This is a genomic window from Arthrobacter terrae (assembly GCF_015708085.1).
In the GTDB taxonomy this organism is placed as follows: domain Bacteria; phylum Actinomycetota; class Actinomycetes; order Actinomycetales; family Micrococcaceae; genus Arthrobacter_M; species Arthrobacter_M terrae.
Window position 1 is genome coordinate 1 of the sequence record NZ_JADNYM010000029.1, and the last position, 55,901, is coordinate 55,901.

Annotated in this window: 58 protein-coding genes and 3 pseudogenes (1 of these 61 running past the window's edge); 28 read left to right on the plus strand and 33 right to left on the minus strand. The window is 61.0% G+C overall.

From position 1 onward, the window contains the following. The 4 genes from IV500_RS18430 to IV500_RS18445 form a co-directional block, all read right to left on the minus strand. A partial coding sequence (locus IV500_RS18430) for a transposase (protein WP_512699640.1) occupies positions 1 to 557 on the minus strand: 557 nt, incomplete at its 3' end. A gap of 145 nt (positions 558 to 702) precedes the next feature. Next, entirely contained in the window at positions 703 to 981 is a 279-nt protein-coding gene (locus IV500_RS18435; protein WP_196398285.1) for a hypothetical protein, read from the minus strand. A 1,565-nt stretch (positions 982 to 2,546) separates the two neighbouring features. After that, entirely contained in the window at positions 2,547 to 3,029 is a 483-nt protein-coding gene (locus IV500_RS18440; protein WP_196398286.1) for a hypothetical protein, read from the minus strand. Positions 3,030 to 4,329: 1,300 nt separating this feature from the next. Continuing rightward, a complete protein-coding gene (locus IV500_RS18445; RefSeq protein WP_230855168.1) occupies positions 4,330 to 4,731 on the minus strand; it encodes a recombinase family protein in 402 nt (133 codons plus the stop codon). A 246-nt stretch (positions 4,732 to 4,977) separates the two neighbouring features. On the opposite strand from IV500_RS18445, the gene IV500_RS18450 reads away from it, so the two are divergent. Both IV500_RS18450 and IV500_RS18455 read left to right on the plus strand, forming a co-directional pair. Then, positions 4,978 to 5,541 (plus strand): chloramphenicol phosphotransferase CPT family protein, encoded by a 564-nt coding sequence (locus IV500_RS18450; protein WP_312875986.1) that lies wholly within the window; start codon positions 4,978 to 4,980, stop codon positions 5,539 to 5,541. 137 nt (positions 5,542 to 5,678) lie between these two features. Next, entirely contained in the window at positions 5,679 to 6,074 is a 396-nt protein-coding gene (locus IV500_RS18455) for a GNAT family N-acetyltransferase (RefSeq protein WP_230855174.1), read from the plus strand. 305 nt (positions 6,075 to 6,379) lie between these two features. Here the strand turns inward: IV500_RS18455 and IV500_RS18460 are convergent, their stop codons facing one another. The 3 genes from IV500_RS18460 to IV500_RS18470 form a co-directional block, all read right to left on the minus strand. Then, complete coding sequence (locus IV500_RS18460) at positions 6,380 to 6,841, minus strand: hypothetical protein (RefSeq protein ID WP_230855169.1); 462 nt, start codon at positions 6,839 to 6,841, stop codon at positions 6,380 to 6,382. A gap of 1,247 nt (positions 6,842 to 8,088) precedes the next feature. Then, positions 8,089 to 8,622 (minus strand): hypothetical protein, encoded by a 534-nt coding sequence (locus IV500_RS18465; protein WP_196398288.1) that lies wholly within the window; start codon positions 8,620 to 8,622, stop codon positions 8,089 to 8,091. 193 nt (positions 8,623 to 8,815) lie between these two features. Then, positions 8,816 to 9,004 carry a hypothetical protein gene (locus IV500_RS18470; protein WP_196398289.1) on the minus strand — a complete coding sequence of 63 codons (189 nt, stop codon included), beginning with the start codon at positions 9,002 to 9,004 and terminating at the stop codon, positions 8,816 to 8,818. 66 nt (positions 9,005 to 9,070) lie between these two features. On the opposite strand from IV500_RS18470, the gene IV500_RS18475 reads away from it, so the two are divergent. Both IV500_RS18475 and IV500_RS22335 read left to right on the plus strand, forming a co-directional pair. Beyond that, positions 9,071 to 9,907, plus strand: coding sequence for a hypothetical protein (locus IV500_RS18475; RefSeq protein WP_196398290.1), 837 nt, complete (start codon positions 9,071 to 9,073; stop codon positions 9,905 to 9,907). A gap of 257 nt (positions 9,908 to 10,164) precedes the next feature. Then, positions 10,165 to 10,458, plus strand: a complete 294-nt coding sequence (locus IV500_RS22335; protein ID WP_196398342.1) for a YaaC family protein — start codon at positions 10,165 to 10,167, stop codon at positions 10,456 to 10,458. An 852-nt stretch (positions 10,459 to 11,310) separates the two neighbouring features. On the opposite strand, the gene IV500_RS18485 is transcribed toward IV500_RS22335, so the two are convergent. Then, positions 11,311 to 11,871 carry a recombinase family protein gene (locus IV500_RS18485; RefSeq protein ID WP_196398291.1) on the minus strand — a complete coding sequence of 187 codons (561 nt, stop codon included), beginning with the start codon at positions 11,869 to 11,871 and terminating at the stop codon, positions 11,311 to 11,313. A gap of 893 nt (positions 11,872 to 12,764) precedes the next feature. On the opposite strand from IV500_RS18485, the pseudogene IV500_RS18490 reads away from it, so the two are divergent. The 3 genes and pseudogenes from IV500_RS18490 to IV500_RS18500 all read left to right on the plus strand — a co-directional run. Next, a pseudogene (locus IV500_RS18490) lies at positions 12,765 to 12,887 on the plus strand (glucosamine-6-phosphate deaminase); the annotation flags it as partial. A 60-nt stretch (positions 12,888 to 12,947) separates the two neighbouring features. Beyond that, positions 12,948 to 13,130, plus strand: coding sequence for a VOC family protein (locus IV500_RS18495; protein ID WP_196398292.1), 183 nt, complete (start codon positions 12,948 to 12,950; stop codon positions 13,128 to 13,130). Between the two features lie 11 nt (positions 13,131 to 13,141). After that, complete coding sequence (locus IV500_RS18500; RefSeq protein WP_196398293.1) at positions 13,142 to 13,303, plus strand: hypothetical protein; 162 nt, start codon at positions 13,142 to 13,144, stop codon at positions 13,301 to 13,303. Here the strand turns inward: IV500_RS18500 and IV500_RS21690 are convergent. After that, positions 13,229 to 13,396: pseudogene (locus tag IV500_RS21690) on the minus strand (transposase); the annotation flags it as partial. The gene IV500_RS18500 and the pseudogene IV500_RS21690 overlap by 75 nt on opposite strands. A 139-nt stretch (positions 13,397 to 13,535) precedes the next feature. Between IV500_RS21690 and IV500_RS18505 the strand changes: the two are divergent. Both IV500_RS18505 and IV500_RS18510 read left to right on the plus strand, forming a co-directional pair. Continuing rightward, positions 13,536 to 13,736 carry a ribbon-helix-helix protein, CopG family gene (locus IV500_RS18505; RefSeq protein ID WP_196398294.1) on the plus strand — a complete coding sequence of 67 codons (201 nt, stop codon included), beginning with the start codon at positions 13,536 to 13,538 and terminating at the stop codon, positions 13,734 to 13,736. Next, a complete protein-coding gene (locus tag IV500_RS18510) occupies positions 13,733 to 14,101 on the plus strand; it encodes a type II toxin-antitoxin system death-on-curing family toxin (protein WP_196398295.1) in 369 nt (122 codons plus the stop codon). The genes IV500_RS18505 and IV500_RS18510 overlap by 4 nt, the downstream gene beginning before the upstream one ends. 266 nt (positions 14,102 to 14,367) lie before the next feature. Here IV500_RS18510 and IV500_RS18515 read toward each other — a convergent pair whose 3' ends face one another. Genes IV500_RS18515 through IV500_RS18530 form a run of 4 tightly spaced genes read right to left on the minus strand, consistent with a single transcriptional unit; the run spans position 14,368 to position 17,301 of the window. Continuing rightward, entirely contained in the window at positions 14,368 to 15,162 is a 795-nt protein-coding gene (locus tag IV500_RS18515) for an ExeA family protein (RefSeq protein ID WP_196398296.1), read from the minus strand. Further along, positions 15,159 to 15,524 carry a hypothetical protein gene (locus IV500_RS18520; RefSeq protein ID WP_196398297.1) on the minus strand — a complete coding sequence of 122 codons (366 nt, stop codon included), beginning with the start codon at positions 15,522 to 15,524 and terminating at the stop codon, positions 15,159 to 15,161. Before IV500_RS18520 ends, IV500_RS18515 begins: the two co-directional genes overlap by 4 nt. After that, positions 15,521 to 16,708 carry a DDE-type integrase/transposase/recombinase gene (locus IV500_RS18525; protein WP_196398298.1) on the minus strand — a complete coding sequence of 396 codons (1,188 nt, stop codon included), beginning with the start codon at positions 16,706 to 16,708 and terminating at the stop codon, positions 15,521 to 15,523. The genes IV500_RS18520 and IV500_RS18525 overlap by 4 nt, the downstream gene beginning before the upstream one ends. Beyond that, positions 16,705 to 17,301: a hypothetical protein gene (locus tag IV500_RS18530; RefSeq protein WP_196398299.1), complete on the minus strand. Its 597-nt coding sequence runs from the start codon at positions 17,299 to 17,301 to the stop codon at positions 16,705 to 16,707. The genes IV500_RS18525 and IV500_RS18530 overlap by 4 nt, the downstream gene beginning before the upstream one ends. Before the next feature lie 452 nt (positions 17,302 to 17,753). On the opposite strand from IV500_RS18530, the gene IV500_RS18535 reads away from it, so the two are divergent. The 3 genes from IV500_RS18535 (at position 17,754) to IV500_RS18545 (ending at position 19,503) form a co-directional block, all read left to right on the plus strand. Continuing rightward, complete coding sequence (locus IV500_RS18535) at positions 17,754 to 18,143, plus strand: aldehyde dehydrogenase family protein (protein WP_196398300.1); 390 nt, start codon at positions 17,754 to 17,756, stop codon at positions 18,141 to 18,143. 9 nt (positions 18,144 to 18,152) lie between these two features. Further along, complete coding sequence (locus IV500_RS18540) at positions 18,153 to 19,109, plus strand: NAD(P)-dependent oxidoreductase (protein ID WP_196398301.1); 957 nt, start codon at positions 18,153 to 18,155, stop codon at positions 19,107 to 19,109. Between the two features lie 247 nt (positions 19,110 to 19,356). Beyond that, a complete protein-coding gene (locus IV500_RS18545) occupies positions 19,357 to 19,503 on the plus strand; it encodes a hypothetical protein (RefSeq protein WP_196398302.1) in 147 nt (48 codons plus the stop codon). A gap of 247 nt (positions 19,504 to 19,750) precedes the next feature. Here the strand turns inward: IV500_RS18545 and IV500_RS18550 are convergent, their stop codons facing one another. Together IV500_RS18550 and IV500_RS18555 are read right to left on the minus strand one after the other, a co-directional pair. Then, complete coding sequence (locus tag IV500_RS18550) at positions 19,751 to 20,500, minus strand: dienelactone hydrolase family protein (RefSeq protein WP_196398303.1); 750 nt, start codon at positions 20,498 to 20,500, stop codon at positions 19,751 to 19,753. A gap of 265 nt (positions 20,501 to 20,765) precedes the next feature. Beyond that, complete coding sequence (locus tag IV500_RS18555; protein ID WP_196398304.1) at positions 20,766 to 21,233, minus strand: DUF2867 domain-containing protein; 468 nt, start codon at positions 21,231 to 21,233, stop codon at positions 20,766 to 20,768. A 77-nt stretch (positions 21,234 to 21,310) separates the two neighbouring features. On the opposite strand from IV500_RS18555, the gene IV500_RS18560 reads away from it, so the two are divergent. Then, entirely contained in the window at positions 21,311 to 21,823 is a 513-nt protein-coding gene (locus IV500_RS18560; RefSeq protein ID WP_196398305.1) for a TetR/AcrR family transcriptional regulator C-terminal domain-containing protein, read from the plus strand. Positions 21,824 to 22,164: 341 nt separating this feature from the next. On the opposite strand, the pseudogene IV500_RS18565 reads toward IV500_RS18560, so the two are convergent. The 6 genes and pseudogenes from IV500_RS18565 to IV500_RS18590 all read right to left on the minus strand — a co-directional run. Next, positions 22,165 to 22,887 (minus strand): annotated as a pseudogene (locus tag IV500_RS18565) (PEP/pyruvate-binding domain-containing protein); the annotation flags it as partial. A 250-nt stretch (positions 22,888 to 23,137) separates the two neighbouring features. After that, positions 23,138 to 24,544 (minus strand): NAD(P)/FAD-dependent oxidoreductase, encoded by a 1,407-nt coding sequence (locus IV500_RS18570; RefSeq protein ID WP_281064079.1) that lies wholly within the window; start codon positions 24,542 to 24,544, stop codon positions 23,138 to 23,140. A 375-nt stretch (positions 24,545 to 24,919) separates the two neighbouring features. Continuing rightward, the gene (locus IV500_RS18575) at positions 24,920 to 26,422 is read right to left on the minus strand and encodes an APC family permease (protein WP_196398307.1); all 1,503 of its coding nucleotides are present in this window, start codon (positions 26,420 to 26,422) and stop codon (positions 24,920 to 24,922) included. Between the two features lie 199 nt (positions 26,423 to 26,621). After that, a complete protein-coding gene (locus IV500_RS18580) occupies positions 26,622 to 28,031 on the minus strand; it encodes an aldehyde dehydrogenase family protein (RefSeq protein ID WP_196398308.1) in 1,410 nt (469 codons plus the stop codon). A 165-nt stretch (positions 28,032 to 28,196) separates the two neighbouring features. Further along, positions 28,197 to 29,180 (minus strand): AraC-like ligand-binding domain-containing protein, encoded by a 984-nt coding sequence (locus tag IV500_RS18585; protein WP_196398309.1) that lies wholly within the window; start codon positions 29,178 to 29,180, stop codon positions 28,197 to 28,199. A 145-nt stretch (positions 29,181 to 29,325) separates the two neighbouring features. Further along, positions 29,326 to 29,970, minus strand: coding sequence for a TetR/AcrR family transcriptional regulator (locus tag IV500_RS18590; protein WP_196398310.1), 645 nt, complete (start codon positions 29,968 to 29,970; stop codon positions 29,326 to 29,328). A gap of 89 nt (positions 29,971 to 30,059) precedes the next feature. Between IV500_RS18590 and IV500_RS18595 the strand changes: the two genes are divergently transcribed. Then, positions 30,060 to 30,206: a hypothetical protein gene (locus tag IV500_RS18595; protein WP_196398311.1), complete on the plus strand. Its 147-nt coding sequence runs from the start codon at positions 30,060 to 30,062 to the stop codon at positions 30,204 to 30,206. A gap of 416 nt (positions 30,207 to 30,622) precedes the next feature. On the opposite strand, the gene IV500_RS18600 is transcribed toward IV500_RS18595, so the two are convergent. Then, positions 30,623 to 30,916, minus strand: coding sequence for an aminotransferase class III-fold pyridoxal phosphate-dependent enzyme (locus IV500_RS18600; RefSeq protein WP_196398312.1), 294 nt, complete (start codon positions 30,914 to 30,916; stop codon positions 30,623 to 30,625). A gap of 79 nt (positions 30,917 to 30,995) precedes the next feature. Here IV500_RS18600 and IV500_RS18605 point away from each other — a divergent pair, with 79 nt between their 5' ends. The 8 genes from IV500_RS18605 to IV500_RS18640 all read left to right on the plus strand — a co-directional run bounded on the left by IV500_RS18605 (position 30,996) and on the right by IV500_RS18640 (position 36,693). Then, entirely contained in the window at positions 30,996 to 31,232 is a 237-nt protein-coding gene (locus IV500_RS18605; RefSeq protein ID WP_196398313.1) for a response regulator, read from the plus strand. Between the two features lie 269 nt (positions 31,233 to 31,501). Continuing rightward, a complete protein-coding gene (locus IV500_RS18610) occupies positions 31,502 to 31,804 on the plus strand; it encodes an urease subunit gamma (protein ID WP_196398314.1) in 303 nt (100 codons plus the stop codon). Between the two features lie 9 nt (positions 31,805 to 31,813). Next, positions 31,814 to 32,173, plus strand: a complete 360-nt coding sequence (locus IV500_RS18615) for an urease subunit beta (RefSeq protein ID WP_196398315.1) — start codon at positions 31,814 to 31,816, stop codon at positions 32,171 to 32,173. Next, a complete protein-coding gene (gene ureC, locus IV500_RS18620) occupies positions 32,170 to 33,882 on the plus strand; it encodes an urease subunit alpha (protein ID WP_196398316.1) in 1,713 nt (570 codons plus the stop codon). Before IV500_RS18615 ends, ureC begins: the two co-directional genes overlap by 4 nt. A gap of 24 nt (positions 33,883 to 33,906) precedes the next feature. Continuing rightward, positions 33,907 to 34,392 carry an urease accessory protein UreE gene (gene ureE, locus IV500_RS18625; protein ID WP_196398317.1) on the plus strand — a complete coding sequence of 162 codons (486 nt, stop codon included), beginning with the start codon at positions 33,907 to 33,909 and terminating at the stop codon, positions 34,390 to 34,392. Continuing rightward, entirely contained in the window at positions 34,392 to 35,174 is a 783-nt protein-coding gene (locus tag IV500_RS18630; protein WP_230855171.1) for an urease accessory protein UreF, read from the plus strand. The genes ureE and IV500_RS18630 overlap by 1 nt, the downstream gene beginning before the upstream one ends. A 23-nt stretch (positions 35,175 to 35,197) precedes the next feature. Next, complete coding sequence (ureG, locus tag IV500_RS18635; protein WP_196398318.1) at positions 35,198 to 35,812, plus strand: urease accessory protein UreG; 615 nt, start codon at positions 35,198 to 35,200, stop codon at positions 35,810 to 35,812. A 35-nt stretch (positions 35,813 to 35,847) separates the two neighbouring features. Further along, positions 35,848 to 36,693 (plus strand): urease accessory protein UreD, encoded by an 846-nt coding sequence (locus IV500_RS18640; RefSeq protein WP_196398319.1) that lies wholly within the window; start codon positions 35,848 to 35,850, stop codon positions 36,691 to 36,693. 598 nt (positions 36,694 to 37,291) lie between these two features. Here the strand turns inward: IV500_RS18640 and IV500_RS18645 are convergent. The 6 genes from IV500_RS18645 to IV500_RS18670 all read right to left on the minus strand — a co-directional run bounded on the left by IV500_RS18645 (position 37,292) and on the right by IV500_RS18670 (position 42,176). Beyond that, positions 37,292 to 37,894, minus strand: coding sequence for a hypothetical protein (locus IV500_RS18645; RefSeq protein WP_196398320.1), 603 nt, complete (start codon positions 37,892 to 37,894; stop codon positions 37,292 to 37,294). A 503-nt stretch (positions 37,895 to 38,397) separates the two neighbouring features. Continuing rightward, positions 38,398 to 38,658 (minus strand): YrhK family protein, encoded by a 261-nt coding sequence (locus IV500_RS18650; RefSeq protein WP_196398321.1) that lies wholly within the window; start codon positions 38,656 to 38,658, stop codon positions 38,398 to 38,400. Between the two features lie 454 nt (positions 38,659 to 39,112). After that, the gene (locus IV500_RS18655; protein WP_196398322.1) at positions 39,113 to 39,613 is read right to left on the minus strand and encodes an SRPBCC family protein; all 501 of its coding nucleotides are present in this window, start codon (positions 39,611 to 39,613) and stop codon (positions 39,113 to 39,115) included. A 21-nt stretch (positions 39,614 to 39,634) separates the two neighbouring features. Next, positions 39,635 to 40,372, minus strand: a complete 738-nt coding sequence (locus IV500_RS18660) for a mycothiol-dependent nitroreductase Rv2466c family protein (protein WP_196398323.1) — start codon at positions 40,370 to 40,372, stop codon at positions 39,635 to 39,637. Between the two features lie 635 nt (positions 40,373 to 41,007). After that, positions 41,008 to 41,469, minus strand: a complete 462-nt coding sequence (locus IV500_RS18665) for a hypothetical protein (RefSeq protein ID WP_196398324.1) — start codon at positions 41,467 to 41,469, stop codon at positions 41,008 to 41,010. A gap of 527 nt (positions 41,470 to 41,996) precedes the next feature. Next, a complete protein-coding gene (locus IV500_RS18670; RefSeq protein ID WP_196398325.1) occupies positions 41,997 to 42,176 on the minus strand; it encodes a hypothetical protein in 180 nt (59 codons plus the stop codon). Between the two features lie 570 nt (positions 42,177 to 42,746). On the opposite strand from IV500_RS18670, the gene IV500_RS18675 reads away from it, so the two are divergent. Next, positions 42,747 to 43,451 (plus strand): hypothetical protein, encoded by a 705-nt coding sequence (locus tag IV500_RS18675; protein ID WP_230855172.1) that lies wholly within the window; start codon positions 42,747 to 42,749, stop codon positions 43,449 to 43,451. Positions 43,452 to 44,925: 1,474 nt separating this feature from the next. On the opposite strand, the gene IV500_RS18680 is transcribed toward IV500_RS18675, so the two are convergent. Then, positions 44,926 to 46,059 (minus strand): flavin-containing monooxygenase, encoded by a 1,134-nt coding sequence (locus tag IV500_RS18680; protein WP_196398327.1) that lies wholly within the window; start codon positions 46,057 to 46,059, stop codon positions 44,926 to 44,928. A 98-nt stretch (positions 46,060 to 46,157) separates the two neighbouring features. Here IV500_RS18680 and IV500_RS18685 point away from each other — a divergent pair, with 98 nt between their 5' ends. Then, positions 46,158 to 46,811: a TetR/AcrR family transcriptional regulator gene (locus IV500_RS18685; protein WP_196398328.1), complete on the plus strand. Its 654-nt coding sequence runs from the start codon at positions 46,158 to 46,160 to the stop codon at positions 46,809 to 46,811. On the opposite strand, the gene IV500_RS18690 is transcribed toward IV500_RS18685, so the two are convergent. After that, positions 46,766 to 47,293 (minus strand): hypothetical protein, encoded by a 528-nt coding sequence (locus IV500_RS18690; RefSeq protein WP_196398329.1) that lies wholly within the window; start codon positions 47,291 to 47,293, stop codon positions 46,766 to 46,768. The two genes, IV500_RS18685 and IV500_RS18690, sit on opposite strands and share 46 nt — an antisense overlap. Before the next feature lie 552 nt (positions 47,294 to 47,845). On the opposite strand from IV500_RS18690, the gene IV500_RS18695 reads away from it, so the two are divergent. The 4 genes from IV500_RS18695 (at position 47,846) to IV500_RS18710 (ending at position 52,645) form a co-directional block, all read left to right on the plus strand. Continuing rightward, a complete protein-coding gene (locus tag IV500_RS18695) occupies positions 47,846 to 48,487 on the plus strand; it encodes a TetR/AcrR family transcriptional regulator (protein ID WP_196398330.1) in 642 nt (213 codons plus the stop codon). Then, on the plus strand, positions 48,484 to 49,440 hold the full coding sequence (locus tag IV500_RS18700; RefSeq protein WP_196398331.1) for an ABC transporter ATP-binding protein: 957 nt from the start codon (positions 48,484 to 48,486) through the stop codon (positions 49,438 to 49,440). The genes IV500_RS18695 and IV500_RS18700 overlap by 4 nt, the downstream gene beginning before the upstream one ends. Next, the gene (locus tag IV500_RS18705) at positions 49,437 to 51,047 is read left to right on the plus strand and encodes an ABC transporter permease (protein WP_196398332.1); all 1,611 of its coding nucleotides are present in this window, start codon (positions 49,437 to 49,439) and stop codon (positions 51,045 to 51,047) included. The genes IV500_RS18700 and IV500_RS18705 overlap by 4 nt, the downstream gene beginning before the upstream one ends. A 1,025-nt stretch (positions 51,048 to 52,072) precedes the next feature. Then, positions 52,073 to 52,645, plus strand: coding sequence for an ATP-binding protein (locus IV500_RS18710; RefSeq protein WP_196398333.1), 573 nt, complete (start codon positions 52,073 to 52,075; stop codon positions 52,643 to 52,645). Here the strand turns inward: IV500_RS18710 and IV500_RS18715 are convergent. The 3 genes from IV500_RS18715 to IV500_RS18725 form a co-directional block, all read right to left on the minus strand. Continuing rightward, entirely contained in the window at positions 52,620 to 54,074 is a 1,455-nt protein-coding gene (locus IV500_RS18715) for an MFS transporter (protein WP_196398334.1), read from the minus strand. The two genes, IV500_RS18710 and IV500_RS18715, sit on opposite strands and share 26 nt — an antisense overlap. A 62-nt stretch (positions 54,075 to 54,136) precedes the next feature. After that, the gene (locus IV500_RS18720; RefSeq protein ID WP_196398335.1) at positions 54,137 to 55,330 is read right to left on the minus strand and encodes a M20 metallopeptidase family protein; all 1,194 of its coding nucleotides are present in this window, start codon (positions 55,328 to 55,330) and stop codon (positions 54,137 to 54,139) included. Then, a protein-coding gene (locus IV500_RS18725) for an amidohydrolase family protein (RefSeq protein ID WP_196398336.1) crosses the window boundary here: on the minus strand, positions 55,327 to 55,901 show its end. The gene runs 700 nt beyond the window's last position; the window shows 575 of its 1,275 coding nt (coding positions 701-1,275); its start codon lies off the right edge, out of view; it ends in the stop codon at positions 55,327 to 55,329. Before IV500_RS18725 ends, IV500_RS18720 begins: the two co-directional genes overlap by 4 nt.

Here is a 55,901-nt window from a genome sequence, read left to right on the forward strand (position 1 = left end):
AGGACATAAGTGGGTGCCCCGCCAGCGATGCGGAAAGACCTATCCAGGGCCGCGAACACGGACGGCGCCGTCCTATCCCGCAAAGCGATGACGATCCGGAACCGTGACCACGCCAGCCAGGCAACGAACAACACCGTCTTCACACCGTCAATATAAGGGCCGTCTCCGAAATCATATTGTAGCCAGCCGCCAGGCTCCGTGACCCACGGCCGGTGCACGCGCACCCGCCCGAGCTTCCACTCGGCCTTGACCTGGGCCATCGCGCGGCGGGTGGAACGCTCAGACCCCGCATAGCCCATGCCCACCAGCTTTTGGTGGGTGACATCGGCCCGGATCCGGCCCCGTGTCCTTTCCACGAGCTCCTCGATCTTGGGCAGGTACTCATCAGTGATCTTGTCCCGGGCCACCGGCTCCGCCAAGGGCCGCCCGGCATCGCGGGCGGCGACGTGCTTGGCCACGGTGTGATGCGAACAGCCCGTCAGCTGGGCTGCGGCACGCAACGACTTCGTGAGATCATACGCTTCAAGAATTTCCATGATTTCTCCGTCAGACTTCATACAGAGCCTCTTCCTGGTTTGGTTTGGTGCGACTAGACACCGACATCAAACCCCAGGAAGGGGCTCCCGCCGTTAACAACACGGCGATGCTAGAAAATAAGAGTGGGCAGATCTCATGGCCACCAATGGGCATTTCTGCTGGCCATCAGTGGGCAGTTACGTGGCCGCCTATGGGCAGTTTGCCATGGCCACTAACATTAACTGCTTGCTGTAACTCTTCACGGTGATTTTCAGAGACTTCCTCCTTCAGTCGCGCATATATTTTGTTGAGAACGTCGTCACCGCTGATGAGTTCCTGGAAGTCATTCATATACGCAGCAGAACTCGCCCACAGCACTCGGTTCCCGAGAATGCTCTTCAGTCCGGCTCCATCGCTGTAATGCCAGACGAGACCGCCGCCACCCATCATTTCTCTGTCGAACATTTTTCACTCCCAGGCGTCAACCACAGACGATGTTAAGCGGCTAGTTTGTGGTTCAGGCTATCGGATTGTAATCGGTGTGGGACGGATGCATTCCGCGTGTGTTCCTTCAGGTTCTCCCTCTAAGGGGTGTCAGTGGCCAGTAGTTTGCGCCTTGGGACGGCCAGTCGGAACGCTGGGCCCCTCTCGGCGCAGCCACGGGGTCATGCGAAGGCAGTGTCAATGAAGGCGGTGTCATTGACGGTTGACGCTTCTCAGCCCGCGATGGCCCATGAGGGCATGTCGATGACCAGCGCAACCTAGACGAAAGCCTGAACACACCGATAAATAGGTGAAGTCCGTGATCCAGGTATGGTTTGCGACGTCGCGCTTTAGCAGGTCCCTGGCCCTGCAGCTGTCTTGGCCTTGGACGGTAGTGCAGTTTTTGCGTCCTCGCACGAGCCAGCGGATCCGCCGCCGATGGTGACAACGGCATGTTAGGCCAAGCCTTCGGGGGAGCGCCCGACGAGAGTAATTCCAGGTCAACATCTGTTCCGCCGGGGACGTCCGCGGCGGACAGCCAGGCTTTAAACGGTTACTGCAGCATCCATGTTTGCGCAGCCCTCAGTAGATCGGCGGATGGTATGACGGTACCGAAGCGGTAAGGGTGAGTTGGCGAAGTCGCAGATCCAATCCAATCCAAGCTCGCGCCGCAAAACTCGTAAGCCGTTGGGTGGGTGGACGGGCGGTCGGATCGTTGGCGTGGTTGGTGTCAATGCCCGGCCGGAGGTGCCTTCGGACTGGCGTGTTCCTGGCTCGTGGGAGTTCTCCTTGGAGGCGCCACGTGCAACCATTGGCTGGTTCTCATCGAATTAGGAGTGGTCGGCCCTACCATCGTTGTAATCGGCTGGCCAACGGCTGCCGAGAAGGCCAGAACGAAAATCATTTATGCACTGACAGGCCTGCTCAATATTTTGTCTGCCTTAGTCATTCGACACTTCCCCCTGGCGCCCATTTCGAGGGTGACACCATAATGGAGACGCCGTCGATCTGTTTTGCCGGACGCGTGGGGGCGGGACAGGATGAGCGGTATGACTCGCTCTACACGCACGTGTGCGACGCGCGGCCCTTCTTCGAAGCCCGATAATACTCTGCAGCTTCCTTCTCCGTGATTTCACGGCGCGCGGACAACGTCAACCCCTAACCCATCCCACCAAGAGCGCCGGCCGTGACCGGAGATTTCGCGAGTATTCCTCAAATAAGTTGCTTATGTGCGCTTGGCTCCGCCGTGGCAGGGGAAAATTTTGTGTTGCCGCCACCTATGATGATGGGTCGCTGGTGTGGTTGGTAGCCACGGGGCACACTTAGGGGTGCATTCTGGCCGTCCCCGTCCTTGCCTTGGTGCCTGTCGGGAATGGGCGCTAATGTACCGGCACGAGCTTCCGGGGCTCCTCATCGCTGAATCGTTCGGCGTACCCGTTTTCCAATTGCGACACGCGCGCGCGCAGCAGTTCGCAAGTCGTCCTAAAACCAGTCATCCCGGCTCACACACTAGGATCTGGGAGACACGCCCTAGGGGCTCCCAGCTGTTAGAATTTTGGCGCCGGAATCACCTTCGATAGCGAAACGGTAGCCCCGTCTGCGGCGCAAGCATTAGCGATCCGGTCAAGTGTGGTGTTGTACGTCTCAGCGAGGACCCGGCCCGTCGACAATTCCATGTCTGTGGGATCTGCAGGGATGGTCGACACAAGCGCGGTGATTCTTTCCTTCACGGTGCCAGTTGTCGTCAGCCCGGCTTTGTCCATCTCGTTAACGGCCGCTGCCTCTGCTGCCTTCCATTGCTCGGCGGTCAAGCTCTTCTTGCCGTCGGTCATGTAGCTGGATAGCTGGTTATTTGCTTTTGCGAAAGCTTTGCAGCCAGCCGCGTTCGGGTCCGCATTGGGGACAGCGGAAGGCGTGAGGGACTCCGACGTAATCGACGGAGATGCGGGCACAGCCATCGAGGACCCAAATTGCGGGGCGACCTGCCCGGCGCAACCGGTCAAAAGTAGTGCGAGTGAAAGGGTCGCCATTGCCCCCATGAATTTGGCCTTCAATTGTCCCCCGATTGAGTTCTACGATGATTCGGTGCGGATACGTCCGATAGAACCATATACCGCTCCCTTAGTTCCCATGCACCGGTGAGCTTTTCGGGACTGCATCAACTCATCATGGCGAGAAGTGCGCCGGGGCATCGACCTCACCCACACCCAGCGCCATATGAGATACGCCAGGCCCGGCGTTCGCGAAGCGGTCCTGGCCACTGGATTCTGCCCCGCGGAGCCACATTCAGCGGTAGTGCCGAGCTGTAGTGGTGCTGGCAGGGATCCTGACCTCACGTTTTGACAACAAGGCCCAGCCACGGGGCCGCGTACTGACGCCGGGCCACCGGAACGGGTTGATTTCACCGGGTTCGCTCTGCCTGCACAGGTCCTCGGACAGGGAAGCAGCAGGGCGGCATGGCTAGGCAGGCCCATCCGGTTTCGGACCTTGGCCGTCACGCTTCAGGGGTGTCCGGGCAGGGTTTCACAGGCGATGAGATCGCCGTCGGGGTCGAGCCGGGCCAGGTCAAGCGGTGAAGTCGTAGTGTCTTAGTGATCTGGAGTGTTATGAGAAACTGTGGCTATGGGGATTTCGGACCGACCAGAGGCTATGTCGCTTGCTCATCGGGGCTTAGCAGCGGCTGTCTGGCGTGCTCTTGACTCAAGTCGACGCAAGTATATGCTTTCCTGTGCTGTTGCAGCTACCGAATCGCTACATTGGGCTTGCGCGCTTGACGAGCAGCTAAGAAGCGAAATCCCGGGCTATACATCTCGTCGAGATCGGGACAGTGATGGGCAGGTTCTGCCAGGTTTACGACATGCCCGAGATCGGGCGATGCACCAAGTCGTCATCACTGCGGCCGAGGACAATAGACCATTTCTCAAGCCACGAAATGGAATTTTTCATATAGCCACCTCATATCCGATCTGGACCCCCACGGATGCGCTTCCTGCCGCAAAAAAAGGCCACGGTCATGAAGATCGAGAAACTTCATACGAGGCGTACGTCGCCGAACGCCAAGTATCGGAGCCGCTGTTCCAAGCTCTTCGGTTCCTCACCCGCGAATTAGAAGGAAAGGTCACCTTGGTGCCCATCCACCAGCCTGCGTGGTACCAAGAACTTACACATGACGAAATGACTGTGATCAGCTCAGGGCCGTTGTTGCCCAAGTAAGTTGTCAGGTTTCTCGGTTTAGCCGTGGGCGCGTATGGTCCTGCTGAGGTGGCTGTAGCCGGCGGCACGGGTTACTCCGATGATCTTCCCCATGTTGATGCCTTGAGGGCCGGGTGCTCAAATCGCGGGCCCGCTTGTCGTTGTGATTGTGAGTGATTTCCTGTCGTCCTGCCTTGTCGCCATGGGAGGCGGCGGCGACCATGCCAGGCTGTGGCGCGTTCGGGGAACTGGTCGCGTTGTAGCTGGGCGAAGATAATGGGACCAAGGCTTGGGCCATGGTCCCACCCAGTTCGCTGTCGGTGGGGGTGGCGATGCCGTCGCCTTGAAGTGGTCGAGGAGTCCGAGCAAATGACGGGTGTTGTGCCCGAGCCGGTCCAGCTTCCCCACCGTGACTTCATCACTCCGGCTGGGGTAGCCCAGCATTCTGTCCAAATCGGGGGCAACTGCGCTAGCTCCGCTGATTCCGTGGTCGCGGTAGATGTGTCTGCATCCCGCGGGTTGCAGTTCCCCGATCTGCATTTCGGCGTCCTCGTCTGCGGTGCTGACACGCCATGACCAAGTCGAGTCAAGTGTCTTCCTCTCCAGCGTCCCATAAGAGGCTACTTTTCTCTAAGGATGCGAATGTCAGGATTGGATAAATTGTTGACGTAGCCCGAGGTTTCGACAGGCCGTAGGATTGCGGCACAAACGAAAGAAGGCAGGCAGTCCGGTCAAAGGTTGGCTTACGGGCGTGCTTGCTTCTCGATTCTTGGCTAGGCTCGTGGGGTGTCTACCGGTTGGAATCCACAAGTGATCGTGCTGAACGGCGGATCGAGCTCCGGCAAGTCCTCAATTGCCAGGGCGCTTCAGGAAATCCTCCCGGGCATCTGGCTGACGTTCGGCGTGGACACTTTTATCGATGCCCTTCCTGGCGGGGGTGAAAGCCCGCGCGCAGGAATTACCTTTGAGCCGGGCGGCAGGATTGCCTTCAGCGCTGAGCATCGGGCTTTAGAGCGCAGTTGGTATACCGGACTCGGCGCTATGGCCCGGGCAGGGGCCCACGTGATCCTCGATGAGGTCCTTCTCTCGGGGGATGCCGGCCAGGAGCGTATCCGGTCAACATTCGGTGAAGTGGACCTGATCTGGGTGGGAGTGCGCTGCGTCCCAGACGTCGTCGCATCCCGTGAGGCACAACGCCTCGACCGTGTAGAAGGTATGGCGCGACAGCAAGCACTGAGCGTGCACGCCGGCGTTGTCTATGACTTAGAGGTCGACACCACATATCGCTCAACCGATGACTGCGCACGTGACCTCGCGAGCCAGCTCTCGCTCGATGCGATGCCCCGTTGAGGATCGGCTTACGGGTGCTTTGGGCGCTTGGCGTCCTCATAGCAACGTGACCTTATCCGCGGCTATTTCGTTAGTCTGAACGAATGCCCTACAGGATTGGCCAGGCTACGCCTGCTGACGCCGAAGCCATAGTCAGGATGCACACGGCTGCCCACGAGGAATGCTACGGACACTTGCTGCCATCGCCATTCTTTGCCAGCCGCCGAAACAGTATTACGGAACGTGTGAATCAGCGTAGGCCGTTCTTGGATAGCAAAGACCCCCGGCTCGTGGCCCATGATGAGGCCGGAACAGTAGTGGGAGTGGCAAACGCGGGCCCGGGAAGAGACCCTGATAGGGCGGGCATCCCGGAGCTTTATAGGATCTATACCTTGAGCCGGGCCCACGGTTCGGGTCTTGGCGCCCAACTTATAGAAGCCGCCATCGGCGATACTCCGACTAACCTCTGGGTGTTTGAGGACATTCCGCGTGCCAGAGCCTTTTACCAAAAGTCAGGGTTCAGTCCGGATGGGGCGCAAGCTGTTGCCACCTGACTGGAGCGAGCTGCCAGAAATTAGGATGGTCCGTCCCTGAGATGCGACGGATTACGGTGAGGGATCGGCTACCGGACACACCTGTCCGCTAGTTGGAGGACGCCGCCAACTAGCGTTCACGGCAATTCGGGCAAGGAGGTGGGTTCAGCACCTCACCGCACGTTGTAGTGGTCCTTCGTGGGAGCAAGGATGGGGGTACGACCTCAGATTCACAGACAAGGATGCGACGATATTCTTGATGGCGGTCTGCGTAATTACGGAACAAATTGCGCCGTTTAGCGGAACACCATTAGGTGAAGCTAGGGCTAGTCGGGGGCCTGTTCAGGTTCCAGCGGGAGGACGGTCAGAACTTCTTCCGCTGGCAGGTTGACGTATCCCCAAAGGTCTTCTGACACCCTGAAAAGACGTGCGCCGATCTCGTCAAGCTCCTCCAATCCACGCAAGGTGGTCTCCCAACGTGGCTGCGGCCCGGACGCTCCGGGCCCCTTTTTTGTCCGGTGGCGGAATGCCGTCTTGCCCTCGAACATCAGTTCGCCCACGCTCGCATGGAGGATCTTGTTGCGCTGCTCCAGTGCTGCTTTCGCTTCGGTGAGCATTGCTTGGACTTCCGCCCTTTCCTCATCCTTGACCGCATTGGAGTCAGTCGCCAGTTTCCTTGCAAGCTGGATCATCGATGATGCGCTCAAGTTTGCAACCACGGCATAGCCAACCTCGCAGTCAAGCGGGTTAATCAGTGACATACACAGTTCCACAAGGTTCTCTTCCACGGCTGCGGCCCATATAGCTTTCCGGCCTACAGCGGCTTCCCCCTCAGAATTGGTACCGACCCCTACCCGGTGCCCCTGAAATTCTGCATCTTCTTCTTCCATTCTCGTCAGCCTATGCCTCGACGCGACGGTTTACGGTTTCGTTCCTGGCGTGCGCGGCGCTAGGTGGGTGTGGTGCAAGAACGGACAGCACCTCAGCGCAAATCCCCCAGCTACTTAGAACCCAGCCGGCCCCGGTGGTTCCTGTGCCTGGACAAGGCCGTCCCGCCTCGTTGTCCCGTGTCGTCCACGGCTGATTTTTGGTGAAAAATTCGCGCTAACGTCGGATATTTCACTTTTCACAAGCCTCCCCTAGTAAGGTGAAATAGGTACTGAGGAAGTTCCTAGCATACGAACGGTGCCTAAAAGCTGATTTGATGCGTTCGCCGCTACAATACAACGAAATCCGTTATCGATATTCTCCTTCTTTACCGTGAGCTGTTGACGAAGATCAGCGGGATTCTTACTGATGTAAATTGCCGTCTTATCCATACAATCTACGATCTGGGTTTCTGATTTCTCAACCACGGCGACGACCTCCGCAGTATGTTTCTCCTGACAATTTATATCTATGCCCGTTACCTCATTGATGCATTGCCTCAGAACAGCCGAGCGGGGACGACCAAGTACCCCTCGGGCTGATGTGTCGAAGATGATCGAGGATGGGAATATTACTAAGCAATATCCGTCTCCCCCCTCATGGATTGTCAGGTCATTGCGGAGAATATCAACGGTCGAGTTACCTCCGAGGTACGTGATGAGGGTATTTTTGCTGCAGTTTCCGGGGTTGGCAAAGACTTCTATACTGTGAGGTACTTGACAGGAGATTGGGGGTGAGTCTGTGCTGGTATCCGAAAGGCAAGTCCCTACAGGGAGAAAACTAACAGCGGTCGGGTTAGTGAATCCAGCCGCAGAAGTACTTTCCTGGCCGGAAGGAAGCTGAGATGGGCCGTGGTCTGTGGCTGTCTCACCTCCCTTCGAGGAAAAGGCTGGAATTATCCCAATAACGGCACAAACTGCCATAACAATACCCAGAGGCACCCCAATTATTGCAGCCCATTCGGCATATCGACGGCGCTTTGAATTACGGCTCTTGGCCTGTTTGACATCTCTATCTCTCGGCCCTCGCGCCTTATTACTGGTGAAGTCGGCAGCAGGTTGATTGAGTGGACGGTTCTGGGAATGATCTTTTTGTTCCACTTTTGATGTTACTGGAGCTTAATATCATAAAGGACGGCGTCGACACTTCCGCCACATTTAGAAACAGCGCCGTCAAGGTACATTTCTATTGTGGCGGCGTTAACATCAGTCACAGGAACTTCGAACTCTTGATGAGAGTTAAAAGCTACAGGATGCACCTCGATTTGTTTATTATTTCCCGTAGTACGGACGACAAGCACTTGGTCTGATTTGTCAGAATCATTGGCCTGCCCCACGGAGAAGCTAAGCTTTTTGAAATGGTTTGCTAGCCGAAGTTCTAATTGCACAGGACTTGATGAATAGCATTGATTTACTACAGATTTTATCCCCGAGATATTCTGCTGGTCTGCAACGTCATAGCGACCTTCCAGCCAGTTAGAGGACGGGCGGAAAAAATCAGCGAGTGAAACAGTAATGACCCCCCCATTTTCTGTTGGCGATGCTATTACCCCGGGGCCAGTTGTGGTTGACGGTTTGCTGGGCGTCGGCGTTTCTGCGGGGGTCGAAAATGGGTCCTTAGTCGGGGTCGGGACCGAAGTCATCGCCGTGGTCGAGGGGGACGTCTGAGGGCTGGACATCGCTGAGGTGGCTGTGAGCGGGGTTTGAGGCGATCCGCTGCAACTGGTGAGAATACATGTGACTGCGATGATGAACGCAGACTTTATGACACGACTTTTCATTGAAGCCCCATTTTCATCCGTAAGTGCGCAAGGACGTTAGCTTTTATATCACATCCTACAACTTCTTCTTCACCGCATGGGTAATATTTAGGGCGCCCGAGAACGGGACCCAGAGACGGGTGATCAGGACTCCAGAGACCAATGTCAGGTTCACGCTCTTCGCGGCCGGCCCGACGCTGATCCAGAGGCACATCTTCGACCGCGCCGGGACCGGTTGAGTCGTCCACTGCAAGGCAAAACTCACAAGTCAAATGTCAACTAAACTTTGGGCAAACTCTTAGCGTGAGGTGTCACGTGCTAGGTGGCGATCGTGAGACAAACGCTGGCAGCTCGAGAAGTGTGGCGGGTGATTCTTTGGGCGGCTGCGTCGGTGGTCATCTTCCTGCTGGTGCCTCGCGGGCAGAACAGGGCCATGACGCTTGAACCTGGGTTCTCGTCCAAGCAACTGGTCAACATAACCACGAGGGAAACATACCGTCGCCAGATAAGTGCTGGAATCCGGCGGATAAAGACCGAAACTACTGTCTGGATTCTGAAGAGCCAGATATCAGCTAAGCGACTTTGCGGCCGCCCGGGGGCACTCCCTGCGGCGAAAGGCACGCAAACTAATGACATGTGCCCTGCAATTAGTGCCTATCGCGAAGCCGAGGGTCCTCAGATAAATCTGCATTCTATTGCGCGTGGCCCCGCAGGTAGGCTTTACTTCATGACTTCAATCGACCCCTTCTTGCTAAACATTCTGACAGCCGCTGAACGTAATGAAAAATGTCCACTCGTCGTCCTAGTCGTTGGTTCCTGGATCGTTAAGGGGCAGCCGGTTTCGACTGCGCAGTTCCGCCTACTAACACAAGAAAGTGCTGCGGACACTATTTTGAAAACTGCTGGCATCCGCGAACGAGCGAAGCCGGATTCCAAAGTCAAAGCGGCTAAAACGGCCATGGGGTATCTCGGGGCCCTCAATGGCCCAGGCGAAGCCGGCCAAGAAAGCATCAGCCTGGCGGATGCGATCGTGGTGAATGCTTCGACCCGGCGTGTTCCAGCTATGCGGGTTCCATTGAGGGCTATCGATTCGTGGTGGGTCACAGAGCACACTATAGAATCGCCGCGTGCGAGCGGTGGCGCCTTCGGTGTAGGTGTTTCCTTTTAACACCAGGTGCTTCAGACTTTGCCGCTGCATGCAACCGCGAACCAGATTTGGTTGTCCTCTACATCAGCAGAGCCACACTTCGCGCGCGAAGTCGGGGCCTCAAGGCGGTGATGACGCAACCGAAGCTGGAAGCCGTCCTTGGTGCTTTTTCCGTCCAGGACGCAACCGTATCGTCGATGTATCACGTACTCGAGCAGAGTTCTCCAACGCCTTGTTAAGGACGGGCTGCCGACCTCGTAGTAGAAGCCGTCAAAGGCATCAGGCCGGCGCTTTGGCAGACAGTAACTGCCAACCCGCCATATCGGCGTTACTACCTCTACCTCTCGCCGACGGGTGAGCAACGGATGCCCCAGTGGCTGGGTGTCTCAATGCGACTCTGTTTTTGGCTTGGCAGGCTGACCAGATATCAGCCTGTTGAGGTATTTGATGCCCTCGACGGAAAATATGGTCCGTTATTCCGGGAGTTCCTTGAGACGCAGCCAAAGCAGCTGCTGTACATGCTGGCGTCAGATGCAAAGCGGCAGAGCGTTACTAAAGCGGCAATCGTGTGAAACCGGGGATGCCGATCTTGGCGGGGCAACGAGTGGTTCTCCGTCTCAATCGCGGCGCTCTCCCTACTAGTTGCTGGTTTATCGTGGAAAAGCTCGCGGAATGCCAACGACATCGCAAGGGGAGCGAACGGCCGCGCGGATCATGCTAACGCCATTGCGGAATCGGCCTTGGAAGATGCTCGTCAGGCGTGACTCGATATTGTGTGGGATGAGGTAGTACTTACCCTAAACGACTTGGGGACGTTCGATTTCACTGGAGCAACTGAGGATGTCGAGCCAGGGCTGGTGTCGGCTCGCACCAGCTAGCAGATTCTCTCGGACAAGCTAGATGGGGACGTGGTGGTGAAGTGGCTGCAAGCAGACTGGGCGACGGCGACCTTGTTTATGCGAGAGGCACAGGAAAAGACCGTTGACAAGCGCCGTGCTGATTTTATCGAGCCCGTCTTTGAAGCCAACTCATAACCCCGAGGGGAACATACCGTCGCAAGATCGTTGCTGGAATCCGGCGGATTCAGACCGAAACTACACTCTCGATTCTGAAGAGCCGGATTTACTCGGTTCCCTCACGGGCCTAAAGCCAGCTGCCGAATGCGGCCCCAGGATCTCGGAGTCCCCAGATGTCCCAACAGGGGACCGGACTCCGGGCCGCGCACCAGAATGGGGCGCTAGTCGCCGTCTCATCCACTCAGTCATCGCGGGCCAGAGAGGCATATCCGGAACGCCGCTGATGGGCTGAAAGACAGCGGTGTCTTTACTGCCTCGGGACGGGCCTCGGGGTGCTCGTCCCTGATTGGTCCCGGTCTACTCGATCCTCGTTGGCCCGGTACTCCTGAAGGTGTCGTCAGGGGCAATCTAAGGGTTAGGGCGTATGTATTGGTAGATGGTTTGGCGACTGACTCCGAATTCTCGGGCGAGGGCGGCTTTCGCTTCGCCAGCAGCAGCGCGCCGAATGAGTGCGGCCGCCTGCTCGGCATTGAGCATTTTTCCTCTGCCTTTGTAGACGCCAGCCTTTTTGGCCAAGGTGATGCCCTCGCGTTGTCGTTCTCGGAGGAGTGCTCGTTCGAACTCGGCGAGCTCCCCCATCACGGAGAGCAGGAATGTAGACATCGCGGTGTCGTCTCCGGTGAAGGCCAGATTTTCCTTCACGAACCGAACCTGAACCTTCTTCTCGGTTAGCCGGCGGACGATCGCACGGAGGTCATCGAGGTTCCGTGCCAGACGATCCATCGAATGCACCAGAACAGTGTCGCCATCACGGGCAAAATCCATCAACGCCTCCAGCTGGGGACGGTTCTGGTCTTTCCCGGAAGCGTGGTCAGTGAATACACGGTCGAGAGGTTCCCCGTCTAGTTGTCGGATCGTATTTTGATCTAGGGTGCTGACCCGGATGTAACCGAATGATTGACCAGTCATTGTTCCCCTCGAAATAGCGTCAAGGCAACTCAAAGAGCCTGATGCATAAGTGTCAAGATAGGATATTTCGGACCTCAAGTTGACATGTGTTCATTAGGATCGTGTTACTACGGGTTTACGTCTGGTTGGGGTGTACCCCTACCAGACGCACGATTAGATTCCCTTGTGTGAAGTAGCCAGATGGCCGCGACGCGCAGGGCTGCGAGGAGGGGCAAAGCGGCTGCTTGGTAAATGCCCAGGTGTGGAGAGTGAGGAAGATTACAGGGACCTCGATCCTGATTTACAACTGCAAAAATTTGTGGAGTAGTCAAGCGGATAAGGCAGCGTATCCGGCTACCCGGAGGTTTGGTTCGGACAAATATTTCGGCAAACGGTGCAGGGATCGTTGTTTCGGTGTTCGGGCATGGTCGTTCCAGTTTGGCTGCATTTGCCGTGTTGACAGTGTCAACACATTGCCTGCAGGACTGGTCTGGATTGGCTAATACAGGTCCGGATTCCGCGTGTTTCCGCGGCCACCCAGTGTTTGCAAGGGCGGAAATGCGGTTCGAGTCCCACCTCGGGCACAGTGAAGCAGCAGGTCAGGGCGTTTTGGTGCCTGATTTCGTGTTGACATTGTCAACACCGTTTTATGCAGCCGGCTGGATGGCGTATCCGGGGCTGGTTTTAGGGTTCGTTTAGTGGCCGCTCCTTCATAGTGGCTGTGCACGGATTTCTTCACACCTTTTCATGGTGTCCGGGGGCCTGTGCGATGTGAGTAGTTTCGACCAGCTCTTTCAGATACTGGGGCATGGGCCGGGTGGCAATGATCGCCCGGACAGACTGAGTGTTCGCCCGAGCTTGTGCAGCAGCTCCGGCTACCAGTTCCTGGTGTCCGGGCAGGGAAGGTGGTGCCCATGGCGGTTGGCATTTTCCCAAACAGCAACGACATCGGCGTTCTGGCCGCTGACGCCATTGAGACGCTGGTTCGGCATAAGCCCTCCGCAGTGCTGGGATTGGCCACAGGTTCGTCTCCGCTGTGGTGCGGGACCGCCAGCGTACGCCGTGGGCACGGGTTGTAGCGGCGGAAAGGAAAGACCGTGACTGAAATCGGAACGTACCTATGGTTCAAGGGGCAGGCGGAGGAGGCGGCTAATTTCTATGTCAACCTCTTCGAGAATTCGCAAATTGTCGATTGGCACGGTGGGGAGATACAGGCTACGGATGCAGGTGCCTGGTCTCGGAGGTCTTCGGGCGGAACGGCGTGCCGCACACCTGGCTGAGTGATGGTCCGATGGGCGAAGGAATCGTGCAGATCTGTCGGGAGCAGGACCGCGCTCAGAACGCCGTGAACTTGATTGCGACGGGGTACGTGCCTGAGATCGGCTGGAAGCACGGACTTCCCACCGCCGTCTTTGTCGGCGATCTTCACCAGGCGGTGCAGTGCAGCCGGTGAAACACCGAAGTCCTTGGCGATCTGCCGATGGGGTGTAACCGCGACGACATCCCGGCGGAATTCTTCGGAAAAGGCTTTGGGCTTGATGAACATCCTTCCACCCACGAGGTTCAAATCCTCACAGGCAATGTGTCTGCAAACCTTCAGCAGTCTCGTCCCGAGGGCCCGGTCGGGGACCATGAGCGGGAGCTGCGGTGCATTCGGTACTGAATTGGTACCATGGAGTATGGCTATGAATTTGCGAGTTCCCGAAGACCTTGACCACCGCCTCGATGTGCTTGCCGCCGAGGAACACACATCCAAGTCGGCGCTGCTTCTCCAAGGGGCTGAGCTGATCCTCCAGCGGCACGGTCGCCGTCGGGAGATCAATGAGGGTCTGAATTTCGTGATGAGCCACGATGCGGAGCTGCTCAAACGCCTTGAGGACGCATGAGTCCTTACCTCGAGATTGAGGACGCACTGCAGGTGATCGACCAGTACGGGTTTCACATCCGTGACGTCGGGCTGCTCGCGTCTGCCTTGGCGCGCCCTGCAACGACGGTCATGGGAGCGGAAGCTTATCCTCAACTGGCCACAAAGGCCGCAGCACTCCTCGAGTCCGTGGCCAGGTTTCATCCACTCATCGACGGCAACAAACGCACGGCCTGGACGCTTATGATCCTTCTGCTCTGGATCAACGGCTACCGGCACGACTTCAGCACCGACGATGCCTTCGACCTAGTTGTTGGTGTGGCCACCGGCGACATCGATTTGAAACGCAGCGCCATCTTGATCAAGAAACACCTGATACGGCGCTAAGCGCTGTGGAAAAAGTCTTAATTTGATAGCAAGGAATTCCCAATGAACCGTCGGCAGGGGAGTTCGAAACCCCCAAAAGGGGGTGTGCACAATGTGCCCACTTGGCGTGCCGGATCGGGTCGTACATCGCTCCGACTGGCCCGGATCAGGGATGTTTTCAGGAATTCCCAGTGCTGTCGCGGGCTGGAACCCGGTTCGAGTCCCACCTCGGGCACAGTGAAGCAGCAGGTCAGGGCGTTTTTGTGCCTGATTTCGTGTTGACATTGTCAACACCGTTTTATGCAGTCGGCTGGATGGAGTATCCGGGTGCGCGGGTAGCCGCGGGAAGCTTGGTGGATGACGGTGATGGCGTCCTCGGAAAATAAGGGATCGGATCGTCCGGCGAAGCTGAGGTGTCCGGTGATGTAGGTGCCGGTGTCTTCCTGGTTCCTGCCGCCGATGGTGAACCGTGTGCCGATGCGTTGGTCCAGGGCTGCCATGACCGCTAGTTTCAACCGTCTGCGCAGGGTGGGTTGGCCGATGAGTAGCAACGCGAAGTGCGACTCCGTATCCATCGAGACGTTGCTGAGCATCCTGAGTGCTTCGAGGTCCTCGTTGGAAAGCAGATGTGCCTCATCGATAACGATCACGGGCAGGCGGGAGCGTTCATCGAGTTCCCCCGCGAGCAGGGACGCTGCCTGGGCGGCCAGGGCACCGGAGAAGAACGAGGGGGTGGCTCCGAGCGCGGTAACGATGGCCGAACGGATGCCGCGGATCCCGATGGTCGGATCAGGAATGTAAATGATTTGATGCCGGGCCGGTTCCAGGTGGGCCAGGGCGGCGCGGGCCGCGACGGTTTTCCCGGCACCGACTTTCCCGGCACCGACTTCCCCGGCAATGACTCCCCCGGCACCGACTTCCCCGGCAATGACTCCCATGCGGCGTTGCTCGATGCACGAGCTGATGCGGGCGACTGCTTCGCGGTGTCCGGGGTGCTGGTTCAGGGCTGCCGGCGGGATGTCACGGCCAAAGGGCGTGCGGGTAAAACCAAAATAGCTTTGCAGAGTGTCGATCTGGCTCATTGGAAGTCGTCCTTGGGCTCGGTGCCGATGCTGGTGTTCTGCTCGTGGATGTCGGCGAAGCTGATCGGTGCGGCGGTCAGTGATTGCCGGTGGCGGGTGGCGACGAAGTCGAGGTAGTTGATCCCGGTGCTGATATTGGCCGCGGTGTCGTTGTCCTTAACGGCGTTGGTGACCTTGGCATGCACATGCCGACCAATATTGACGGGCTTCGCGGTCCCGGCGGGATTGCCTTGGTGGTTATTGACCGTGATGTCCCCGTCGAGGTCGAAGGGGCCATAGACCAGTTCCACTGTGGTGCCGGCCAGCAGCGGGTCAACTTCGTAGCTGTTGGAGTGCAGGGACACTGTCCCGGTCTTGCTCACCCGGCGGGTGTCTGACCCGGGATGCGGTGTTCCCAGGACGCTTCCCACCGGGCCAACGGTGTTTGCCCGGTAGTGGAGTGCACGGTGTGGTGATAGACCATGTTCACCCACGCCGTAAACAAAGTGTTCAACTCCTCCAGCGAGCTGATCTGGGAGCCGGCCTCCGGGCTGGTGCCCGGGAGCATGGGTGTGTCGGTGACGGTGATCTTGCCCAGGAACTGGCTCGTGGCCGTGTTGAAGAAGCGCTCCACCTTGTCTCGGCCCTGGGGCCGGTACGGGGCCGAGTGCGCCAACCTGATTCCAAGCTTCGCACACGTGCGTGCCAGGGATTTGTCACTCATCGCAGCCCCGTTGTCGAGGTAGCAGTGAGCTGGTATTCCGTGTGTTTGCAGGGCTGGGCGCAACACCGCGGAGAGGCGGATGGTGTCCTCGGCCCAGGCCCAACGGGCGGTGGTGACCATGCGGGAATGATCATCGAGGAACGCGAACAGATACGTTTTCCTCCCACCAATCCGGGACCCGTGGAGGGCATCACCAACCCAGATCTCATTCGAGGCGTTCGTTTCGAAGCGGCCGGTGGCCACCGGCGGTGTGCCGGTGGAAATGTTCTTGGCCCTAAAGTGGCGCAGCAGCGTCGTTTCCGACGGTGCCTGGCCCAGTGTTTCGGTGAAGATCCGTTTGACCTGGGCTGCGGTCCGGTTCGGTTTCCCACGCTTCAACGACTCCGCCAGGGTCAGCACGGTCGAATCGGTGTAGGGGGTGCAGGCCCGTTCCTCGGGTTTCAGGGCGTCAAAGCCGCCCAAGTGCCAGGCTTTGATCCAGCGGTCCAGGGTCTCACGAGAGAAACGGCGGGTCCCACCGAAGGGCCAAAGGTGATCCCTGCCGGCCAACTCCCGCACCATCGGCCCACGCTGGCGGGTGCTCAACGACGGGTCCGCCACGGCCCGGATCACCTGATAACGAAAGAGGGCAATATTATCGCGGTGTTCCTTGCGCATCAACGGCGTCGTGGCTCGCGGGGCAGGGTTGGCACGCACCGGGGAAACGGCCGGCCTCAACTGTGGCAACGATTCAGCCGTGGCGGGTGTATCCACCACGGCAGTCAGAGCCGGCGCAGGAGCGGCGGTCGGGCCAGGCGGGGCAGCACTGCTCTCATGGGGCAGGTGGGCTGAAGCGCTCGTCATCGAAAAAGTTCCTTCCGGTGGGGGAAATAAGGGACCGTGCCACCACTGGAATGCGGAAAAGACACGTGAACCCCACCTTCGCCCGTATACCCTTGCCGCGGCAGGGCGGGCTGGTGTTGCACCTGTTCGGGCCATCCGGCCCTACTGAAGAACCACGGCCCATGAGCAAACAGGGCAGCGTACTGCCACGGCACCGTGACCACGGGCTGGGCAACCCAGCGGTACTGGTGGGACAGGACCTGGGCATGAGCCATCAGCATCGCCCATGCATTGGTTTTCTCTGTGATTGCCGGGGCCGGCCAGAACCCCAGGGATTCAGCGGTTGCCCGGTGCACCCGGGCGGCGAAAGCCGCCGCGATCGCCGGGGCATTGGTCCTGAAGTCCCGAAGCCAGCCCCGCACCGTGGATTCCGGGCGATCAAGCTTCACAGCGATCTTCCGGAACCCCAGCCCCTCCACAGCACTCAGTTCCACAGCGTCGGCGATCACCTCCGCATGATCGGCCCGCCGGGCAGCCGACACCGCCGGCAACAAGATATGGGTGGTACCGCACTCACCGCACCGGGCCCTGCGCGGCAGGTACCGGCGGTTCACCACCGGTACCTCGCACCGGATCAAACGCTGTACCCCGAAACCCCAAGGCTTCAGCGATCCACGGCACGCCGGGCACATCAGTTCACGACCAAAGAGCTGGGATTCGACAGCGTCAGGATCGTGGCTTACCGTAAGCAACAGCGCGACTCGTTTCGCGTTAGAACGAGACTGGTGCGGCTTCGAAACTGGCACCGGTCTCGTTCGTCTTTTAAGATCAGGATCCAAAAATCCAGATCAAGGGTCCATCGTCGGCCTGACGCCGCCAACGAAGAACGTCAAGAGGCCACCAAGGAAAACCAGCTCACCACGCCACATCGTCAGGCAACGCAGCTACTCATGGTCATCCACTGCAACGCGTAACGAGGGGTAGCTTGCAAGCACCGCAGACAGAGCCCGTGACCACCCGACTCCATGCGTGTCGCGCATGTGCTGGATCAGAGCGAGCTGGCCAAATGTTCGAGCCATATGAGGACCTGCACGAGGTCAGGGAATTTATTGACCGGGGGAAGACTATAGCGCGCCATGAGGTCTTCGGGCCGGTGCTCTCCGTCATTCCCTTCGACACTGAAGAGGAAGCGATCGCCATGGCCAATGACAGTGACTTTGGTCTGGCTTCGGGCGTGTGGACGCAGAACCTTGGCCGGGCACACCGTGTCGCCGAACGTATCGAGGCCGGAACCGTGTGGGTCAATACCTACCGTGTGAGCCAGGCCCAGGCGCCGTTTGGCGGCGTCAAGCAATCGGGGTATGGCCGCGAACGCGGACTTGAAGCAATCGAGGAATACCTCACCACCAAGAACGTCATGATCAATCTGACGAACGAACCCGACAAGTCTTTTTAGGAATCCAGCATGAGTGAAATCAAGAACGTTGCCATTTACGGCCTTGGAAATATGGGCTACATCGTGGCGCAAAGGATCGCCGCACGTTTCGACGTTAAGGTCTTCGACCTGAACGCAGAGCGGCTAGCCGCCGCCCAATCAGAATTCCGGGCACAAGTAATCTCCACGCCCGCCGACGTTGTTGACTGCTCCACCGTAGTCCTCTCGCTGCCGAATCCAGCCGTTTCGAGTTCCGTGGTTACTGCGTTGGCCCAGGTTCTGGCGCCTGGAAGCACCATTATCGAAACCAGCACCGTGAATCCAGACGATGTGCGCCATTGCGAGAAGATTCTTGCCCCGCACGGCATCAATATCATCGACGCATCTCTTCTGGCCGGCGTCAGCCAAATGGCCAACGGTAGTGCAACCCTCTTGCTGGGTGGTGAAGCGGAGGTGATTGCGGCCAATAAGCCAGTGCTGGATGCGATGGCACAGGCACAAATCCATTTTGGCCCCACCGGATCCGGTGCAGCGGCAAAAGTCATCAACAACGCCGTAGCCCATGCGGTCATGGTGGTCGTTTCGGAGGCCGGTTCCATGGCAACCGCCGCCGGTATCAGCTGCACCAAGCTCGTGGATTTGCTATCCGATGAGCGTATGGGACTGCACCGACCTTTGACATACCGTTATGCAGAGCGTATCGCACAGGGCGAGTTTGACGGAGGCATGCCTCTCGATGCCGCGCGTAAGGACTCCGTTCTGGCCTTGGAACTCGCGCAGAAGCTCGGGGTACCGCTTTTCGCCATTCAGGGCTCGCATACGGCCTACGAAATTGCAGCAGCGTCAGGATATGGTCGGGAGGATTATGCCGCTGTGTCGAAAGTATGGGACGACTTGAAGAAGCCGGTCTACACCACGCCGGAACATGACGAACGGCAGGTACCGGTCGATTTTGATCAACAGTCTTTGGCGCAAGCTACCCTCTAAGATTCGACAGAACACGTTGCTACTCTGGGCACGCTCTTCAATTGCTGGCCCAATAGGCGAGTAGCGGTCCGCGGTGAGATGTTCGGCGGTATGGGCTGAGGTTATGAATTTTATCCCGTTGAGTTGGCGAACGGAGGTGGCCACGGACAGCTGCCAAACGGCAAAAAAGACGGTGTGCACAGTGTGCACCTCGTGGGCTTAGGACTGGGCCGGAGCAGTGCCGACGGAGAGCTGGCGGCCGTTAAGAATGTTGGGGGACCAGGCCCCGCATCTGGCCGATCTGCCCGACGCGCCCCGGCATGGGGCTGTTGATGATGTTCCACCGCTTGGCGTGTTCTGGACGTTTCAAATGCCCGTCAGGGACATCACCGAGCTGACCGGGCTGGACGTGTAGCAGCTGATCGTCGTGGACCGGATGCCCATCGCGGCGACGGGGTTACTGCCCGTGTCGGATCTACGTGGCGGAAGCCTGCCGCCGTCGAGGACCCCGACCTCCTCCGGTGAGGCGTTGTCCTTCGAGGGAGCTTGCGACGGCGGCGAGGAGGCGTGCGGTGAACAGGGTCAGCTATTCATGCCTGGGGCCTGACCGGCCCGCGATTGCGAATGCGTGATCCCGCCGCGGGCGGTCGCCAAGGGGAAGCTCAGCCCTTCAGCGTCGCGTCGAGTAAGGCCCGCAGCTCCTGGAAGTGACGCTCGGTGGCCTCCGGGTTGAAGGCGGAGGTGTCGGCCATGGTATAGCCGTGGCGTGCCCCTGCATAGATTTCATTGGTCGCCTCAAGCCCCGCGGCCTGTAGGGCTTCGCTGAGCCGGGCGACGGCGTCGGGAGCCATGCTGGGGTCATGGTCTGCGTGGCCGAATACGAACTGGGCCCGTGCGTTGCCAAGTTTTTGGTGCGGGCTGTCCGGCTCGTCCGTGGCCAGGCCGCCGCCGTGGAAGCCGCCGCACGCTGCCACCACATCCGGGTGTGAGGTTGCGCTCCGGAGCGCCAACCGGGCGCCCATGCAGTAACCGGTGGTCCCGATGGAGCCGGGAGCTACGCCGTTGAGCCCGGCCAGCGCGGACACCCACGCGTTGATGTCCGGCAGCGCTTTGTCCGGCGTCAGGCGGCCAACCCGGGGGAAGGCAGCCTTGCCTGCAGCCTCCCTACCTTCCTGAGTGGACATGTCCACGGCCGGGGCGAGCTCGGTCATGGACCCATCACGGTAGAAAACGTTCGGCGCCAGTACCACGTAACCCCAGTTGGCGATGCGCTGGGTCATCTCCTGGATCCGGGGGCGCAGGCCGAAGGCGTCCATGTAGAAGATGACACCGGGAACAGGGCCGGTTGTGGTGGACGGGCGGGCCACGAGGGCCTCTGCGGTGCCTTCTGCGGCAGGGATTTCGATGGGCATGGGCCCCACACTATCGGAGCTTAGGAGTGATGCCGGGGCACGGACCCGTGTCCAGTGCTCGTGATCAGGTGCCGGCCCCAAGAAGACAATTGTTCAGGGCCCTCTTGGGGTTGGCCAGGTGGATGCCCAATCCGGTGTTTGGCGGCGTGGATGGTCTGATCGACCGCCGACAACGCGGCGTCGGCCAGCGCCACCGTGGCGGCGCCCTGGAGTCACCTGCGGCTATCGAGGCGCTATATCCGACTACTACTGCTGTGTAGGGCAGTCACGCCTCGACTGGGAGAGCTAGCCGGCGCTGCGTCCGCGTGAGCATCGAGTGCATGACAAGAGGATGTAGGACGCGCACCGGCAGAAAGTACATTCGGCCCTGCCATCCTTTCCATCGCACGGTCGTGGTTATTCGTACGAGCCGGTTCTCCGCGTCCACACCGACACCGCAGCGGAAGTCGAGATGTACTTCGTCGACGCTGAGCAGCGCCTCCTGGCCCTCGACCCGTTTGACGGCGAAGACGTCGTGATCGGCCCGAGGTATGCCGATGAGCGGCACGAGGAGTTGGCGTAGGCCCATAGCCAGTCGAATCGACCCCGGCATGCTCTCGGGCGAGAACAGGTTGCGCGCCCATTCGGCGGGTTCTTCGGTGGCACTTGGCGGCAGCACGCCGATCGACATGTCTGCGTAGTCGGGCGCGGGGATATCCGCAAAAGCGAGTGACCAATAGTATGGCTGGGGCATCCGGCTTCCTTCCAAACGGTGCCGTATTTTCTGACTCTACGGTTCGTGGTTTTAGGCGGCCGTGAAGGCCACGTTTCTTGTCTTTCACTGGATACTGGTGGGCTTGCGGAAACGGCGTTGGTGGCGTTGGCAGTGGCAGGTCCGCTCGATCTCGACGGCGATCGCCAGGTGCGGATCTTCTCTCGTCGCGCACTAATCACACCCCCACAGTGCTGGACTATATGGAGTCCACGATCGGGATGTTCCTGGCCGGTGGGTTCTCGGTGGACCTCACCCACCACGTGATGCATGCTCTGGGCAGCCGGATGTGGGCCTTCACCCAGGAATTCTTCGACGAAACCACCAGTTCCGGCAATGCGGCCGAAGCCGAGGCGGACCCCGAAGTGCAATCTGCCCAGATGCTCGCCATGGCAGAGCGTTACCCCACCATCGCGCAGATCAGCGGCGCGGCCGCCCACGACGACACGGTCGTGGCACACGGATGTGAGGACAGGTTCGAGTTCGAGTTCGCCCTTGACTTACTCCTTGACGGTTTCGAGCGGCTCCATCAAGCGGGTTGGTCATCCGCCGCAGCGAAGCTCACGGTCTAGGAGACTGCTGGAGAGCACATGTTTGCCGTCGAATCCGGTGGTCACATTCCTGGCAGAGCACCGGCACGTGTTCCACGATGACGCGTGCCTGGTATGCCGTGCGTTTAAAAGTAGTCTCCTGCAGTCGGGAACCCGGACCAACCCCACCCGCCCGCCAAACCGGGTACGGTCCAGTCACTGGATTGTGGGTGGGCCCCTCAGCAGTCATGGGGCTATTGATCGTGTTTCGTTGTCTGTTGCCCGGATGGTCAGTCCTTCGAGTTCTTCGAGGATCCACTAAGTGACGTTGTCGGGGATGAATGCTGATGCGCTGGAGTAGAGCCAGTCGTTGGCCAAGGTCGTAGTCTGCGGCCAAATAGCCCGACCTCTACAGGCACCGGACCGCTCTCGTTCAGGCGGAAGCGCCTCAGCTGGCCACGCTTGCGGCGGGATTCGACCGTCTCCGGGCGGGCCTACAGGATGTAGAGCCGCCGTCAATGCCATCGTGGCCCCACTCGATGTCCATGGTTCGGCCGTAGTGGGCCTCAATAGCGACGGCGTGGCGCGCGAGCTGCAGTGCGGGCTTGTAGACGTAGAACTCATCCGGGTTCGCGGCTCCCTGTACCACGGCCTCGCCCACTCCGTAGGAGGACATGACACCGGAAGACACGACGTCGGAGCGGACCATGCGTTAAATCCCCGCCGACAGCGCCACCTCGGCGTGCTTGAACTCGTGGTGCACCCGGTAGGCGCTGGCAGGGTCGTTGTAGAGGGAAGCGAACACGTCCTTCACGGCCGGCAGGAAGGACGTCTGGCACATCATGGCCCGAATTTCCTGGCCGGCAGCGGCCAATGCCGTCACATCGTCGGTGTCCAGGCCTTCCAAGCAGGCAGCAATTCTCGCGTCCAACCCATAGTCGGCCAGAAAGTCGCGGTACGCCTCCGCCGCCGTGGCGAAGCCGTCTGGGACCTGCCCGCCCGCCGAGGTCAGGTTCGCCACCATCTCACCCAGCGAGGCATTTTTCCGCCCACCTGTCCAGCTCCTTAAGTCCTGGTTCCGGGAACCACAAGGTGTCCGTCGGCATGATATCTGCTCCAGCGTACGGTGTCCCAAGATGGTGGCGCTTGAGGTTCGGCGTGGTCAGCGCCTTCGCACAATGCCAGAGGGAAGCTGCCTCTTGTCCGAAGGAAGTTAAAGTACCAGTACTTAGCTTGAGAAGACTTCGGCGTTGTACCTCAGCGGCGGTGCACTCCATGGACCGACCGATGGGTTCATGTCCATTAGAAATACGAGACTGCAGATCTATGAAACGAAGAGCCGCACGGGGCCGAAGATCAGGTTCGCGGGGTTGGCAGAACTTTAAGGTCCCGCAGTACCGTTCGTGCGGAGGTGATCCCGGTTTCGATGGCACCGTCGACCACGACGCCGTTCCAGCCTTTCGCCCAATCGGCGCCAGCGAAATGCAGCCGAGTTCCGGTGGAGCTGAAATGGTGCCATCCGTTGGTGAACTGTTCTGAGGCAATGGTGGACCAGGTTTGGCCACTCCACTTGTCTGCCACCCAGTCATGTCCCGTCGTTTCGACAACTTCAAGATCCGGGCGCCATCGCTGGACCAGCTCCTGCACCTGGGCGGCATCGTGCAAGTCGATCTGCGTGTGGTCCGGTCCGAAGCCGACCAGGATTGTTGTGTTGTCTTCCAGGAAGTACTCACTTTTCATCATTGCCAACGGGTTGCCCGAGGGAGCGGTGGCAATAATGTTGTGGTGGCCTTTGACCTTTATCCAGATTTTGAACCCGGTAGAGTTCGAACCTTGGGTGACAAGTCGCTGCTGATCGGCTGAAAGTTCAGGGGAGAAGACCAAGTTTTTCAATGCGCCCCAGGGAGCGGTGACGATTGCCGCATCGCCTCGGTGAGTCACGCCGTCGGTCGTTGTCAGGCTGACGCCGTCACCACTGTGCTCGATCTCCACCACTGCCGTGTTCAGGTGGATGGGGCAATTGAGGTCTGCGGCAATCGCTGCGTAGATTCCGCGCATTCCATTCTTAAGCTTGAACTTCAGAGTCTGCTCATCCAGGAGTGAGAGGCGGTGATCGCTCAAGGCAGCCCAGTGCTTGGCCATGAGCGGGGAGGCGGAGGCGGTGTGGCCGTTGTAGCCGGCCGACCAGTATGCGTCGGCCAAGTCGATCTCTTCCTGGCTGAAGTCTCCGCTGCGCAAAGTATCAAGTACGCTGCCTTTGTCAGCTTCGCGGAAACGCTCGGCCACCTCGGTGGGGCCCTTGTAGTCATCTCCGAGAACGTACAGCGGCTCATGCGGATAAGGGAAGAACTCCCGCGAGTTCTCAAAGATCTTCGCTTGGGGCCGCTGCAGCCTTTCTTCCATGTCCGCTTCGGTGCCTTCCTTGACCGCTCCTCCGGTGAGCCAGTAGGCACGGTCGTAATCGGGGCTCGGGTAGATCTCCTGGCCGTAACGAACAATCTCAGTCCAGATAAACGGCTGCATCCAATGCACCCATGTTGCGCCGATTTCCAGTGTGTAACCCATGCGCTCCTCGGTCCATGCACGCCCTCCAATGCGGTCGCGTGCCTCGAAGATCTCCACCTCCACTCCGGCAGCTTGCAGCTCGCGCGCGGCGACCAAGCCGGCGAAGCCGGCTCCGACTATCAGGACCTTGGCAGACATGGGGCTACTTTCAATGGGTTGGTTCGAATTGAGGGTGGGTGATGTGATGCGCTCTTGCAAGTTGGTTCGGACGGGCCGATGTTATTCTTCGTTGCCGAACTAAATCTGCGTGCGCCACATCACATTTTATTCTACATATGTAGAGAATACGTGACGGGCCTGACAGTTGCAACAGGGGTCGCATACCGGCAAACGGAAAAATCGTGCACTGAACCTCGATTCAACGAGGCGTCTTTAGGATCCATCTGATTTCGGAGCGAGGGACGGTTTCGTTTTTGAACTTGGCGAGATGGGCGGCTTGCTGTGTTTGGAACGTAAGTTTAAGTAGAGAACTCTGTGCTGACGCTTCGGATCGAATCCCAGGCGCCAGCCCGCGTGGGCTGAAGCTGACCGCGACGTCGCCCCTGCTCTGCCCTGCTGGCGGTGCATGCACTGTCAGGCGGAAGTGTCCGATGCCCCGCCGAATCCGATGCCCCGGTAGATTTCGGGGCGTTTCTTCTTCAGTCGAAGGCCCCAGAAAAGCCCTGCAATGCCCGGCACGACCACCAGCGCCGGCAGGATCCAGGAGAGCGGGGAGAAGCCGTCAGAGCCGATCAGCACATTGAAGTTCACCACGATCAGTACGAACACCGTGCCAAGGGTCAACGCCGCCAGGGCCGGAGCCACGATCCGGGTCCACAGGGAATACCCAGCCGCGTGCTTGCGGAAGTATCCGATGACGGCCACTGAGATCATTACGAGCAGCAGGACCAGGCCGAATGCGCCGGTGTTCGTCAGCCACGAGAAGAACGTCAGCACCGGGTACAGTGTGCCGAGGTCGGAGCCGGTGCCGGCGATCGCGAAAATGGCCAGCATGACGATGGCCAGCGCCGACTGAGCGAGTGAGCCGGCCACCGGTGCGTGGCGCCGGTTGACGCGGGCCAGGGATCGCGGCAGTACGCCTTCCCGTCCGAGTGAGAACGCGTAGCGGGCCACGGCATTGTGGAACGCTATCAGGGCGGCCAGCAGGCTGGTCACGAACAGGACCTGCGCGGTGTCAGAGACAATGACAGCGCCGTTGGTCGTGAGGAAGTTGAAGACCAGGTCGGGGCCCTGCTGCTGGGACTCGGTGATGATGTTGCTTGGCCCGGTGCCGATTATCATGGCCCACGAGGACAGGGCGTAGAACACTGCGATGATGCCGACGGCGATGTAGGTGGCCCGCGCGATTGAGCGCTTCGGGTCCTTCGCCTCCTCGCTGTAGATTGCGGCCGACTCGAATCCCATGAAGGCGGCCATGCTGAACGCCAGTGTGGCGCCGACGCTGGCCGTGAACAGATCCGATGGTGCCAGGCCGACGCTGCTGACACCCTCGGGCTGGACGGCGAAGGAGATCACGTCGAAGACGATGACGGCCAGGAACTCGCCGGCCACGAGTACGCCGATCACCTTTGCCGAGAAGTCGACCTTGTTCACCCCGAGCCAGCCGACGATCACAAAGCCAACGAGCGCAGCGGCCCACCAGGGGATGTTGGTGCTGAGCTTGTCGTTGATGAAGGACGCCAATGCGAAGCCGAACAGGCCGTAGATGCCCACCTGCATGGCGTTGTAGGAGACCAGGGCGACCCACGAGGCTCCGACGCCTGTGGCCCGCCCTAAGCCTTGGGAGATGTATGCGTAGAACGCCCCGGCGTTGCGGATGTGCGAGCTCATGGCAGCGTAGCCCACGGAGAACAGTGCCACGCAGACGCCCAGCACAATGAAGGACAACGGAACGCCCAGGTTGGTGCTGACAGCGAAGTTGCTGGGCACTCCGCCTCCGATGACGGTCAAGGGTGCGGATGCGGCGATGATCATAAATACCAGAGCCGGCACACCCAGCGTGCGTTTGCTCAGACCGTTGCCGGATTCGTTGCCGTCAGCACTGCCGGTGGACGGCAGGGTTTGTTCCTGTGACATTAAAACCTCCATTGGGAGAATAAGTATGTCTTGAGTGTGTCAACGATCACAACAGTTGGCTTGTTATCCGCGGCATCGGCATTGACCACCTGTGCACGGCTTGCGCAGAGGCCTTGGCCAGTAAGGCCTTCCCCCGGATCAAAGGAAGCCGTTGCCATGCGTGGGGCAACGGCTCCTTTTGCCTGGTTTGAAGGGATTATCAGCCGTTGATCACTTGCGGGATGCCGAGGGCTTTGAGCCCATCGACGCCGAATTCGAGCCCGTAGCCGGACTGCTTGGACCCGCCGAATGGAATGCGCGGATCCACGGCACCGTGCTTGTTGATCCACACGGTGCCGGCTTCGATGCGCGCCGCCACGCTGCGGGCCAAGCCCAGGTTGGGGGACCAGACGGAGGCGCCGAGGCCGACGTCCAGACCGTTGGCCATGGCCACCGCCTCGTCGACCGTGCTGTATCGGATGATGGGCAGGGCAGGACCGAACTGTTCCTCGGCCACGAGTGGGTTATTGTTCTCGATGTCGGCCACGAGCGTGGTCGGGTAGAAGTAGCCGGGCTGCTCCGGGTCCGGGTTCCCGCCCAGCAGCACCCGCGCACCGGAGTCCTTGGCGGCTTGCACCAGCCGGGCCACGATGTCGTATTGCTGCTTGTTCTGGAGGGGTCCGAGAACGTTTGCCTCGACCAGGCCCACGCCCATCGGCGCTGCGGCGGCGACGGCGGTCAGGGCTTCGCAGACTTCTTCATAGATGTCCTCGTGCACGTAGAGCCGCTTGAGGGCGGCGCAGGTCTGGCCGGTGTTGATGAAGGCACCCCAGAACAGATCCTCGGCGATGGCTTCGGGGTCGGCGTCGGGAAGCACGATTCCGGCATCGTTGCCGCCCAGTTCAAGGGTCAGGCGCTTGACCGTGCCGGCCGAGGATTTGATGATGGCCTTCCCCGTTGCCGTGGACCCGGTGAACATGATCTTGCCGATCGCGGGGTGCTCGGCCAGACGGGCGCCGACCTCCCTGCCGCCGCAGACGACCGAGAGTACGCCATCGGGAAGTTCCTCGTTCAGCACCTGGACCAGTGCCAGGACGCTGAGGGGGGTGTACTCGGACGGCTTGAGGACCACGGCATTGCCCATGCGCAGGGCCGGAGCGATCTGCCATACCGAGATCATCATGGGCCAGTTCCACGGGCCGATGGCGCCGACGACGCCGATGGGCCGGTAGTGCAGTTCGGCATGCGTCTGGCCGTCGTCCACTGCCGTCTCCGCGGTCAGCTCGATGGAGGCTGTGGCGCGCAGCCAGTCGGCGCAGGCGCCAACCTCGAAGCGGGCGTTGGGGCCGTTGAGCGGCTTGCCCTGCTCTCGGGAGAGCAGCTGGGCGAGGTTTTCGGCGGAGCGGTCGACGGCGTCGGCCGCCCTGAGCAGGGCTGCGATCCTCTCCTTGTGGCCCAGCGCCGCCCACGCCGGCTGGGCGGCCGTGGCGGCGGCGATGGCGCGTTCTAGGTCGTCAACGCCTTGGACAGGCGCCTCACCCACCGCTTCCCCGGTGGCGGGGTCGAACATAGTCCGCGTTTCGCCGGTGGTCGGTGTAATCGCGCTGAGGAGGTCAGCATACGTTTCCATGAAAACTCCACTTCGAGTTGGTAGGTGCAAATCAGGTGGAACTATGCAGTGATTCCTTGATGACTCAAGTTTCTTTGACCGCCAACGCCGTGTCTTGTCATTGAGTGAAGGTCTGTTGGCCCAAGGCGAACAACTGCGTCCGCGGTGCGCCGGGCCGGTTCGGGATCACGCGTGGCCGGCCGGCCGTCGGTAGCTGCTGGGTGGCTCCCCAAACGCGGAACGGAAAATGCGGCTAAAGTGCGCTGCGTTCACGAAGCCCCACCTGCCGGCAATCCTGCTGACGGGGCGGTGCGCCAGGAGGGGATCGCGCAGCTCGCGCCGACAATTTTCCAGCCGCCGCGTTCGGATCCAGTGGGCCACCGTGGTTCCGGCTTCCTGGAAAACATTATGCAGGTGCCGGGTGGAGATGAAGTGTGCGGCCGCTATGCTTGCCGGGGACAGCTCCGGGTCGGCGAGGTTGGCGTCGATGAAGCGGTGGATCCTGCCCAACAGTTCCTCGTGTCGGCGGTCGGGGCCGTCCGGCGCCTGGTCCAGCTCCGCGGCGAACATGGTGCTGAGAAGATCCAAAGTGTTGTGAGCCAGCCGGTACCCGCTGGGGCCGGAGAGTACGTCGAGATTTTCCGCCAGCCGGGTCATGAAGGGGATGATCATCCGCCCAAGCCCCGTGTCGGCGGTCATTCGCGTCGCCGTCAGCCGGCCAACTGAACCAGCCGGCAGGTCGAGTGCGTCGTGAGGAAACATCAGCACCAGTGTGCGAAAGTCGGACTCGAAGGCCAGCGTGTAGGGGCGGTGGGTGTCGTACAGGGCGAGGTCGCCGGGTCTGAGGACGGCCTCGCGGTTGTCCTGGACAAGAATCCCGGTGCCGGCCAGTTGCAGGTTGAGCTTGAAATAGAGCCGGTCCGAACGGGCGATGAGCGACGGAGTGCGGTGCACGCTGTGGCCGGAGGCCGTGACCTCGATAATGGAGAGTTCATCCAGGAGCCGGGAACGCAGCCGGCCGTGAAAATGCTCCGGGTCGCTGGAACGGACGTGCAACGGTACGAAGGATGAGGAAATGAGATCGTGCCAGGCGGAGAAGGAATGGGCGTCGGCGGTGTGGACGGCATCCGTGCCGGGAAAGGCGTTGGCGGTATCGAGCGTGACGGTCATCCGAAAATTCCCTAGTGGTGCGACGGCCTGTGCGGTGTGGGGGTTCTGGCCACCGTCGGTATCGCCCGGAACTGCGGTGGCCCCGGCGAAACTGTGGTGAACAACACTTTCCAACCACTCTAGTGGCTTGCGACGACGCTGTCACTTATTTTCGACGATTGGCGAAAAAAGTTTCAGCACAGGGTTGGGTGGCCTGCGTGGTGGGGTTCAAGAGCAGCAGGTAGGCGTCCAGCTGGGTCCTCAATTGGGCAGGCAAGTGTTTCCCAGGGGACATTGCGGCGACGATCTGGGCGCCCAGGAGCATGCTCATCAGCTGGTTGACGATGTACTCATCCTGGATGGGTGCCGTAACTTCGCCGCGGTCCCGCGCCCCGCGCAGGTGTCCCTCCAGCGCGGAACGCCACTGGTTCATTGAGGTCTCATGCAAGTTGGCCTTGGCGGGATCGGTGAGGGCCTTCTGCCAGAACGGAATGACGATGCGCGCTTCGTTGATGCGGTCCTCGTCCAGCGGCAGCACCTCAAGGCAAAAGGCGCGCAGTGCCTCCATCCCGACCTTGCCGGTCGAGGTGTCCGCAATTCTTTGGTTCGTGCGGTTGAAGACGTGCCTGAAGGCGAAGGTGATCAGATGGTCCTTCGTGGGGAAGTAAGGCTTCATCGCACCGTTGGCAAAGCCGGCCTCCGTGGCGATCTCGCGCATGGTGGCTCCCTCGATCCCGTGCCGGGCAATGATGCGCCAGGTGGCATCCACCAGCTCAAGCCGGCGCTGGTTGTGGTCGACAATTTTTGGCACTCAACTGCTCCTATCCGGCTGCCCGTCCGGCTGATGTGTGTGGGTATTTGTGATGCAACTTACGGACGACTATTCTCTACAATCATAGAATGAAAGATCCTGGGCTGCCCGTCCGCGGCCACGCATCGACGGAAAGAGTAGCCGTGGCTGCCGCCATCGACGTCGACACTGCCGTCCATTGGCTCGCCTCCGCCGCAGAAATTACGGTCTTTCGGGACATCCTGCACGCAGCCTGACACTTCCACGTGTTCCTGCACGGCGTGTCAGGCCCGGGGACCAACGGCGCGGTTGTCTCCGTGACCCGCGGCACCGTGGAAACCGCCGTCGAGCTTGACACGGGCGCCCGGGCACCTATTTGTGCGCCATCTCCACGTTCTACCGTGTCCTGGATGAGAACAGCCAGGTCAAGGCACCGCGCCGAATCGCACGCCAGACTTTGGCGATTGCGGCCTCCTTCAATGTCATGTCGGCGTGGAGGTAGGTGTTTGCCGTGGTGATCTGCTTGTGGCCGGGCAGAGGGCGATGACGGTGGTATCGACGCCGGCATGCAGCAGCCGAATCGCGGCGGAGGCCAGAATTACTCATGGACACCCATTCTCCCGCGGCGGCAAGATTGTGGAGATAGACAGTGATGCTGATCCCGATTCTCGCCCTAATCGAGGATCGCCGCCAAGGGCGTGGTGACCATGCCGCCTTCGCTGAACTCCGGGGCCATAGCCAGGATCTCGTTGATTAGCCAGGCAGCCACCTTAGTGAAGGAGTCGTATTCAATGACCATAAAACAGGTATGGGTGAACTTGGACATCTCCAGAGCCACTTGGGCCTGCCCCCAGGTGTTGGTGGCCCCCACCCTGGTCACCGCAATGCCGGCGGCCAGGTCAATGATGTGAGTACCGTAAACATCCTCCAAAATGGAGCCCTGCACACGGCCGATGAAGCTGGGCACGGTCACACCTAATCCGGATGCGACCTGCGCTCCACGTTCCCGGTGATGCGCGTTAGTACTGATTGTCGATGACCAGGATATGATCCGCGTCGGGCTGCGCTCCATTCTGGACGCCCAGCTCAACATCAGCGTGGTGCGCGAGGCCGGGGACGGACTGGAGGCAGTCAGGCTGCTCGACGAGGTCGCCGAAGAGCGGCAGCCCGACGCCGACCCGGCCATGGCCGCACTTTTCTCCGCCCTCACCCCCAAAGAGCGCGACTTCGGCATCGCTATCGCTACAGGGCAGGTACTACTTCCTCATCCGCGCGGTCACTAGGCGCTCGCGGGCGGATGGGCCGGTGGCGTCGAAAAGTTCGAGGTCGAACCTGTGAGCGAGAATTCGACGGAAGCTGCGGCCGTAGGAATTGACAAGCGCTCTTAGCGGTCTTTTATGCCGGCCGTTGCATGGATCAATCTCTCTGCCGACGGGTGTAGCATCCAAAACGTCAGCGTCATCAATAGCGGACGGACCACACAGGCTGGAAGCGGGTTGGGTCACCGGTTTCCGTCACACGCTTACCCACCCCAAAGTCCGAAGGAGTGTCTATGCATTTGCTGCCTCGCGAGCAGGAAAAGTTGCTGATTGTCGTCGCCGCCGACCTTGCCCGGCGCAGACAGCAGCGTGGTTTGAAACTCAACTATCCCGAAGCCATAGCCATCCTCAGTTATGAACTGATGGAGGGTGCCCGCGACGGCAGGACGGTCGCTGATCTCATGAGCTACGGGACCACCATTCTGCATCAGGAGGACGTCCAGGAGGGCATCGCGGAGATCATCGCCGATGTCCAGGTCGAGGCCACTTTTCCCGACGGTACCAAGCTGGTTACCGTACACCACCCGATCCGCTAGGAAATGGTCATGAAGCCAGGTGAATTCGTTCTCAAGGACGAACCCATCCTCTGCAACGCTGGACGAGCCACGGTCACGGTCGAGGTGACCAACAGCGGCGACCGTCCCATCCAGGTCGGGTCCCACTATCACTTTGCCGAAACCAACCGGGCCCTGCATTTCGACAGGGCGGCCGCGTACGGCTTTCGTCTGGATATTCCGGCTGGTACCGCCGTGCGGTTTGAACCCGGCGATGCAAAAACGGTGCCTCTGGTGGCTCTGGCAGGTAGTCGGGAAGTTTATGGCCTGGCAAATTTGGTCAACGGTCCGCTGGATTCTGTCAGCGTGCAGAACGACGGCGGCGCGGTCAATGTGGAGGGGGCAAAATGAGCTTCGAGATGAGCAGGAAACAGTACGCGGAACTGTACGGACCGACGGTTGGGGACGCCATCCGGCTGGCCGATACTGACCTCTTTTTGGAGATTGAAAAGGATTTCACCGTCTACGGCGATGAAGTGGTGTTCGGGGGCGGAAAGGTCATCCGCGATGGCATGGGTCAGAATGGCCAGGTGGTGCGTGGGGAGGATGTTCCGGACACTGTCATCACCAACGCGATCGTGCTGGACTACACCGGCATTTATAAGGCGGACATTGCGCTGCGGGACGGGCACATCTTCCGGATCGGCAAGGCCGGCAACCCGGCGATCATGGACGGTGTGGACATTGTCATTGGCGCCAGCACGGAAATCATTGCCGGCGAGAACCGGATCGTGACCGCCGGCGGCATCGACACCCACATCCACTTCATCAGTCCGGACCAAATCCCTACCGCCCTGAATTCCGGCATCACCACTATGATCGGCGGTGGCATTGGCCCGGCATCGGGAACCAAGGCCACCTCGCTCACCCCGGGTAAGTGGCATATCAGCCGCATGCTGCAGGCGTTGGACGGGGTACCGATGAATGTTGGGCTGTTCGGCAAAGGCCACGCCAGCACCATCGAACCTCTCACCGAGCAAATTCGTGCCGGCGCGATCGGGTTGAAGGTCCACGAAGACTGGGGTGCCACCACCGCCGCGATCGAGAACTCACTGAAGGTGGCCGACGAATACGACGTGCAGGTGGCCATTCACACCGACACGCTCAATGAGTGTGGCTTTGTTGAAGATACCATCAATGCCATCGCAGGCCGGGTGATCCATACTTTCCACACGGAGGGTGCCGGTGGTGGGCATGCACCGGACATCATCAAGATTGCCGGCATGTCCAACGTGCTCCCGGCGTCCACCAACCCGACCCTGCCGTACACCCGCAACACTGCCGATGAGCATCTGGACATGCTCATGGTTTGTCACCACTTGAACCCGGACATCCCGGAGGACGTCGCTTTCGCGGACTCTCGGATTCGGCCGGAGACCATTGCCGCTGAGGACGTTCTGCAGGATATGGGCGTCTTCTCCATCACGTCTTCGGATTCGCAGGCCATGGGCCGGGTGGGGGAGGTCATTATTCGCACCTGGCAGGTGGCGGACAAGATGAAGAAGCAGCGCGGCAAGCTCGACGGCGACACAGAGGTGGGCGATAACTTTCGGCTTAAGCGCTATGTCTCCAAGTACACGATCAACCCGGCCATTGCGCAGGGCATCGCCGACACGGTCGGTAGCGTCGAAGAAGGTAAATTCGCTGACTTGGTGCTTTGGCAACCGGCCTTCTTTGGGGTGAAGCCCGACATGCTCATTAAGGGCGGCCAAATTGCCGGCGCTCTCATGGGCGATCCCAACGGCTCCATCCCCACTCCGCAGCCGCAACTCATGCGCCCCATGTTCGCCACGATGGGCAGGGCCGTTGACGAGTGCGCCATCACCTTTTTGTCCCAGGCGGCCATCGATGCCGGTGTGCCGGCAGAACTGGGGCTGCGCAAGCAGATCCGGCCGGTGCACGGCATCCGGAAACTGACCAAGGCCGATCTGAAGTTCAATGGTGAAACCCACACCATCGAAGTGGATCCGGAAACCTACACGGTGACGGTGGACGGCGTGGTGGCGACTTGCGATCCGGTGGATGAGCTACCCATGACGCAGCGCTACTTTTTGTTCTAAGAGAAGCCCAGGAAAGACAATCCCATGATCATTGACTCAGTCATAGGCAACGTCCATGCTGTGCCAGCAGCCGAGCTTGACGGGCTGCACCTTGAAAAAGTGCTTCTGTCCGGCGCGGAGCTATCCAAACGCATCCAACGTGTACGCACCGACCACGGTAATGAACTGGGTTTGCACCTGCGAGCCAGAGCCGGCAGTGCCGGGGACCTATGCGACGGCGACATCTTGTTCCGTGATGCCGCGGGCCTGATTGTTGTTTCCGTACTACCCACGGACGTGCTTATCATCGCCCCGCAAAGTATCCGCCAGATGGGTATCGTGGCACACCAGCTGGGCAATCGCCACCTGCAGGCACAGTTCTTCGGTGCCCAGAGCGAGTATGGGGCGGAGGTCATGGTGGTCCCCTATGATCACACAGTTCTCCAGCTGCTGCACCAGCTGGAGATACCCTTCAGCAGGCAGGAGCGGGTCATGAGCGCACCGTTTCGGCATGCGGAGCACACGCACTGATGGGTACTCAGCCACAGATGCACCCGCACGCCTGCCGGGAGTCTCCAGCGCCGCCGTCGTACCTGCTGCCGTTGCTGCAGCTAAGTGATTCGGCGCTGCCCACGGGAGCATTTAGCCATTCCTTCGGACTGGAAGTCTACCTGGCCAGGGGCGTTGTCCATGACGAGAATAGTTTCGCGGCTTGGCTGCGGCAATTCATCGGCCAACAGCTGGTCTACAGCGATGGGCTGGCAATCCGGTTGACCGACGAAGCGCTGGGGGGTGCCGGATCCAGCGGTGCCGGTGCTCGCTGTACGGGGCTGGACAGTCCTAGGTTCGAGGAAGTCTGGGAGCTGGACCGCCAGGTCACGGCCCAGGCCCTGCCGCTACAGCTGCGCGGGGCCGGCATTAAGATGGGGCTGCGTATGTTGGAGATCGGTATGGGCATTTTTCCTTCTGCGGCACTTGATGCGTACCAGGAGCAGATCAAGTCCGGTCGCTGTACAGGTAATGCGGGCGTTGCATTCGCACTAACGGCTCACGGGCTGCGCATTCCACTGTCACAGATGCTGGCCGCCTACTTCTTTTCCACCGCCACCACGCTGACACAGAACGCGGTCCGTGCCATCCCACTGGGTCAGAGCGCCGGTCAGCGCGTGCTGCGGCTGATACACGACGACGTCACGGCCGCCGCGGCGACCGTTATGACACTTGAAGCCGGGGACCTGGGCGCCGTCGCCCCCGGACTGGAAATCGCCCAGATGCGCCACGAGTACCAACGCGCCCGCATGTTTATGAGTTGACGCATTTGCACAAGGAGAACACCATGGAACCGATCAAGATCGGCATCGGCGGACCCGTCGGTGCCGGCAAGACCCAACTCGTCGAGCGCCTTACCCGCCACATGAGTGGTGAAATTTCAATGGCAGCCATCACCAACGACATATACACCATCGAGGACGCGAAGATTCTGGCTCAGAACGGCGTCCTGCCGCTGGACCGGATCATCGGCATCGAGACCGGAGGCTGCCCGCACACTGCCATCCGGGAGGACACGTCCATGAACGCGGCGGCGATCGCCGAACTCGTCCAGCGCCACCCGGACCTGCAGATGGTGTTCGTGGAAAGCGGCGGCGACAACCTCTCGGCCACCTTCAGTCCGGAACTGGTCGATTTTTCCATCTACATCATCGACGTGGCCCAAGGGGAGAAGATCCCGCGCAAGGCTGGCCAAGGCATGATCAAATCCGACCTGTTCATCATCAACAAGATCGACCTGGCCCCGTATGTCGGCGCAGATCTGTCCGTGATGGAACACGATTCAAAGGAGTTCCGCGGTGACCGGCCCTTCTGCTTCACCAATCTAAAGACTGACGAGGGGCTGGACTATGTAATCGAGTGGATCCGGCACGACGTGCTCATGCTTGACCTGGGCAAGTGACCGCGCTGAAGGCGGCTCCTGCCATAAATGCACCCATGGGGGAACTCCGTCTGGACATCGGCGTCCGCAATGGCCGATCCTTGGCCACCGGCCAGTACCACCGCGGAGCGCTGCGGGTGCTACGCCCACACTATCTGGACGAGTCCGGACAGGTTTGCTATGTAACAGTCAACCAGGGTGGGGCGTACCTGGGTGGGGACCTGTTCACCATGGACATTACCGTGGCTGAGGGTGCCCGGCTGTTGCTGACTACACAGTCAGCCACCAAGATCTACCGGACCCCGAAGGCATTCGCTGAGCAGCGCCTGAGGGTCAACTTAGGGCCGCACAGCACCCTCGAATACGTACCAGACCAGCTCATCGCCTACCGCGGGGCCGCCTACCGACAGGATGCGCTGATAGATATGGATGAGAGCGCCTCCCTGATCATGTCCGAGGTGATCACCCCCGGCTGGTCCCCGGACGGGCAGCCGTTCAGATATGAGCAACTGCGGTTGCGCAACGAGATCCGGTATGGCGGCCGGCTGCTGGCCATCGACAACGTATTGCTCACACCACCTTCGGCTGGCACTGCTGATTTCTCCGGCCAACCCGTAGCGGACATCACCGGGCTTGGCTTCATGGAGGGATTCAGCCATCTGGGGTCCCTGTTGGTGGTGGATCCGCGGGTCGATGCCGCGCTCGTCACTGAACTGCGCATGGTGCTGGGTGAGCATGAACAAGACGCCCTCACCGGCATCTCACAGTTGAACGGGCCCGGCTTCGTGGTACGGGCACTATCCGGGAGCACCCCTCGCCTCAATACTATGATGTCCACACTCACGGCGCTCCTGCGGGAACGCTGGTTTGGTCAGGCAGCGCTGAACCTGAGGAAGCACTGAACCATCCGGCTCACAGGCTCAATGAGCACCCCTTCACGGAGTTCAATCTCCCAAGGAACGTGGAAGCCCATCATAGTGCCTTCCTCGCTGCCAGAGGCGCATTCTCTTAAATCAGACAAAGCGACTTGAGCCCGGGCGTCCGGGACCGCGGAGGGTTTTGGAAGCCGTTACTGGGGTGCGGTGATCGCCCCGAATCGGGGTGCGATCCTTATTGTGTAAGGCGCGCATGTGCTGTGAGCCTGCGGGCGGGCGACACATCAGTGGCGAGCCGCCGGTCGGGCCGATTAACCGTGATTTCGATCGTCCGAGCCTGCGTTTCGCTTTGAATCCTCTCATTCCCCTGGTCTGTCGGAAACCCCGAAGTGACGGGGCGCCGGTTCATTACGATCGCGTCAGACTGTCCGCCGTCGAAAATCCCGGCACTGTCCGAAGCAGCGTGGATCAACAAACCCAGCGAAAAACCACAGAAAAGCAACCTAACTGACTCCCCTTGGTATCAAACACTTCGACAAATACCGCGGTGGAGCTTTTGAGCCATCTGGATCGCGCAGGTCATCGGCGTATCCAAGGTATCCACGACTTGCTGGGGGCGGGCACTTCAAAGGCGGAGAGCAGCCAGTACCTCGACGAGTTGTCGGATTGATTCATCGGTCAGTTCCGAGAGCAGGGTGTTCTTTCGGTTGGCAAAGCCAGAGGAAGACATAAGAATGCCCGCTTCTTCCATCCCCGGTATCGCAGCGATCCTGGCAGGAAGGCTTGACAAGCCTGCAATGGCTGCGACTTGTTGAGGTTCCAGGCGGGAGGCCCTGTAGAAATCCAACTCGAGACTGGTGTTTTTGCTGGTGTACGAGATGAGTGACACGGTGCCCAGCCGGGTATTGTCCCGGTCGAAGATCCCGAATGTACCGGTAGGGACGATGGTGGTCGATCCATGGAATGACAATCCCGCTGCTGCGGCATGAGCAAGGAAGTGTTCGAATTTGTCGAGACTGGAGGGTGAATTGGATGCAAGCCAAGACCGGTAGGTGTCGACGCTCCAGGTAGTTTGCCGTCCAGCGTGCGGGGCCGACTTCGCTTCGGCAAGTTCCTCGCCGTAGATCCGCGGCATGAGGATTTCGGTTCCTTGGTCTTTCATCCGTGAGTAGGAAACAGCAATGATGGACGTTGCCGGGCCTGACATGGCGTTGAGGTATTCGACCATCCTCTTTAGTTCCGGGTTGATGGCGTCGACGGCAAGGACAATACGGAATCTGCCATCCGATAGGTTTTTCGCGACGCGGCTTTTTAGCGCCGGGGCCTCGTCACCGGTACGCGGAGCGCACGGTCTTTCGGGTGGTGCAGTCGTTGGTTTCGGGACTGGATTGTCGGTCAGTTTTTGTTCAGCTCCGAGAGCGGAGTTTCGGCTGCTGGCCAACAGCGTCGATAGGCTCGACCGCCGATATCCGGGGGAGGGGTGTTGTTGGTTGAGGCAAGGAATCGCAAGAACCCACCCTTCCTAACGATCCTACCAATCAACTTCGAACTACGAGCGAACCTGAAGGCTGTGCGCAATAAACCCCCAGCGGGACGTCGGTACAAAACGCGGCCAGGATGTGCCAGGTCTTCGAACCTAGCCAGAAGTTGGCCACTGAGTTCCAGACCCGGTACCTGACGTGCCAGGCGGCAGCCCTGCGCGATGCTGCCCGCACCGCCGAAGCCGTCTGGCTAGTCGTCTCCTCGACGTCGTTTCTCCACGCGGACCAACAGCTCGCCGATCAAGCCCAAAAGCATGCCGAGGCTGCCGAAGACGAACAACCAGATCGCTAGGGTCGTCACGCTGGCCCAGAAGAACATCACGCTGCCGACGACGAATAGCGTGTTGCCGAACAGCCCAAGGCCTAGATGTACCCAGGGAAAATCCCTTAGAGCTGTTCCGATCCAGCGCCGCTCGGCGTCTTGGTCGGTCGGACCGTGCGTTGGGGTCATTGGGTCTCCTCTGGTAACCGGGGCCTGACCACTATTCTGCCGTATCCAGCTCGCAGCCGACAGCAGGGGCGTCTGCTGGTCGATGACGGGTGCTCGTCCAGCCCAGGCCGGCCGGGCAGAACATCGGGCAGTTACACATGGCAGCGGCAGCTGGTCCGCGCCTAACGTGTAGCCGGGGAGAATGGTGTATATGCGTCATCCGTCAGCATCCGGCTGGCCACCGGCGTAGCTCAACGCAGATGACACTCCCCGGCGATCACCCCGACGAACGCTCCCGTGGCCGGCCAGGCAGGGTCGGTGTGGATCGACAGCTGGTCGTAGTACCGGGCGAAGGCGACCATCTCCGTCTCGCTCAGGCTCGCGTAACCGATCTAGTAAACGGACCCAGGCACGTAGTCCTCAAACCACCGGTCGCCCATCGGCGCAGGGAGGTTGGACGCGCCGAGTGAGCCGGTCATGACCGGGCCTTTTCACTTGCAGCGATGGACTCAGCGATCCGCTTGATCGCGGCGAGTGTTTTCGGGATGCCGTCGAGCGCCTGCTGTGTGCGGTCGGTGATCTGAACGTACGCCCCGTCGCCGTACTTCTCCTCGAACATGGCGATCCCGCCCGGCAGGAATTCCCAAGACTCGCTCAGCGTCGTCCCGGTCTCTGCTGGGGTCATGGTGTAGCCCCAGCGGACCAGGCTGCCACCCACCACCCAGGCGAACTCGCGGCCACGCTCGGCAGCTACCACCTGCGACCGGGTCTCCCAGGACCGGTGCCCGAGCTCATTGCGCCCGGTGAACCAGGCGCCGAGCTGGCCGGCATTGCCCTCGTCGTCCCACCAACACGACGTACAGACCGGGCTCCACTCGCCGGTACGGCTGATGTCGGAGACCAGGTCGTAGATCGTCTCGGCCGAGGCCTGAACCGTGACGGACTCCTGGTGATGGCGGATGTTTGTCTGACTCATGGGTTCATTCTCACAGACCGGTTACTTCTTTTGCCGCCGGCTGCCGCCGTGCCAGTCCTCCTGCTGACCGACCGTATCGCCGTCGACTCCGAGGGCAGCAAGTTGTGGCTGCTCGCGCAGGCTTCGCTTGAGCTCCGCGAAACCAGGGAAGCGTGCCAGCCCGACCACATGGTCCCACAGCTCGGCGGCCGAATCTTCGTCCGGCAGCCGGCTGATCACCGGCCCGAAGAAAGCCACACCGGCGGGGGGCTCAAAGTGGATGATGGGCGTGCCCACATCCCTACCCGTCAGCGAGAGCGCCTCATCCGTTTCCTGCCGGATCGCACGGTCCCAGGACTCGTCGTCGAGAGCCTCGGCCAGTGCCAGGGGCAAGCCAGCCTCGGCGAGGATCGGCTCCACGAACTCACGCGTGCCACGCCGCTCACGCACCTCACCCTCGGTGCGCTGGTTGACCGGGTTCGGGGCAGCATCGAAGATGTGCGCCCCGAACGCCGCGTACAACCCGGCCATCAACTCGCGGCCATGCTCCGCACGTGCCCGGGCCGCCACCCGCAGGAGCCGGAGCCCGGCCGTGTGTCCAGCCTCGTACTCAGGCGGAAAATGCGCCGCGTAGTCAACGTCGGCGTTGATCAGGCGCAACGAGATGAACCGCCAATCCACGGTGTAGTCGCGCTGCGCCTGCACCTGCCGCACCCACTTGCTCGTCATCCAGGCGAAAGGGCAGACCGGGTCGAAATAGAAGTTAATGTCGGCATCCATAAGCCCACCTTTACACCGCTTGATAACCCTCGTCTAGTCTCGGATCGAGGCCCCAGCGACTGGGCATCGGCATCGCGGTCCTGGCATACTCGCTGGGGCTGCGCAACGGCTTCGACGTCGACCACATCTCCGCCCCGACAACACCATTTGCAAGATGATGGTTGAGGGCAAACGCCCATTAAGTGTCGGATTCTGGTTCTCGCTGTGCCGCTCAATAATGCTGTGGACATCGGTGTCGGCATCGTCTTGGCAGAGAAAGCCGTCTACAGTGCGGTCTCGAACAAGCCTTCAGGGAGTTGGATCTCCAAGGAAGGTGGAAGCCGATCGTCGTGCCTTCCTCGCTGGCCACTGCAGTGTGCTCCGGTTCTCACCATATTCCCTTCCTTCATTTCAGGTTTGCCACCGAGGACAGCACCTGTGGCCGTGATCGCCTGGATTAGGGCCAAGCCGGCGGTCGCCAGATGCGGGACATGAAGGGCCAGAGGCGTCTGCTCTTGAATCAGACAAAGCGAATTGAGTGGATCGTCCGGGACCGCGGACGCTTTGGGAAGCTGCTCCCGGTGTGCAGGGATCGCCCCGAATCGGGGTGCGATCGTTATTGTGTAAGGCGCGCACGTGCTGGTGGGCCTTGGCTATTACGTGCTGAGCGTATGCGTGCCGGTCTGATGCCCGCATTTGAGTCCGATGGCGGTCGCGCTCACGCAGGCGGTGGTCTCGGCGATGACCGCCACCACTCCGAGTGGTTCAAGCCAGTTACCGATGTCATCACCGATTTGGGGGAGCCCGATGGTGCGGGAGACGATGTAGGCCAGAACGCCCAGTCCCATCACCGCGGCGGTGCTGAGGTAGGCCGCTGCGACGTCGCCGAAGGCGAGCACGGCCGCGAGGACGAAGCTGGCTGCAGCGACGGCGATGAAGAGGATCCCGATGTATGGGGCTTCGTGGAGATGGGCAGGAATGACTGGAATATGTGCTGCACCGGCGACGACCAGCGCCAGCACGGGAAGTGCCCGCAGCGGGTGTTGGAGCGGCGAGCCGAGCAGTCCGGTTCTGGTCATGGCTGAGCGGTGTTTCAGCGTTTGGGTTTCCGTTGACATGGGTCTTTGCCTATCGAGTCAAGGCGCCCGGGGAAAAGTACGCCTGAACTAATTGTTTCCCCCGACTGGTTTCGAGGACATAAGTAATTCGTTGCCGTGGGTGGTTCGGCTTGCTTTAAAGCCGCCTATATTGCTGAGTCGATCGGTGCGCCGTGGGAGTGATGGGTGCTTCTGCCGTTTTGTGGGCCTCATGACAGTTCTTCCGACACGGCCCCCAGCCGATTCGAATCTCTGGATTGAAAGGGATTCCGTTGGCAAATTGGATGCGGTGGCGCGGTGCGTCTTGTCCAGCGCGGATCCTGCAGCGGGCCAAGGCCCAGCGAAGGCCAGACAGGTCACAGCGTACTTATGACGGCTTGGGTTGCCGCCTATGTGAGCCAACTGGTTCCAGCCAAGCACTTAACCCGCGACCACGAGCCCGCAGCCGCTTAACCAAAAATCAGCAACCAAACTGTCTCAAAAACTTGACGTGCGCACAACAGCACGAGACGAAACCCGATGACATGGGCAAGGCTTAGACCAAGTCTTTAGGAGTTGAAAAGTAGTAGTCGAAGCAGCGCCGCAAAGACAAGAACCAGTAGCCATCTGAAGTCGAGAATCCATACGGCTTGAGGTGCGATGACCGCGCGCATGACCTTCTCGAGGTTGCCGATGAACAATTTGACGACGACGAAGGACCAAACAACCGATGCAAACACGTCGAGCACTCGCCGCCAGTCTGAGCGTCTTCGCCGTCGCCGTGCGTCACCGCGGCGATGCTGCTTCAATCCGTTTCGGTCGCTGTCGATGGTCCGAGATCGGGGTTCTCTGCAACCAACCTATCAATGAGATCCCATACCTCGTCCGAAGGAGCATTAGGCGGGTGAGGCGGTTTGTGGCGAGAGTTTGTCGAACGAGCATTAGAACTTTTGATTTCGAGGCGGTTCCTGCCTGGTCATAGGGGGCTCCCCCTAAGTGATAGATCACTTGATATGCTGGCACTCGTCAGTTTCAAGATAGCTCCAGGACTGCGGATCAGCGCATCGAGTCGTGGGGTGCGTACGAGCATCGGCAATTCGAAGGCGCGCGTTTCCTTTGGGGGTGGACGGACCTACACATCGGCGAAGACGGCTGGGGTCCGTGTGAGCGGGGGCAGCTCGTCGCAGGGGAATTCCTCGCGCAACAATGCCAGTGTCCAGTCGACACGGCGGCCTACCCTGGCCCAACTTGAGCGAGCCGAACGAGCCGCTGCCCAGGATGCCGTCCTTGAGGAACTCCGGCGGTTGGAGGAGTCATTGGTGACTCTTCACCATGAGACGTTTCCTCCGGCGACACCCCAAGAGGTTCTGGCGCCTGAGCCAGTTGACACGGATGCCATTCGGACCGAGTTCGAGAAGTCCTTGCTCTCCGAGATCGGACGGTTCAAGTTCTCGGAGCGACGCTCCGCCAAAACGCGGGCTGCTGAAATGGCGCTGCACGAGGCGTCGCGCATAGACGCCGCATACATAGGCCTCTATCACCGCTACTGCGAGGACGCGCGGCAAGACTGGGACCGCCTGCTCAATCACGATGCGGAAACCGTCATCGATGTCCTGGAAGGGGCTTACGCCGACAACGCCTCCGAGGCGACGTGTGTGGACGCGGGAGTTGAGGGCGGCGTTCGCTACGCCGCCGTAGTGGTCGTCTTCGGTGCAGTTGATTTAGTTCCCGAACGCACTCCGTCTGTTACGGCAGCGGGAAAGCCCACCACGAAGAAACGCAACCAGTCGGAGAGGAACTCGTTGTATGTGGCAGCCCTGGGTTCTACGGTTCTGGCCACCGTCCGGGAGGGATTCGCTGTAGCGCCATCCGTTGATGAATTCCGGATTATAGTTCTGCGCAAGGACCTGAATGCTCCGACGGCCAGCGATTTCGTCGCCCCTATCTATGTTGCAATAGCTCTCACCGAGCATCCAGAGCTCGTCGAACTCGTGACGACCTTCCGACCTGTCGTGCTCTCGTAGGTGCCATTATCGGCGGTTCGGCGGACCCATTCCCGAGTAAGTCAATCTGCTGCCGGGTCAGACCCCTTAGGGTTGAGCATCTGTAAGCATCATGGCGTCGAGGACTTCAGAGATAAGCAGGGTCCATAACATGTGATGCCGGCTGCTCCGCTGAGCTCCGCCAGGCACTGTTGTCCTCGTCTTGGGAGCGATCGTCCTAGCCAGCACAACCGTCAACCTGGTCTCGGGCCTGAGGTGGGCAGAAGATGTAGCCTTGACTACCACGAAACCCCGCCTGCTGGCGCAGGTTTCGGGTGTCAAAACGGACGTTGATCAGACCCTTGCTGCCAGCTATGCCGGCGAAGAGTGGTGTGGATGCGCCTGCTGTGGCATCGCGATGACCTGAGTTATCGGAGACCTTCGGCTGCTGGCTAACGTTTGGGATAGGCTCGACCGCAGATATGCGGGGGGCGGGGGTGGGGTGTTGTTTGTTCAGGCAAAAAACCGTGAGCACCTCACGCTTCGTGTTGAGTTTACCAGCCGGTCGGGCGTGAAGGGCTAGCGGGGGAGTCCATCCTTGGCCCGTTACGCTCCAGCCGTCATCCGGGCTCGGCAGTGCTCATGGGCTGCGATCGCTCCGGCAGCGTCGTGGGGAGTACATGACCTCATCGATTTCGTTGGGGTCATTACGGCGGACAAGGCGCTGGCATCGATGTCACCTTCCTTCACGTCATTCGAGAAGGGCCCAGAAAACCGAGCGACACCCGTCACCACGAAGATGCCCACCCAGACGAATGAAGCCAGCTGCGTGGCATCTCTTAGACCAACCATTCTGGTCGATACGCGGGGCCTTGCGCCATGTCTTCCATCACTTTAAGAAATCCTCTGCGCTAATTTGATCAACCGTATCGAACCACGGCAAAGCGCAGCACGCGTCCCGGCTGGAGGTAGGTGACGCCTGGCTTCGGAGTGAAAGCCCATCATAAGACATGCGAGTCCACTGACACTGGTTCAGACCCTTGACTGCCTTTCTTACGTCCTCGCAGCAGATCCCCTGTGGGGAAAGGGTGGATTTGTACACGCCCCCGACCTGTAAGCCGCCGCCAGTCTGGTCTCAGCGGTCACCAACAGGCATGAGTTCGAGGCCTCGATGAACGGGCTTGTGCACGGTTATGGATCAGTTGAAAACGCCGGCGATTCCGAAGAACGTGGTTGACGGCACTAGCTGGGGCGCCGGGTGCAGGGAAATCGAAACTTGGCCACCGAATTGTTGACGCATTGGGACCCCACAATCCGCGACCAGAAGCCCGGCGAAGTCATCTACGCCCCTAGTTTCAAATGCGATCTTGAAAAACCCATAGCGGGCAGCATCACTGTGCACGTTGATGTTCCTCTGGTGGTCACGGAGGGCAATTACCTGCTCGCCGAAAACGGGGCTTCGTACGCCGTGATTGATGCAGTCTCTTCGTCCGTTCGTTTGATCTTCAAGCTTCAGTCAAGAATCGAGGGCACCGGTGCTGGCCAGGCTCACAGTGCGGGCTTTGAGCTGCTCGACGATGTACTCGGCGTCGCGACCCACCCCGCCCACAAGCCCGGACGTCAGGGCGTACTGGAACGGCAAACCCACGAAATACAGGCCGGCGATCTTCGGGACCACGCCGCGGATGGTGGCTGGCCAGCCATGCGAATCCACGGCAAGGCCCTCGATCCACTGAAACACCGGGCGGTACCCCGTGGCCCAGATGATGGTGCAGACGCTGGCTGGTCCCTTGGTTTCCGCGGCGTGCGTACCGCCGTCGGCCGTTCCGACGTCGAACACTGGTTTGCCGTCTACGGCACCGCTGAGGCGAGGGAGCCGGACCGCACCCGCGCGCTCGACCTCCCTGACTGACACCCTGATGAGCGGGGCGCCGTGCTCGAGGAAACCCGCAGCCACCTTCCGCCCTGTCTTGGTGTCCAAGGTGAGCACGCTGTTCACGAGCCGCCAGTAAAGGGGTCCGGCGAAACGGAACACGGCGTCGGGAATGTGGGCCGTAGGCTTTCCCGAGAGGTAAACAGTTCCCTTCGGACGGCTCTGGGCGAGCTCCAATGCGATCTCGGCACCCGACGTCCCCGCGCCCACCACCACGACTGCGCCCGCCGGAAGACCGGCCGGGCTGCGGTACTCGGAGCTGTGGAGCTGCATGATGCCGGGATCCAACGCCTGGGCCATGCCGGGGATCTGGGGAGTGGAGTTGGCGCCGGGCGTGGCCACCACGGTCCGCGCCAGCAGCTGGCCGGCGCTGGTGTCAACCGCAAACACCTCGCCTGCCCTTCGCACGGAGTGAACGCGGATGCCCGTCCGGACAGGGAGCTGGAAGTGCTGCGCGTAGGTTTCCAGGTAGTCGGCGAAGGCGTCCTTGGCCGGGAAGCTGGCGGCAGGCGCGGGAAAGTTCAGGCCGGGCAGGGCGCTGTATCGCGCAGGTGTGAACAGCCGCAGCGAATCCCATCGCTGTCGCCAGACGTCGCCCACGCGGGCCCCGCTGTCCAGAATGCTGAAATCGAGCCCGGCCCGCTGCAGGTGGTAGCCAGCTGCGAGGCCGGACTGTCCCGCACCGATCACCAGCGCGTCCAGGATGTGTGAATTCATTGCCGGCCCCTTCGCTTGATCGGGGGCGCTGCCTGACGGAACACCCTGCCGATTTCATTAGAATAGCATTCTAATGAGTGGAAAGATAGCCTAGTCTTATGACTGCTTCTTCCTCAGCCGCCCGCGTCGCTCCTGCCGCACGGAGGGTCAGCCGCCGCGCCGTCCAGGCCGCCGACACCCGGGCGCTCATTGTGTCCGTGGCCAGCGGCCTCTTCGCTGAGCAAGGCTACATGCCCACCACCATCGAGGCCGTCGCCTCGGCAAGCGGGGTGGCGCTCCAGACCGTCTACAACTCGGTGGGGAACAAAGCGGCGCTGCTGTCCGCGGTGCTGGATGCGGAGGCGTCGGGCCCTGGTTCTCCGGCGACCGTCCTGGAAACGATGCAGCGGCGGACAGAGGAGGCGGCTGACTTCGACGCGCTCATCGCCGTCCTGGCGGACTGGTTTGTGGAGGTCCACCAGCGCACCGGCCCGGTGATGCGGGTCATTGCCCAGGCGGCTGCCGTCGACCCCGCAGCGGAGAAGCTGCAGACGGGCCGGGCCCTGCAGCGGCTGGAACGGTATGGTGAGGCCGCCGCCGCGGTGCGGTCCCGCGGCGGACTGCAGTCGGGAATGTCCGACGCCGATGCCGCCGCCGCCATCTGGTCGCTGGGTCACCCCCAGGCGTACCGCTCACTGGTCGGGGATGCGGGCTGGTCCGTGAAGGCCTACCGGTCCTGGCTGGTGCGTTCGCTCGCTGCCGCCCTGGCGTAGGAGGCTGACTCGACTTCTGAACCGAACTTCAGGCGGTCGTTGATCGCAGTCAGCAGGTTGTTCAGCTTGACGATAGCTTCGTCGAAGCACTCATCGTCGATCCAGAAGCGCACGCTGGTGGTCTGCCTATTCGTGGTCTCTGCGCGCATTAGCCGTTGGCAGCCGCTTGGGTGGGTATCTGGGCGGGCATGAAGGACGTCGTTTCTAATTTCAGCAGCCGCGGATAGCGCGCGGTACACAGCTACCAAGTACATCTTCGTTGATCCGCCTGCCATATCGGTGGTCGCCGCCTTGATCTGGGTCGCAATTCCTGATGTCATCTCCGGCTCTAGTCGATCGATCGAGAGGGTGTCAGGCAGATCGGTCACGAGTCGCTGGAGATCACCGAGGATCGTCCACTCCATCGAGGAAATCGTGTAGGCGACCTCACTGATACGGTCGAGATAGCTCGGCTCGGGGAGTGTGACCCGCGAATGTTCCATGACGGCAGCTTAGTCGGAGCCGCTGCATTGGAACTTCCGACGACCTGAAGCTCAAGTGCCAGCTCGTTGAAGAGTGTCCAATGAAGGATCTGTTATCGGGCGCTCGAATGGTCAATAAACATTCCCGGCAACGGGGTCAGGGCATGGTGGGCCTTGGCGTCGGTCTTCATTGAAGGCGCCCCACGGGCATGGCCTGAGCTTCTGCTCCTAGAAAATTTTAGCGTTCCTGGCCAAGGGCCATTGCGAGCAAACAAACCACTCATTTGGGTGCGGCTCGCGGCGATCTGAGCCTGAAAGATCGTTCGGTTGAACCAGGTGATCGCGGAATGGACTTTCACGCGGTCGCAAATCTCCAGTCGGCGCCAAGTTTTCGACCCACTTGGTCGCCCCCGACGGGGATGCCCAGCGGCGCAATTCGTGCCCGAAAGCAGCCAAAGCCGCATAGAGCTCGGGGTGCTTGACCGGGGGAATACGAACGACTGCCGCGCAGGTCGAGGGCGCCATCGAGGGCGCCTCTTGCCGATGATGAAACAAGCGTTTAGTATACTGAACATGAGTGCAGTCTCCGATGAGCGGGACCTGACAGCCCGCTCGAATATCCGCAACGCGGCGCTGAGGATGTTCGCGGAGCGCGGGCACGACGCGGTGACGGTACGCGAGATCGCAAGGGGCGCGGGCGTTTCGCCGAGCCTCGTCGTGCACCATTTCGGCAGCAAGGATGGCCTGCTGGCGGCTGTCGACGCCCACGCGGCCGAATCATTCGACGCGGTCTTTGCCGAGTTCAGCGGCGAGGACCTCGCCAAGCTGCTCGCCAGCGGTGAAGCTACGACGTCGGTCGCGGAGGTATTCGCCCGGGCCTTCCCGCACGGGTCTCCGCTCCCGGCATATCTGCGCCGCCTGCTGCTGACCAATGACCCGGCGGGCGCGGCGATCTTTGGCCGGTGGTACGCGGTCACCCGGCGGATGTTGGACGCCATGGTCGAACTAGGAGCCGTCGCGCCCAACGAGGACCCGGCCGCCCAAGCGGCGTTCCTGCTGGTCAACGACCTCGCCGTGATCCTGCTTCGCAACCAGATCGCCACCGCCATCGGGGACGACCCGCTGGCGCCCGCGGGGCTCGACCGGTGGACCAAAACCGCCACCGCCGTCTACGCCAGGGGCTTGTTCGCAGCTCCTCCGAAGGAGTCATTATGACCGACACCATCCCCGTCATCCGTACCGAGGGACTCACCAAGGTCTTCGGCAAGGTCCGAGCCCTCGACGGCCTCGACCTCACCGTGCAGCCGGGCGAGGTGCACGGCTTCCTCGGGCCCAACGGTGCCGGCAAATCCACCACGATCCGGGTCCTTCTCGGACTCATGAAGGCCACATCGGGCCGCGCCGAACTGTTCGGCGGCGATCCCTGGAATGACGCTCCGCGGCTGCACCGCCGGCTGGCCTACGTCGCGGGCGACGTCGCCCTGTGGCCGGGGTTGACCGGGGGCCAGTGCCTCGACGTGTTGGGCTCCACGCACGGCTCCGTCGACGAGCAGCGTCGTGCCGACCTCGTCGAACAGTTCCAGCTTGACCCCACCAAGCAGGTCCGAGACTACTCGAAGGGCAATCGCCAGAAGGTGGCGCTCATCGCGGCCCTGGCGACCGACGCCGAACTGTTGGTGCTGGACGAGCCGACCTCGGGTCTCGACCCGCTCATGGAACAGGCATTCCAGCAGCGCATTCGCAACCGACGTGAGCACGGCGTGACTGTGCTGCTGTCCAGTCACATCATGGGCGAGGTGGAGGCCCTGGCCGACCGCGTGAGCATCATCCGACGTGGCCGCACGGTCACCTCCGGCACACTGGCCGACCTGCGCCGACACACCCGGACCGCCGTCCACGCCGTCACCGTGGCCGCCCCAGGAGCATTGACCGATATCAAGGGGCTCGCGGACTTTCAGCTCGAGCGACTCAACGAGCTCACGGACACCCGATTCACCATTGACTCCGACCATCTCGACGCCGCCATTGGGCGACTTCACGTGGCGGGCATCCACACCCTTACGGTCACGCCGCCCAGTCTCGGTGCCCTGTTCCTGCAGAGCAACGGGGAGACTCTGGACCCCAAGGAGAGCGCCGGCGACGGGAGCCTTGCGGAGGTCGTGCAATGAGCGCAGGCCACTCCGCCGCTGACGACCGCTCGCGTGGCTTGGGAACAATGCTGCACATCGTCGCCCGTATCCAATGGCGCAGCGCCTGGATCTGGGCACTGGTGCTGGGTGCGAGCATGGCAGGCACCGCAGCCAGTGTCGCCTCGCTCTACGACACCGCGGCCAAGATCCACACCTACGCTGCGGCCGTCACCACCGGCAGTGCCCTGGCCGCAATCAACGGCCACGTGGAGGGCATCGACTCCCTCGGTGGCGTGATCCAGGACGAGTTCGGCTTCCTAATCGCCGTCCTGATGCCGCTGCTCGCTATCAGCCTGGTAGCAAGGGCGACGCGAGCCGAGGAAGAGACTGGTCGGCTCGAGTTGCTGCTCGGTGGCCGCATCGCCCGCCACCATCCCACGGTGGCGGCCCTGCTGGTGGTCACCGCCACGATCTTCGCGACAGCAGTTCTGTTTGCCGTCGGATTGGCGGTCTTCGGCGTCCCGCCGACGGGCGCGGTGCTCTATGCCCTCTCGCTCGGCGCCCTAGGCTTTGTCTTCACCGGTCTCGCGGCCCTGTTTGCCCAGCTCACACCGCACGCCCGGGGGATCTACACCTGGAGTCTGATCATCCTCGCGGGGTCGTTCGCCCTTCGCGGCATCGGTGACGTGACCAAGACCTGGGTGACCTGGTTGTCGCCTCTGGGCTGGGCGGAAAAGGCAGCACCGTTCGGTGACCAGCGGTGGTGGGCCTTGCTCATCCCTCTCGCGGCCGGCCTCACCCTGAGCATCGCGGCGGCGCGACTGGCCAGCCGTCGCGACCTGGGCAGCGCCCTGGTCCGCGGCGGTGCCGGCCCCGACCGGGCCACGGTGCGGCTGCGCAGCCCGATCGGATTCGCGGTCTGGATCCACCGGCCCGCCATCCTCGGCTGGTTAGCCGGTGGTGTGATGCTCGCCGGGTTGATGGGCGCCCTGTCTCACCAGTTCCTCGACGCGATGGCGGGCAACCCTGCTGTCGCCAAGGCCATGGGCATCGGGGGTGGCCGGCCCGTGGACGGGCTCATCGCTGCCACCCAGCTCTATCTGGCAGTCATCGCGGCGGGCTACCTCATCCAGGGCATCGGCACATTACGAACCGAGGAGAGTAACGGCCGGCTGGAAAACCGGCTCTCCGGGACGCTTTCCCGACGCCGTTGGCTCGCTGCGCACACCGTGGTGCTATTAGGGGGACTCGTGACGATTGTACTCGGCTCGTCGCTCGTCCTCGGTTTGGCGACTGCGCTGTCGGCAGGCGACACGGCTGAATTCGGTCCAACCCTGACGTCGGGACTGGCCTACCTGCCAGCCGAGCTGGTGCTCGGCGGAATAGCCCTAACGGTCTACGGGATGCGCCCTCGACTTTTCGCAATCGCGTGGGCCAGCTATGCCGCGATGACGTTCATCGCGTTTCTCGGTTCTGGTCTGAAGTTCAGCCAGTGGGTGCTCGATCTCTCGCCGACCACCCACGTGGGCAACCCGCCGATGAACGCGGTCGACACAGCAGCACTCGTCGTGATGTCCGCTGTCACCGCAGTCCTCGGCGCTGTCGGGTTCATTACCTTCCGGCGACGAGGTGTACCCGAGAGCTGAGGCAAGAAACCGTGAGCACCCCACGCTTCGTGTCCAGTTTACCAGCCGGTCGGGTGCGACAAGGCTAGCGGGGGAGTGCATCCTTGGCCAGTTACGCTCCAGCCGTCATCCGGGCTCGGCAGTGCTCATGGGCTGCGATCGCTGCGGGAGCGTTGCTGGTGAAAAACGCCGTCGCAGGCCACGTTTCCTCCACAGCCAGTTCCTGCACGGTTGCGGTTCCGGGGGATACCCCTCCATGCAGTTGACGGCTCTGGACGGCTTCCGGGAAAGGTGTTCGTGTATTGGCGGGTAAGGGGACCTTGTAACTTGCCAGGAACGCTCACGATCCCGGTCATTGGGTGCGAATGCCCCCTCTGCCGATATCCCGGTGTGCTTCGCAGGCAGCGCCTGAAAACCTTCATGGACTTCACGGTCCATCTGCACTGCAATTTTTTTGGTCAGTAAGCCAAGTACTGATGTGGTGGTTGCCAGTTCCACGGTTCCCCGGTCGGTGCCGAGTGTAATCAGGCAGCCTCTTGGGACTACGGACCATGGTACTTTGATGGGATACCCGATCTCCTGTAGCCCTGAGTATGTGTCAACGGGGCCAAACAGTGGGCCGGTCATGCCGGTCTTCGCTTGGAATTCGAGCCGGCTCGGTTCTGCTTTGACATATCCCCTGGCCCATTTTCCCTTGTAAGAAGTTGATTCCTTCTCCCGCAGGGCGCACTCAAAAAACCTTTCTCAGCGTCGAGTGCCGCCCGGCGCTTTCTCACCGGCGCAACGAGCTGCCGAAGAACCAGCAGCGATGCAATACCCGACAGGACCACGATGGTAAAGGCGGACAAATAGCCTAAAGCTTCACTTGACGAGGAAATGCCGCAAGGAAGATGAAGGCCGGAAGTATGAATCCGATGTTCGCGTCATAAGCCTTCTCCAGCCACCCGCGAAGGGCCGGAGTTAGGTTTCATCCGTGTAGGGCCCCGGGCTGCCGGGTACCTAACCAATTAAGTACGGAGATCACGGAGAAGTTTCGGACCCTGCGTATGACCCAGGTAGCGCTCCAGCTTGAAGGGTTGCTGAAGGACGATGGCAATGACTCCAGAACTCCTGAAGACCTGTTCCTCACCGCCGTTGACGGGGCCCTGGAAATCCGGCGTGCCAACCGCATCGACAAGCTCATCGGCAAGGCCCGGTTCCCGATCCCGCACGCATCAATCGAGGAAATCCGCTATCTACCCGGGCGTGGCGTCACCTCGGTGAGGATGCAAAGATACGCGGCCCATGACTGGGGTGTAGACCCCACGAACCTGTTGTTGATTTCTCCCACCGGGGCCGGGAAAACCTATATCGCCTGCGCTATCGGGATCGCCGCCTGCCACGCTGAACACACCGTCCACTACACCCGGATGGACGAGCCGGCGCTGTCGGCGTCCCCGATCCGTCGAACACCAGACCACCTTTCAGCACCACCCGTCCGGCTGATGCTGCTGCGTTCTCCACGATCGTGCTCCTATCTTCCGCGTCCTTTGCGGTTGTTCCCTGCGGACTGTTATCCCTGCCGAGGGCGTCGCACGACCCGTGCGGCCTTCCTCAGTCGATGCTGTTCCCGGTCGTAGCGGCCGCAGTATGGCGCGTTTTGTCGACAATCGCATATCCGATGGATACTGCGGTCGCGACGACACCGAGGACTCCGAGCAGGCTCCAGATGATGACGTACCCGCCGACTGTTGTCAGCTGCGTGGTGGAAGCGACGTTGCTGGCCATGATCGCGGCCAGCACGGCGGACCCGATGGCGCCCCCGACGGTGATGGACAGTTCGTACACTCCTTCGCCGATGGCGATCTCGTTATCTCGCAGCGCGTTGACCACGACGGTGCGGGTGGCCGCCTCAATGAACCCGAACCCGCCGGAGGCGATCCACAGGAAGATCAGGAACCCGGCGAGGGTGCCGTGGGTGAACACGAGTCCGCCGTAGCCGATCAGGAACGCCGCACACCCAAGGAACATGGTCCACCGGAACCCGATCGCACGACCCAGGCGTGCCGTGAACATGATAACTATGAACATGACGGCGTAGCCGGGCAGGAGAAGGAATCCGATTTCCGAGCCGGAAAGGCCCAGCCCGCCCTGGTCGGTGGGGAGGCCCATGAAGGTGGAGGTGACCACCTGCGCGCCGACGGCGCCGAAGTAGATGATGAATCCGATGATGTATACCGGCACCAGCAGTCGGCGGAACACGTACCTCACGTCTACCATCGGCTGCTTCGTGTGCAGGGCGGTGAACACCCAAATAGTCAGGATGACCAGCCCGGCCACGATCGTGGCGATCGTGGGGAACGAACCCCAGCCCCAGCCAGTGCCCTTGGTGATCCCGAAGATCAAACCGGCGAACCCAACCGCCAGGAGGATTGCGCCCATCCAGTCCACTCGGCTGTCCGGGGCGCGTGTGACCTTCGGGGCCCGGACGATGAACAGCAGCAGGAAGCCGGCCGTCGTGCCGAAGGCCGGTAGCCACAGCACCCAGCGGGTGCCGTTCTGGAGCCCGAGGATCAGGCTCGTGGCCAGCAGACCGACGAGGATGCCGAAGATCAGCACGCCAGACAGGTAGGAGACGGCGCGGGTTGTCTCGCCCCTGGTGTGGCGGGCATGGATCAGCCCGAACATGAGCGGCAAGTAAGCGGCGAAGGCGCCCTGCAGGATCCGGCCGACCACCAGCATCCAGAACACCGGTGCCACCGCGATCAGAATGCACCCGATGGCGACGATGGCGACCTCGATCTTCAGCACTTTAGAGTGCCCATACACGTCGCCGAGCTTCGCGAACAGCGGCGTGAACACGGCGGTGGCAAGTGCGTAACCGGTCAGCGCCCACGATAATGTCGCGACGTTCACGTCGAACTGCTTCGCCAGCGTCGGGTAGATGGGTGCGAAGTACACCTGGAGGACACCGCTGAATAGTTCCGTGATGATTAGTGACGTCAGCGTGAGCCGGAATGTGATCCGTCCGGCGCTCATCGGCAATTGCGTGTCGTCCTGCGTGGTCATGATACGAGACCTCCTTCATTCCGGTGGGATCCTCCCCGCCAGCGGGAGGGGAGGTACGGGTGTTAAGCGTCAGTGCCGGACAGCCGGGTGAATGCGAGGTGGGCCAGCGCAGCCGCCTGGTCGCCCAGAACGGCGTCGTCGAACAGGACACGTGGTGAGTGGTTGTACGCCAGGGTGGTCGGATCGACGCCCTGCGGGCTGCACGTGAGCATGAAGAACGACCCCGGTACTTCGTTGAGCACGAAGGAGAAGTCCTCCGATCCCATGACCGGCTCGTTCTGCTCCACGACCCGGTCTGCCCCGAACATGTCGCTCAGCTGTGCCATAGCGGCCCCGGTCACCTCCGGGTCGGTGACGGTCACGGGGTAGATCACGTTCAGATCTATGTCGGCCGTGCACCCGTGCGCGGCCGCGATCCCGTCGGCCAGGCGCGTCGTCTCGACCTTCAGCAGCTCCAACGACTGCGCAGACAGCGTCCGCACCGTCGCGCCCAGCGACGCATGAGGTGGGATGACGTTGATGGCCTGCCCGGCCGATAGCTGCGTCACCGTCACAACGATCGGATCGAACACGGAGAACTGCCTGGTCACCATGGTTTGGAGGGCGGTGACGATCTCGGCGACGGCGGGCACGGGGTCGCGCGCGGATTCCGGTCGAGACCCGTGGCCGCCCTCGCCGTGCACTGTGATGCGCAGCTCATTCGACCCGGCGAGAAACGGCCCGCGGCGGGTGTGGAATACACCCATGGGGCCGGGCCCGACGTGGATCGCGTAGGCGGCGACCGGCCTGCTGCCCGTGACGTCCAGCAGCCCCTCCTTGATCATGACGGCCGCGCCGCCGTAACCCTCTTCTCCCGGCTGGAACATGAACACCACATCGCCGGCGATGTCGGCCTTCCGCGCCGACAGTAGCCGCGCTGCGCCGATTAGGCCTGCCGTGTGCAGGTCATGGCCGCAGGCGTGCATGCGTCCGTTCGTGGACGCGAATTCCAGCCCGGTCTCCTCGCTGACCGGCAGCGCATCCATGTCTCCGCGCAGCAGTACAGTCGGCCCCGGCCTCTCGCCGTGCAGCACGGCGACGACTGATGTGGTGTCCGTGCCGGTGTGCACGTCCAATCCGAAGCCGTCGATTTCGGCCAGCACGGTCTGCTGCGTGTCGGGAAGCACCAGCCCCACCTCCGGATTGCTGTGCAGCAGGCGACGGATCCGCACCAGATCCGGCAGTAGCTCCCCGGCGTCCTCTCTAAATGATTTCATGACAGCCTCCCGTCCTCTTTCGCGTGTTCGAATGATATGTTGCCCGTGCACGCCGCCAGGGCCGGCAACGTCATGGCGACGGGCATCCATGAGTGCAGGTCCTTCACGACACGGCCACCCTGCACGATCACAGGTACGTTGCCCGGATCGCCGAGCTTGGTGATGTCAGTCAGCGGATCGATGTCGGTGATGACTACGTCGGCCAGTTTCCCGGTCTCCAAGGAGCCGAGTTGCTCCTCCACGCGCATCAGTCGGGCGGCCTCGATTGTTCCGGCTTGGATCGCGGCCATCGGCGTCAGGCCCAGCTCGACCAGATAACCGAGCTCCCTCAGATCCTCTCCGTGCGGGCACACCCCGGCATCCGTGCCGAGGGCGACCTTTACCTCCGCCTGCAACGCGACGGTGACGTGTTCGCGTGCGATCGCGGACCACACCACCTTCTTCTCGTACAGATACGGCGGCACCTTCGCCGGGTCGGGAACTCGAAGCGCCGAGCTCAGTGTCGGCACCAGGTACGTGTCTTGGGCGAGCATCATATCGATGGCCTCCGGCGTGATCTGGTAGCCGTGCT

Coding starts and splice junctions, on each gene's coding strand:
- IV500_RS18435 (WP_196398285.1), bottom strand. CDS start 981: ATGTTCGACAGAGAAATGATGGGTGGCGGCGGTCTCGTCTGGCATTAC.
- IV500_RS18440 (WP_196398286.1), bottom strand. CDS start 3,029: ATGGCGACCCTTTCACTCGCACTACTTTTGACCGGTTGCGCCGGGCAG.
- IV500_RS18445 (WP_230855168.1), bottom strand. CDS start 4,731: ATGCAGATCGGGGAACTGCAACCCGCGGGATGCAGACACATCTACCGC.
- IV500_RS18455 (WP_230855174.1), top strand. CDS start 5,679: ATGCACACGGCTGCCCACGAGGAATGCTACGGACACTTGCTGCCATCG.
- IV500_RS18465 (WP_196398288.1), bottom strand. CDS start 8,622: ATGACTTCGGTCCCGACCCCGACTAAGGACCCATTTTCGACCCCCGCA.
- IV500_RS18485 (WP_196398291.1), bottom strand. CDS start 11,871: ATGACTGGTCAATCATTCGGTTACATCCGGGTCAGCACCCTAGATCAA.
- IV500_RS18500 (WP_196398293.1), top strand. CDS start 13,142: ATGGGCGAAGGAATCGTGCAGATCTGTCGGGAGCAGGACCGCGCTCAG.
- IV500_RS18505 (WP_196398294.1), top strand. CDS start 13,536: ATGAATTTGCGAGTTCCCGAAGACCTTGACCACCGCCTCGATGTGCTT.
- IV500_RS18510 (WP_196398295.1), top strand. CDS start 13,733: ATGAGTCCTTACCTCGAGATTGAGGACGCACTGCAGGTGATCGACCAG.
- IV500_RS18515 (WP_196398296.1), bottom strand. CDS start 15,162: ATGAGCCAGATCGACACTCTGCAAAGCTATTTTGGTTTTACCCGCACG.
- IV500_RS18525 (WP_196398298.1), bottom strand. CDS start 16,708: ATGACGAGCGCTTCAGCCCACCTGCCCCATGAGAGCAGTGCTGCCCCG.
- IV500_RS18535 (WP_196398300.1), top strand. CDS start 17,754: ATGTTCGAGCCATATGAGGACCTGCACGAGGTCAGGGAATTTATTGAC.
- IV500_RS18540 (WP_196398301.1), top strand. CDS start 18,153: ATGAGTGAAATCAAGAACGTTGCCATTTACGGCCTTGGAAATATGGGC.
- IV500_RS18545 (WP_196398302.1), top strand. CDS start 19,357: ATGTTGGGGGACCAGGCCCCGCATCTGGCCGATCTGCCCGACGCGCCC.
- IV500_RS18550 (WP_196398303.1), bottom strand. CDS start 20,500: ATGCCCATCGAAATCCCTGCCGCAGAAGGCACCGCAGAGGCCCTCGTG.
- IV500_RS18555 (WP_196398304.1), bottom strand. CDS start 21,233: ATGCCCCAGCCATACTATTGGTCACTCGCTTTTGCGGATATCCCCGCG.
- IV500_RS18575 (WP_196398307.1), bottom strand. CDS start 26,422: ATGTCACAGGAACAAACCCTGCCGTCCACCGGCAGTGCTGACGGCAAC.
- IV500_RS18580 (WP_196398308.1), bottom strand. CDS start 28,031: ATGGAAACGTATGCTGACCTCCTCAGCGCGATTACACCGACCACCGGC.
- IV500_RS18585 (WP_196398309.1), bottom strand. CDS start 29,180: ATGACCGTCACGCTCGATACCGCCAACGCCTTTCCCGGCACGGATGCC.
- IV500_RS18595 (WP_196398311.1), top strand. CDS start 30,060: ATGAAAGATCCTGGGCTGCCCGTCCGCGGCCACGCATCGACGGAAAGA.
- IV500_RS18605 (WP_196398313.1), top strand. CDS start 30,996: ATGATCCGCGTCGGGCTGCGCTCCATTCTGGACGCCCAGCTCAACATC.
- IV500_RS18610 (WP_196398314.1), top strand. CDS start 31,502: ATGCATTTGCTGCCTCGCGAGCAGGAAAAGTTGCTGATTGTCGTCGCC.
- IV500_RS18615 (WP_196398315.1), top strand. CDS start 31,814: ATGAAGCCAGGTGAATTCGTTCTCAAGGACGAACCCATCCTCTGCAAC.
- ureC (WP_196398316.1), top strand. CDS start 32,170: ATGAGCTTCGAGATGAGCAGGAAACAGTACGCGGAACTGTACGGACCG.
- ureE (WP_196398317.1), top strand. CDS start 33,907: ATGATCATTGACTCAGTCATAGGCAACGTCCATGCTGTGCCAGCAGCC.
- IV500_RS18630 (WP_230855171.1), top strand. CDS start 34,392: ATGGGTACTCAGCCACAGATGCACCCGCACGCCTGCCGGGAGTCTCCA.
- ureG (WP_196398318.1), top strand. CDS start 35,198: ATGGAACCGATCAAGATCGGCATCGGCGGACCCGTCGGTGCCGGCAAG.
- IV500_RS18640 (WP_196398319.1), top strand. CDS start 35,848: ATGGGGGAACTCCGTCTGGACATCGGCGTCCGCAATGGCCGATCCTTG.
- IV500_RS18645 (WP_196398320.1), bottom strand. CDS start 37,894: ATGGTCGAATACCTCAACGCCATGTCAGGCCCGGCAACGTCCATCATT.
- IV500_RS18650 (WP_196398321.1), bottom strand. CDS start 38,658: ATGACCCCAACGCACGGTCCGACCGACCAAGACGCCGAGCGGCGCTGG.
- IV500_RS18655 (WP_196398322.1), bottom strand. CDS start 39,613: ATGAGTCAGACAAACATCCGCCATCACCAGGAGTCCGTCACGGTTCAG.
- IV500_RS18660 (WP_196398323.1), bottom strand. CDS start 40,372: ATGGATGCCGACATTAACTTCTATTTCGACCCGGTCTGCCCTTTCGCC.
- IV500_RS18665 (WP_196398324.1), bottom strand. CDS start 41,469: ATGTCAACGGAAACCCAAACGCTGAAACACCGCTCAGCCATGACCAGA.
- IV500_RS18680 (WP_196398327.1), bottom strand. CDS start 46,059: ATGAATTCACACATCCTGGACGCGCTGGTGATCGGTGCGGGACAGTCC.
- IV500_RS18685 (WP_196398328.1), top strand. CDS start 46,158: ATGACTGCTTCTTCCTCAGCCGCCCGCGTCGCTCCTGCCGCACGGAGG.
- IV500_RS18690 (WP_196398329.1), bottom strand. CDS start 47,293: ATGGAACATTCGCGGGTCACACTCCCCGAGCCGAGCTATCTCGACCGT.
- IV500_RS18695 (WP_196398330.1), top strand. CDS start 47,846: ATGAGTGCAGTCTCCGATGAGCGGGACCTGACAGCCCGCTCGAATATC.
- IV500_RS18700 (WP_196398331.1), top strand. CDS start 48,484: ATGACCGACACCATCCCCGTCATCCGTACCGAGGGACTCACCAAGGTC.
- IV500_RS18705 (WP_196398332.1), top strand. CDS start 49,437: ATGAGCGCAGGCCACTCCGCCGCTGACGACCGCTCGCGTGGCTTGGGA.
- IV500_RS18710 (WP_196398333.1), top strand. CDS start 52,073: ATGACCCAGGTAGCGCTCCAGCTTGAAGGGTTGCTGAAGGACGATGGC.
- IV500_RS18715 (WP_196398334.1), bottom strand. CDS start 54,074: ATGACCACGCAGGACGACACGCAATTGCCGATGAGCGCCGGACGGATC.
- IV500_RS18720 (WP_196398335.1), bottom strand. CDS start 55,330: ATGAAATCATTTAGAGAGGACGCCGGGGAGCTACTGCCGGATCTGGTG.